This is a genomic window from Nocardia caishijiensis NBRC 108228, from assembly GCF_001612825.1.
Lineage (GTDB): Bacteria > Actinomycetota > Actinomycetes > Mycobacteriales > Mycobacteriaceae > Nocardia > Nocardia caishijiensis.
Genome location: NZ_BDBE01000029.1, coordinates 346,030 through 402,152 on the forward strand (window position 1 = coordinate 346,030; position 56,123 = coordinate 402,152).

The window sequence follows — 56,123 nt, forward strand, 5'->3', positions numbered from 1 at the left end:
GAGCTGGCTGCGGATCACCACCACGATGCCCACCAGAACCGCGGCCGCGCCGAGCAGCATGCCCGGTCCCGGGGTGCGCCGCTCGACGCCGAGCAGACCGCCCACATCGAGGGCGATCGAGGCGAACATCTGCCCGGTGACGAACAGACCGACCGAGGCGAGGGCGCCGAGCCGAGGGAACAGCACGATGGCGCTGGTGATGTAGATCGGAGAGGCGATGCCGCCCAGCAACTTCCAATCATCGATCGCCCCGATGTCGCCGATCGCGGCGAACCCACCCGCCACCGCCGCGACCACGGCGAGCAACACGGCCGACACGACCAGTTGCACGGTGGCCGCCCCGTAGGGCGTGCCGACCGCCTTACCCAATTGCAGGTTCACCGAAGCCTGCACTGCGAGCAGGCCACCCACAGCGAGTGCGGCGGCCAGATAAACGACTGTCACTGATGTCTCCTGAAAAGCACGATGAATACGGCACATTCAGCCTCACGTGGCCAACCTGCCTGATCAACGCCGGTTTTCGGAACGCATCATGACCCCGCGATCATGAGTGGAGGTTCCGGCAATGGAGATGCGGGACATCGAGATCTTCCTGACCCTGGCCGAGGAGCTGCACTTCGGCCGCACCGCGCAGCGGCTGCACATCACCCAGTCGCGGGTGAGTCATGCGATCAGGCAACAGGAACGACGGATCGGTGCGCCGCTGTTCGTGCGCACGAGCCGCACCGTAGCACTGACCGGGATCGGCGAGCGACTGCGCGACGAACTGCGCCACGGCAGTCGAGTCATCGCGTCGGCCATCGAGCGTGCCCGCGCCGACGCGCGTCGCTTCGACGACGTGCTCAGGGTCGGCATCATGGGCGCGCTGGGCCCTGCGCTCGCCCCGGTTCTGCGCGGTTTCACCGACGCGTATCCGCAGGTGGAGTTGGTGGTGCGCGAAACGCATTTCGCCGATCCGTTCGGCCCGTTGCGCGCGGGCGAGGTGGACCTCCAACTGGCGTGGTTACCGGTGTGCGAGCCCGACCTCACCGTCGGCGCGACGGTCCGCACCGAGGTGACGCGGCTCGCCGACATCACCTATGTACCGACCCGGGACGCCCCGGTGTGCCGCTGGACGTTCGTCTGGCGCAGTGACCGCGAGACCGAGACCGTCCGGGCGTTCGACTCCGTCGCCCGGAGATTCAGCTGAATCTCAGCGCTGGCGCCAGGTCAGCGGTCCCGGCAAATCGATGGCGTTCTTCCTGGTGCGGGAATTCCAGGACCAGGGCCCGATTTTGATACCCCACGACGACAGGCCCGACTGGGTGAAGTTGAACTTCAACGGGCCGAGGGATTTGCGCTGGCGGAATCGGATGGGCATCGCGGGCCTTTCGGTTCGGTGCGTCGATCCGAATCGAGCTCGGCGGCAGCCGATTCCAGGGCATCGACGCTACCCGCCATGATAGTGCGAAGATGACGGGTGAGGTGGTCGAGCGGCCAGTCCCACCAGCCGCAAGCCAGCAACCGATCCACTTCGCCTGCGGAATAACGAGTTCGGATCAGCCGCGCCGGATTGCCGCCGACGATCCCGGTGCCGATGATGGCGCTGTCACCCACTCGGACACCCCGCGTGACGGTCGCGCCGTTGCGCCGAGATCGAGGCGGGCACCCTGCCAGCGGGATCGCAGGCGACGGTCGTGGCTGACGACCAGTAGCGCACCTCGATAACTGGTCAGGGCGGTTTCCAGGTCCTCGATCAGGGCCGGGGAGAGGTGGTTGGTCGGTTCGTCGAGGAGCAGGGCGTCGACGGGTTCGGTGACGAGGCGGGCCAGGGCCAGGCGTTGACGCTGGCCGGTGGACAGGTCGGCCACGCGGGTGTCCAGTTGCGTGCGGTCGAACAGACCGAGGGACAGTAGGCGTTCGACGTGCTCGTCGGGATCGCCCGGGCGGCCATCGGCGAAGGCGGCGGCCAGGGTTTGCGACGAATCGGGGAACGAGGGTTCCTGGGCCAGGTGGCCGATGCGTCCGCGTCGGGTCACGGTGCCACTGTCCGGTGCGACTTCGCCGGTGAGAACCCCGATCAGCGTGGACTTTCCGGCCCCGTTGGGTCCGGTGACCAGCACTCGCTCCCCCGCCGCGAGCGACAGGCTCATACGGTGCAACCGACCCGCGACCGCCACCTCGACGGCCTCCAGCACCGGGCCACGCACGCGCCCCGCCCGCAGCACCGGCGTGAACCGCAGCGGCTGCGGCGGCGCGGGCACCGGGTCGGCGAGCAGCCGTCGCAACCGTTCCTCGGCATTGCGGACGCGACTGGCCAGCGATTGCTGCACTCGTCCACCCGCCCGGTCGTAGGCCATCTTGTTGTTGTCCTTCATCGCCCGCCCCGGTGCCACCGCGCGGGCGGTGGTCGCGGCGGTCTCGCGTAGCCGGGCGATGTCGGTCTGCCACTGCTGGTGCGCCTGCGCCCAGCGTTGCCTGGCCGCCGCCTTCTCGGCGAGGTACCCGGCGTATCCGTTGCCGTAGCGGAGCACCTGTTTGCGGTCGGCGTCGACCTCGAGCAGGTCGGTGGCGACCCGTTCGAGGAACCGCCGGTCGTGCGACACCGTGACGACGGTGCCGCGCCGGGCGCGCAGGTGGTCTTCGAGCCAGGTAATGGCGTCGTCGTCGAGGTGGTTGGTCGGTTCGTCGAGCAGCAGCACCTCGGTGCCGGCCGCCAGCACCGATGCCAACCGCAATCGCACCTGTTCACCGCCGGACAAGCTACCGACGGTGCGGTCACGGGCGACGAGTCCGAGGCCGAGGCCGTGCATGGCCCGTTCCATCCCGGCTTCGGCGTCGTAGCCACCGCGCGCTTCGAACAGTGTTGTCAGCTCGGCGTATTCGGCCATGCCCGCACCGTCGGCCATCTCGGCTTCCAGCGTGCGCAGGCGGTGCTCGATGGTGCGCAGGTCGACCAGGGCGCGGTCGATGATCTGCCGCACGGTGTAGTGCGGCGGCAGTTCCTCGTCCTGGGCGAGGTAGCCGACGCCGCCCCCGGCGCGGACGGTGATCTCGCCGGAATCGGGACGTTCACGACCGGCGAGCAGGCGCAGCAGGGTCGACTTGCCCGATCCGTTCTCGCCGATGATCCCGGTGCGCTCGCCAGTGGCGAACGCACAGGTCACCTCATCGAGGACGGGGCGACCGAGGAAGGACTTGCTGACCGCGCGTGCGGTGAGTTGGGTTGGCATACAGGCACTCCGAAGCATTCGAGGTCACGGTCCACGCGGACCGCAGGACGTGATGAACGCTTCGAAGGAGCATCGGCAACCTCACTAGTGCGACAACAATTGCATTAACATGGTTACACAGGATGTCCCCGCGAGCAAGAGAAGATCCATGCGCGAACCCACCCCACGCCCGGGCGGGCGCACTGCCCGCAACCGGGAGCAGGTGCTGGCCGCCGTCAGCGCCGAACTGGCCGAGAACGGGTACGACGCGCTGACCATCGACACGGTCGCCGCCCGCGCCGGTGTCCACCGCACCACCGTGTACCGGCGGTGGCGCAATGTGGGCGGCCTGCTCGCCGATGTCATCGCGGCAGCGGGTGATCTGGACTGGCAGCCCCGCGACACCGGCTCGCTCACCGACGATCTGACGGCACTGAACGAGGAGATCCAGGAATCGTTGCTGGCCCAGCCGTCGATCGCGGCGGCCCTGATCGCGGTGTCGTTCCGCTCGAGCGAAGCGGCCGACGGACTCGCCCGGATGTGGGCGGCCCGCTACGCCCAGTGCGAGATCGTGGTGGAACGGGCCGTGCGACGCGGCGAGATCCCCGCCGACACCGACCCCCGCGCCCTCCTGATCGCCGCGACCGCCCCGATCTACCACTGCCTGATGCTGCTACGCACCCCGCCCGACCCGGGCTTACCAGCTCGAGCAGCGGCCAGCACCGTGACCGCCGCCCGCGCAGGAGCATTCCGGGCCGGTGCGCCACTCCACCCCGGATCTCCGTCACCGCCCCAGTAGGTGACGGCCGGCTTCCACAGCGGGTGGACTACTCCACATCGGTACCAGGCGCACCTGCGCGCCGATCGATCCGAGTTCTGGTGCGGGCGTGCGCTTCTCGAATCAGATTCCGCAGGCTCTCCGCGCTCTCCCGGCCGGGGTCGGTGATCGAGAGCCAGTTCGGATACTGCGGGTGGGGCGCGAAGGTGTTGTCGGCGAGCGGGTTGGCGGCGTGTTCGGTGAAGGTGCTCTTGGTGACCGCGACGTTCAGGCGGAAGGCGCCGGGGCGGTCCAGGTCGGAAGCGGTGTCGTCGGGGTAGTTCTTGGTGATGATCGTGGCGAAGGGCTGGGTGCGCGGGACCACACCGTCGGGGGCGTAGTAGTAGAAGATGTCACCCCAGCTGATCTCGGGGAAGTCGCTGCCCTCGGCGGGTCGCAGGGCGAGCACGCCGTCGAGTCCCGTCACGAAGTCGTCGATCTCGGTAATCTGCATGCTTCAAGCGTGACATTGAAGTGCTTGTGTGGATTCGGACGCGATATCCCCAGGAGAAGTCGTGACAAAGCTCCATTCGGACTCGCTGCGCACCGTCGAGGTGGCGCGCGCGGCCAGGTATTCGGTGCAGCAGGTTCGCGACCTCGAGCGCGAGGGTGTGCTGCCTGCCGCGCGACGGTCGCCGGGCGGCCATCGGAACTACCGGCCGGTGCATGTCGCGGCGGCGCGGGCGTACCGCGCGCTGACGGAAGGAACCGGGCCGGTGGCGGCCAGGACGATCATGCGCGACCTGGTCGCCGGGGAGACGGGGCGAGCACTGGCCGGGCTCGACGCCGCCCACGCCGCCCTGCACACCGAACGCGGCGAGTTGGCGCTCGCGGTGCGGGCGGCGACCGAGATCGGGACCGAGCCGATCGCCGATGTCCGCGCCTCCGACGCACTCAACATCACGGAACTCGCCGACGCGCTCGGCGTCCGGACTTCCACCCTGCGGCACTGGGAGGCGATGGGATTGATCGTCGCCGATCGCGCGGCGGGCGCCCGCCGGTACTCGCCCGCACAGGTACGTGACGCCAGGATCGTGCACCAGTTGCGGCGCGCGGGTTACGGCATCACCACGTTGCGCGCGGTGCTCACCCAGTTCCGCCGCAGCGGGCCGGGAGAACTACGCGACGCGCTCGCCGCCAGGGAGGCGACACTCACCCGCCGATCCATGGCCCTGGTCGAGGCGGCGGCGGACCTCACCGAGGTGCTGCGGGATCAGGCCCCGCGAGCTCGTGCGCTCTGCTGAGTACCGGCGGCGATCAGTTCGAACAAGGCGGTGATGCTCTGGTCGCCACGCCCCTCGGCGACCGCGCAACGGAGCAGGTGGTGGATGGGTTCGTGCCAGCTCATGTCGATGCCGGTTTCGGCCGCCAACTGGGCGTCGTCGGTGACCGCCGTGTGGAACAGGTCGACGGTGGCGCCGAGGCGGGTGTAGTCCCGTGTGTCGATCTCGGTGGCCAGGATCGGCAGCAGGGACTCGATCATCCGCAACCATTTCGTCGAGTACCCGACCATCGCCTCGGCCGGAATTCCACGGGCGGCCAGGATGCCCGCGCCCTCGAGAAAGCCGAGCAGCGTCGGCAGAAGGGTCGCGCCGACGGCGGATTCGTAGAGCGCGGCCAGGTCGGTGTCGGTGCCGAGGAACTCGACGTCGCCGCCGAGCACGCGCAAGGTGTCGAGATGGGCGTCGAAGACGGCGCGGTCGCCGCCGAAGTACAGCAGGGTGTCGGGGTTTCCGACGGCCGACGGCACATTCTTGATCGCACCACCGAGGTAGCGCGCACCGGCGCAATGCGCGAAGAGCGCGAAATCCCTTGCCTGGGCGGGTGTTCCGCTGTTCAGGGTGATGAGGTCGCGGCCCGCGAGTTCGCCGGTGCCGTCCAGGCTGTCGCGGGTGGCGGGGAAGGTGGTCATCGTCGCCACGATCACCCGGCTCGCGGCGACGGCATCGGCGACGGCCGGGTGCGCCGTCGCACCCGCCGCGACCAGGGGTGCGGTGCGCTCGGGGCTGCGGTTCCAGACATGGGTGCGGTAGTCGGCGGCGAGGAAGGCCTGGGCGATCGCGGTGCCCATCGCGCCGGTGCCGAGCACGGTCACGTTGTTCATGCCTCCGAGTGTGGGCGCGATGCGGGCGGCGCAGAAGTACGCACTTTTTCGGTCCCTAGCGCACCCGCAGGTAATGGTCCAGGTCAGGGGCCCGGCAGAAGAACAATTGTGTGGGGCGCCATCGTTGTGAACCCGGCCAAGGCCGACGGTGAGACTCCACAGGCGTACGTCCGGTGGCCGTAAAGTTTCAGGTATGTCGGAGCCCGAGATGACCGAATTGGTACAGCGCATCGTCGAGGAGGCGCTGCTCGGCGGCCCGCGACGGTTCAACCGGAGCCAGGTGGCCGAGCTCTCCGGCGTGCCGGAGACCGAATCGCGACGGCTGTGGACGGCCATGGGCTTCCCCGCCAACTCCGAGGAAGCGGTCGACTACGCCCAGATCGACATCGACTCGGTCAGCACGTTCCGCGATATGAAAGTCGTCGCGGCGTCGAATCTTCGGCAGCAGGCCGCGGCCGCGCGCACCATCGGTCAGGGCATGGCGCGACTGGCCGAATGGCAGGCCGACCTGGTGCTCGCCGAGGTCAGAACCCGCGCGGAGGCGGCCGATCCGGCCCTGCCCATGGCCGAACGGATCAGGACGGCCGCCGAGGAGACCCTCGCGGGGGTGGAGCAGTTGCAGGCGTATGTGTGGCGCAGGCACCTGGTGGCCGCCGTCGCCCGGTCCATCGACGACGCCGGGGACGGCTCGACCCGCACCCTGGCCGTCGGGTTCGCCGACATGGTCGGTTTCACCCGACTCACCCGGCACCTGCATCCCGACGAATTGTCCACGCTGCTGGAGGCTTTCGAGTCGACCACCACCGCGGCGATCACCGACAACGGCGGCTGGGTGATCAAGAACGTCGGTGACGAGGTGATGTTCGCCGCCGAGAACGCGGTCGACGCGGCGCGTATCGCGCTGGCCATCCAGGAGTCGACGATGCTCGTCGGCGGCACCCCCGAACTGCGGGTCGCCTTCGCCTACGGCGAGGTCCTGCAGCGCTTCGGCGATCTGTACGGCTCGGTGGTCAATATCGCCGCCCGGCTCACCGGTGTCGCCCGGCCCGCCAACATCCTCATCGACGACGCCGCCGCCGAAGCCCTCGACGACCACCCCGAATTCACCATCCGCCACCTGCGTAGCGTCCGCGTCCGCGGCTTCAACCGCCTGCGCCCCCACCGCCTGCGCCGCGCGTGAACCCGGAACCGTTGCCGACCCTCCACCGCGGCAGCGCACGCGCACCGGACGAGATGCGCGAAGACCGTCGCGAGCACATCGCCGAGCGGGCGCGTCGCACCGACCACCGCGACGAGGACAACGACACCGTTCTCTAGGGTGTTGAGGTGGAAATGGACTGGCTGAGCGTGCGCGAGGCGTGCACGGTGTTCGCCGACGACGCGGTAGTGGCCCTGAACAAGCCGTCGGGGATCTCGGTGACCGGCGAGCGGCACGACACCGATCTGGTCGAGTTGGCGCAGGCGGCGGGGACACAGGTGTACCCCGTGCACCGGATCGACAAGGTGACCTCCGGGCTGGTGCTGCTGGCGACCGATCTGGCGGCACACGGGCAGCTGACCCGACAGTTCAACAAGCAGACCGCGCGCAAGGCGTATCTGGCGGTCGTGTCCGGGGACGACCTGCCCGATCAGGGCGAACTCGACCTGCCGTTGAGCGTCGGGCGCAAGAACCGGGTGCGGATCGCGGCGCCGCGCGAGGCGATCCGCCGCGACGGCGAGCGGTGGTTCGTCGACGACGCCGACCTGCTGCCCGCCAAGAACTACCCCTCGCTGACCCGGTTCAGCACCATCGCCCGCAAGGACGACCGCGCGCTGCTCGTCCTGCACCCGGTCACCGGCCGACGACATCAGATCCGCGTGCAACTCGCCTGGACCGGCCACCCGATCCTCGGCGACCCGCTGTTCGACCGCACCGCCGCCCTCCCCCGCACGCATCTGCACTCCTGGCAGCTGCGCCTGGACGCCGACTGGCTCACCCCACCGGTCCTCGACCTGCAAGCCGCGCCGGGCCCCGACTTCTGGGCACCGTTCACGACCGATCCCGACGAGGCGGCCCACCTGCTCGCCGAAGCCGACCGCCGGACGACCGCCTGACTACTCGGCGATCTCCCAGCTGCTGCCGCCGTCGTTGCGCGCGGTGACCACGACGGTCGCCGAATCGCCCTCGGCCTCGATCGCCGTGCAGGTGAAGGTGCTGCCGACCTCGACGATCTTCAGCCCCTGACCACAGTCGACGGTCACCGCGAAGCCGAGCTGGTCGGTGGCGTCCGTGCTGATCCCGGCCGCCGTGGCGGCGAGGTCGAACGCGACGTCTCGGGTGGCGAACTTCACCGTGCCCTCCTCGTCCTCGACCCGCACATCCACGCGGATGTCCTTGTCGTCGACCTTGGCCACACAGACGAAGGTGTCTCCCGTGGCCGGTTCGTCGGCCAGCCGTGGGCACTTCACGGAATCGACCTTCCGCGACATCGACGTGTAGGCCTTGTCGAGTTCGGTCGCGATGTCCTTCTCCAACGCCTCGTAGTCGGGGCCGCCGATCGAGAAGGAGCCACTGCATCCGGCCAGCGCGAGCGGGAAAACCAAGGCGCTCAACACAACCCGGAGGCCGGGGCGACGCGCTGCACGAGAGATCGACACACCGGTGACGCTACACAGCCGCAGGCCCCTCGCCCAGGCGAGTAAACATCCGGTCCCACTCAGCGGACACCTGTACTACAACCGGCCGATCGGCGCAGGGGAACGTAAGCTTTCGCGCGGTGAAAACGCACACAGACCAGCCGATGGGTTTCGGTCCGTGGTACGGCTCATGCAGACGGATAAGCGCAGGTCAGCTAGCCTTGAAGGGTGCCGATGAGTCATCCCGGCGCACTCTGACGCAACGGAGCGATCCCAGAGAAGAAAGCGACTGCCGATGATCCTGGCGGCTCAGCTCAGCGACACCCATTTCGATCTCAGCGCACGCAATACCGAACGGGTCGAGGCGGTGATGGGCTACCTGGCGGACCTGCCGCGCAGGCCCGACGTCATCCTCGTCACCGGCGACATCACCGATTCCGGCAAGCCCGAGCAGTACGCCGAGGCGCGCCTTGCCCTGACCGCCGACATCCCGGTCTACCTGCTGCCCGGCAACCACGACGACCGCGCGAACTTCCGCACCGGCCTGCTCGGCGAGCCCGCCTCGACAGCACCGGTCAACAGCGCCAACCGCGTCGGCCCGCTGACGGTGCTCATGCTCGATTCCAGCATCCCCGGCGAACCGAGCGGTGAACTGTCCGACGACACCTACGCCTGGTTGCGCGCCGCCCTCGCCGAAGCGCCCGCCGACGGCCCGATCCTGCTCGCCCTGCATCACCCGCCGAAGCACCTGTTCAGCCCGATCGTCGACGTGATCGCGCTGGCCGACCCGGGTCGCCTGGCCGCGATCGTCGCGGGCGACTCGCGCATCGTCGGCGTGCTCACCGGCCACGCCCACTCCCCCATCGCCACCACCTTCGCGGGCAAGCCGATGATCACCTGTCCGAGCACCGCCTCGGTCCTCGGTGGTGAATGGGAGATCACCCCGCCGCATCGCGTGATGGACTACGCGCCGGATCCGGCCATCGCCTTGCACGTCATCGACGAGAACCACACCCTCACCACCCATTTCCGTACGGTCGCGCTGGGCGGCTGGCTGGCCGAACCGCACATCTGAACCGGCGCGGCCGCCGACTCGTTCGCCGGGCGGCGGCCGCGACCCGTGACAGCGCGTGACAGCGCCGTGACAGTGCCGCCACGGACAGTGGCCGCATGACGCAGACCATCAGCGAAACCCGCACCATCCCGACCGACATGCTGGAACGGTTCCGGGCCCGCGCCGCCGGGCACGACCGCACCAACACCTACTTCGCCGACGACCTCGCCGAACTGCGCGGCATCGGCTATCTCGCCGCGGCGGTTCCGGCCGAGCGCGGCGGGTGGGGTCTGGACCTGGCCCAGCTCGCGGCGAGCCAACGACGGCTGGCCCGCTACGCCCCCGCCACCGCGCTGGCGATGACCATGCACTCCTACTGGATCGGCATCGCCAACGAAATGGCAAGGGCCGGAGACCATTCCGTCGACTGGATCTACACCGAAGCCCTCGCTGGCGAGGTGTTCGCGGCCGGACATGCCGAGGCGGGCAACGACATTCCGGTGCTGCTGTCGACATGCCAGGCCCGGCGCGTCGACGGCGGCTACCGGCTGACCGGACGCAAACAGTTCGGTTCCAACGGCCCGGCGTGGTCGTGGCTCGGCGCGCACGCCCTCGACGTCGACGCCGAGGGCGGCCCGAAAGTGGTGCACGCCTTCGTGAAACGCGGTTCCGACGGCGCCACCGTCGTCGAGAACTGGGACACGCTCGGCATGCGGGCGACGCAGAGCTACGACACCCACCTCGACGAGGTGTTCGTGCCCGATATCCGGGTCGGCTGCGTGGTGCCAGCGGGCGACGGGGAACACCCGTTCCTGGTGGGGATGACGATGTGGCCGTTGGCGCTCATGGGTGCGGTGTACCTCGGCATCGCCGACCGCGCCCTGGAACTGGCGGTGGCGAACGCGCGGAACAAGAAGTCGATGGCGATCGAGCGGGGCGCCTACGCCTACAACCCGTTCGTGCAGCACCAGATCGCCTCGATGTACCTGGAACTCGACGCCGCCGACGCGGTACTCACCGGCTTCACGGCCGACTGGGTGGCCGGAACCGACCACGGCGCCGACTGGGTGCCGAAGGTCTACGCGATGAAATGGCGGTCGGTCGAGGCGGCCAAACGGGTGGTGGACACCGCGCTCGACGTGGTGGGTGGCGCGGCCATGTTCCGGGGCAACGAACTCGAACGGCTCTACCGCGACGTGCGGTGCGGCGGTTTCCATCCCGGCAACGACGCGCTGACGCACGAGATGGTCGGTAAGGCGATACTCGGCATCATCGGCGAGCAGCCGCGCTGGTGAGCCCCGCGTGCCCTGGGGGCGCGGTCAGGCCCCGCAGGCACGGTCAGGCCCCCCAGGCACGGTCAGGCCCCCCAGGCACGGTCAGGTCAGCGGGCACGTCAGCCCCACGGGCACGTCAGCCCCACGGGCACGGTCAGGGCGGCGGGCACGGTCAGGGTGGCGGGCACGGTCAGGGCGGCGGGCCGAGCGCCGCGAGGGTGTAGCCGATCAGCGCGTCGTTGCCGAGGCTCGCGCCGAAGCGTTGGGCGTGCTCGAAGACGTTGTCGCCCAGCTCTTTTCGCAGTCGTGTCGACAGCTGGTCGAGAACCTCGCGGTCCGTGCCGAGGGGCTGTTCGGTGGTGGCCGCGCGGATGGCGCCGTCGAGCACGGCGGCGCGTTGCGGTCGGCCGAGCTGTTCGAGCAGCAGCGCGATCGACCGCAGCATCACCCACTGGGTGGACCACATGCCCGCCCGCTGCCAGGCGCGCAGCAATGCCGGGTAGGCGGCTGCGGCCTCGGCGGTGCGGCCCGAGCGCACGTCGAGCGAGGCGCGCGAGGCGCCCGCGACACCGGTCACGAATGTTGTGCCGGTCGCCTCGGCCATCCGCAGCGCGCGGTCGAACATCTCGCGCGCCCGGTCCGGGTCGACGTCGAGGACGGCCTCGCCCGCGCAGTAGAGCAGGTAGGCCGTGTACGGGGAGATCGCTGTGACGGTGGCCAGCTCGGCGCAGCGTTGCCCGACGCTCGGGTCACCTGCGTAGCCGAGCAGCATCGTCCAGGTCGCGGTGTCCATGTTCGGAGTTTCGCGGCCGGGAATCTCAGCGGCCCGGCGGTACCACTGAGCCGACTCCGCGAACCGTCCCGAGAACAGCTCGCACACGCCGTACGCACCGTAGGCGTTGTACGGCGGGTCCGCGCAGGCGGCGAGAGCCCGACCGGCCCGGTCATAGGCACCGACCAGGTCACCGGCCATCCACCGCGCGTAGGCGGCGGCCGCGAGCACCTCCGCGGCGAGACGACCGGAAAACCCGCCCGCGGGCAGATCGGCGCCGTCGTGACCGCTCGAGGTCTCGGCCGCGAGCACCAGTTCCGACCAGGCCAGCACGTCCGGGCGGAGCCGGAGCAGGCCGTAGTCCATCAGGGCGGCGACGAGTCGGGCGGCGCGCGGGGTGTCGCCGTGGTCGAGGAGCCAGTGCAGGGCGCGGTGGAGTTCGGTGACCGTGTCGTCGATGCGGGTGATGGCGGTGGCCGAGTCGGCCAGTTCCCGACAGGTCCGTTCCGCCCAGTCGACGAAGTAGGCTGCGTGCCGGGCGCCCGCGCCGTCGTCGGCGGCGGCGCGGGCGGTTCGGCCGAAGGTGCGCAGGGTTTCGAGCAGCGCGTAGCGCCGACCGGGAGCGCGCAGGACGAGCGAGCGTTCGGTGAGGGCGGTCAGCCCGTCGGCGGCGACGCCGAGCTCGATACCGCAGACGGCCGCGGCCGCCGCCACGTCGAACGGTCCGGCGAACACCGACAGGCTCGTGAAGGTCTCCCGCAGACCTCGATCGAGCAGATCCACCGACCACGCGACCGCGGCGGCGAGCGAACCGTGCCTGGTCGCGGTGCGGTATCCGGCCGAGAGGAAGTCGAATTGGCGATCAAGGCCCGCCGCGATCTCGTCCACCTCGTGGGAGTACATCCGCGCGGCGGCCAGTTCGATGGCCAGGGGTAGTCCGTCGAGCCTGGACACGATGGCACCGACCTGGGCCACCGTCGCGGGAGCGAGCGGCAGGTCGCCGGTGACCGAGGCGGCCCGCTCCAGGAAGAGCGCCACAGCGGGCGAACCGTCGCCGACCGCCAGCGGCGGCACCCGACGCACCTGTTCACCGGCCACTCGCAGCCGCTCCCGGCTCGTCGCGACGATCCGCAACTTCGGGCAACGGCGCAGCAGCAGGTCGACCAGCGCGGCGATCGGCTCGATCACGTGCTCGCAATTGTCCAGGAGCACAAGCATTTCCGTCTCGTGGATCACCCCCGCGATGCGCTCGTCGAGCGGGATACCGGGGCGCACGTCGATGGCGAGGGCGGCGGCGACGGCTGTCACCGCCCCGGCGAGATCGGCCGGGGCCAGCTCGCACCACACCACCGGCGACCCGGTGTGGCCGCGCCCGAGTTCCAGCATCAGGCGGGTCTTGCCGACGCCGCCGGGTCCGACGAGAGTCACGAGGCGATGGTCGGTCGACACGGCACGTGCTTGCGCCAAGAGCTCATCGCGACCGATCAGCGCGGTGACCGGCATCGGAAGTGGTTGGGGCGCATCCGTTTCCACCTCACCCGCCAGCAGCCTTCGATACCTTGCCCGCAACGGCTCCGACGGTTCGGTACCGAGTTCGGCGGCCAGTAGTCTGCGGAACTCGTCGTAGACGCGCAGTGCGTCGGCGTGCCTGCCTGTGGCTACCAGCGCGTCGATCAGCAAGGCGCGCAAGTGTTCTCGCAGCGGATGTTCATCGACCAGTGCGCGCAGCCGGGCGGCTACTCCGTCCGTTCGCCCCTCGGCGAGCAGGCGGGCGGCCTCGGATTCGTGTGCGCGGACCCGAAGTTCCTCCAGCCGAGCCGATTCCGCGCGGGCGTCATCGACCATCTCGAGTTCCGGGTAGGCGGGCCCCACCCAGCGACGCAGGATCTCCTCGGCCGAGCCACCACCGTCGAGGATCGCGGCGAGTTCGTCGGCATCGACGACGAGGTGGTCCGGGTCCACCCGGTACCCGTCGCCCGTCGACGCGATCGGCACAACCCGACGTAGACGGGACACCTGGTTGTGCAGGGCAGCCACCGGATTGTTCGGCCCGTCGACCGGCCACAACAGCTCGATCGCCGCGTCCGCCGAGACCACCGCGCCACGGCGGAGCACGAGCAGCGCCAGCAATTTTTTCGGCAGAACTCCGGCGGGCGTCACCTCCGCGCCGTCGGGCGCGTGAACTCGCAGCGGCCCGAGCACCGCGCAATGGAAGCGCTCCTGGCGGCCCTCTTCGTGCACGGACCAAGCCTACGACCACGCGAGCACACCGGATCCACACACAATCCACACGGCGCGCATATCCGAGCGGGGCAACCCCCTGGCAGACTGGACACGTGAATCACAAGCCCGCGGATCTGCCCCGCGGACCGCTGCGTCCCATCGAGTTGGCGACCGGGGCGGTGATGGCCGGGCTCACCGTCGGCCTCATCACCGTGGGCTCGCTGGTGCCGATGGCAGCCGCGTTGCAGCTGGTCGCGGCCGTTCCGCTCGGGCTGCTCGCCCATCGGTACCGGCTGCGGGCACTGGTCACCGCCACTGTCGCCGCCGGGCTGGTCACCTTCGTCGCCGCGGGCATCATGCCCGCGCTCGGGGTGCTCGGTGCGGCCACTGTCGCCGGGATCGTCGGGATCGTCAAACGGCGCGGTGGCGGCCTACCCGCCGTCCTGGCGCTCGGGGTGCTCGCCGGGGTCGGCTGGGGGTTGTTCTCGGTGGCGAGCCTGCTGCTGTTCGCCCGCACCAGGCAGCTGTTCTTCGATGCCATCCGCAGCACCGCCGAGGGCATCAACAATCTCGCCGAACGACAGGCACAGCTCGAACCGCTCGGCCGGATGGCCACCGAGGCCACCGACGCCGTCCTGCGCTGGTGGTGGCTCTACATCGGCGGCTCGGTGGCGCTCGGCGTGTTCGTGAGCACGCTCGTCTCCTGGTTCGTGCTCGGCTCGGTGCTCGACCGGCTGCGATGGCTGCCGGGCAGCGACCGGCTCGACGCACCGGCGGACGACCGGCAGATCGCCCCGCTGCCCGTCTCCCTGCACGGCGTGGGTTTCCGGTACCCCGGAGCCGATACCGACGCGCTCGCCGACATCGACCTCACCATCCGGCCCGGTGAGTTCGTCGCCGTGGTCGGCCACAACGGGTCGGGCAAATCGACACTCACCCGGGTGCTCGCGGGACGGCCGCCGACCTCGGGTGCCGTCGACCGGCCGGGCTCGGCGGGCCTCGGCCAGCTTGACGGTACCGCGCTGGTGCTGCAACGACCCGAAAGCCAGACGCTCGGCGTCTCCGTCGCCGACGACGTGGTGTGGGGCCTGCCGCCCGAACTCGCCGCCGAGGTCGACGTCGACGCCCTGCTCGCCGAGGTCGGACTGGCCGGGATGGGCCGTCGCGAAACCGCCACCCTGTCCGGCGGACAACAGCAGCGTCTCGCCGTCGCCGCCGCTCTGGCCCGGCGCCCGGCCCTGCTGATCGCCGACGAAGCCACCTCGATGATCGACCCGGACGGCCGCCGCGACCTGGTCGCCCTGCTGGCGCGGCTGCCACGGCGCCACGGCACCGCGGTGGTGCTGGTGACCCACCACGAAGCCGACGCGAGCGCCGCCGACCGGGTGCTCCACCTGGCGCAGGGCCGCATGGTCGACCGGCTCGCGGCCTGGCCACAACCGGTCCGCGATCAGCGCCGCGCCCCGATGGGCGAACCCATCCTCGAACTCAGCGGCGTGCGCCACACCTACAACCGCGGCACCCCGTGGGAGGCACCGGCCCTGCACGGCGTCGACCTGTCGGTGCGCCGCGGCGAGGCGCTGCTCGTGGTCGGCGGCAACGGATCGGGCAAATCGACGCTGGCCTGGATCATCGCCGGGTTGATCGCCCCGAGTGAGGGCCGCTGCGAACTGCGCGGCACCCCGGTCGACAAGCAGATCGGGCACGTCACCCTGGCGTTCCAGCATTCCCGGCTGCAACTGCAGAAGCAGACCGTCGGCGAGGAGATCGCCGACTGGGGCGGCAAGACCACCGGTTCCGGCGCCGTCGGCCGCGCGCTCGACGCGGTGGGCCTCGACCGGGCCGTCGCGGCCCGATCGGTCGACGAACTCAGCGGCGGTCAGGCCAGACGGGTGGTGCTCGCGGCGATGGTCGCCAGCCGTCCCCAGGTGGTCGTCCTCGACGAACCACTGGCCGGACTCGACCCGCAGGGCCGCGCGGAAGTGGTGGAACTGCTTGCCCGACTGCGTGATTCGGGGCTCACCCTGATCGTCATCTCGCACGATGTCGCCGACGTGTCGGCGGTCTGCGATCGCACGGTCCACCTGGACTCCGGTGTGGTCGTCGAGACCGCGAGACAGGCCGTCGGCGCCGTCGCCGGGCGCACCGAGCCGCTGTGGCGGCTGGACAACTCCCGCAACGAACCGGGGAACGGAGTGGCCCGATGAGCACCGTGTTGTTGCGGGAAGTACCGGTGGACAGCGTGGTGCACCGGCTGTGGGCTGGCACCAAGATGATCGCCGCGTTCACCATCAGCCTGCTGCTGATGTTCTGGCCGATGTGGCCGGTACTCGGCGTCATCATCGTCTTCCTGATCGCGATCGCGGTGGTGGCCAGGATCCCGCTCGGCGCGCTGCCACGCCTGCCGCTGTGGTTCTGGGGTCTGGTCGTGCTCGGCGGGCTGGTCAACATCCCCAACGGGACACGCGGGGTGCTGGTCTACGCCCAGGTGGTCGTCTTCGGTCTGGTGCTGCTCGGTGCCTCGCTGCTGATCGCGTTCACCACCCCGATGGGTGAGGTCGCGCCCGCGCTGGCCAAGCTCGGCGCGCCGCTGCGCAAGCTGAAGCTGCCGGTCGACGAGTGGGCGGTGGTCGTCGCGCTCACCCTGCGCGGCCTGCCGCTGCTGCTCGACGAGATCCGGGTGCTGCGCGCGGCCCGCAAGCTGCGCCCGAAGGAGAGCCTGCTGCACCGCGCGTCCGACGCGAACCCGCTCATCGACATTCTCACCGCGTGCATGGCGGTGTCGTCGCGGCGGGCGGGCGAACTGGCCGAGGCCATCACCGCACGCGGTGGCACCGGTATGCTCACCGCCCACCCCAGCGGCCCGACCAGGCGCGATGCCGTGGCACTCGCGATCGTGTTCGCGGTTTGCGCGGGTGCGCTCGGGCTCAACGCCGCCCTGTGAACGATCACGGCTCGCGATAGCGGTTATCTATGAGGAATTTCATGTTTAAAATCTGAATTCCCCTGTGAGACACCAGCGAGACGACTAGCGTTCAACCCACAACCGAGCTGGACCGCTTTCACGTGCCGACGCTCGCTTCTCGGGGGAAGCAACGAACGCGGCGCCTTCGTTTGGGCACGTCTCCTGATGAAAACCAGATGGGAATGTTCACATGATCATCCGTAAGATCGCCGCGGTCGCCATTCCGGTGCTCGCGGCAGCGCTGGTCGGAACCGGCGTCGCGAACGCCGAACCGGTGCCACCGAGCGTCGAGTTCCGCACCGAGTTGCACGGCAACACCGTTGTCACCACGCTCACGCACGGCACCTTCTCCGTCACCGACGGCGCCGTCCAGGTCCGCGACGAAGCGGGCGCCACCCTGTTGTCGCTGCCGCTCTCGGTGCGCGACGGCGCGCTCGAGTACCCGCTGCCGCACGCGGTGACCGACGAGGGCCGCAAGCTCGAACTGATCGCCGTGAAGGACGCGGCCCTCGCGCGGCCCAACCTCACCCCGGTGGCCTCGCCCTCGGAAAACTATGCGGCACAGGCCAATTTCGCCTCGACCTTCGGCCTGGCCACCGCCATCGGCAGCTTCGTCGGGATGGCCATCGGCGCGGTGATCGGCCTGGTCGTCGGCGCTGCCGCCGGTGGCGTCGGCGCACTGCCGGGCTTCATCACCGGTGCGTCGGTCGGCGCGATCATCGGCACCATCGTCGCCGGTGGGCCGACCCTGATCGTCGCGGGCATCGACCTGATCAACACCTTGGCCGCGCCGCCGGGCACCACCCGGTGGGCGCAGGCCGGGTAATCCCCGAAGGCAACGCGCTGGGAGCAAACTCTCAGCGCGTTGGTCCGGCGGGCCGGTGGCGGCCGGCCCGCCGTCGGCCTCAGGCCTTGTCGCGCAGCGCGTTCTTCGCCGCTTCCTGAGCCGAGTCGACCTGACCGGCGAACTTGCCGCCGGTCTTGTTGTCCACCACGTCACCGGCCTTCTCGATGACGTCGTCGACCTTGTCGGCATGCTGGGAGGCAAGGCCCATCGCCTTGTCCGCCAGGTTCTTGAAATCCACCGCGTACTCCTCGCTGATTCGAACCGGGTACAACGCGATCACCCTAGCAACGCCGCAGCTTTCGCGCGCGAGCATCATCGTGGCGAACTTGTCACACCGTCCCAGACCGGATGCCACAGGCGGCCCGTGTCGGTCCACGCCTGGAACCGCACGGTTCCCGCGATGCTCGGGGTGACCCACTCGGAGTCCTTGATCTCCTCGGCCGTCATCTCGTTGGTGAACGGAGATGTCTTGCGGCGCAGCCGACGGAACTGTTCGGCGAGGCGGCGCTGCTGCTCGTGGTCGAATCCGGTACCCACTCGGCCGACGTAGACGAAGTCGTCGTCGTGCGGGATGCCGAGCAGCAGCGATTTGAACGGCCGGGCGGTGCTCGGCCGCCACCCGCCGATCACCACCTCCCTGGACCGCCAGTTCCGCTGCTTGATCCAGGTCTGGCCGCGTTTGCCCGGTTGATACACCGAATCGACCCGCTTGGCGACCACACCCTCCTGGCCCTGCGCACGGCTGAGCTCCATCGCCTCGGCACCGGAACCGCCGAGCCGTTCCGACACGTTCATCGACGGAGCCAGCCGCCCCAAGGCCTCGAGGACCACCCGGCGGTCGCTGTATTTCTTACGCAGCAGCGAGGTGCCGTCGAGGTACAGGACGTCGAAGGCGACGAAGATCGCCCGGGCCGAATCCGCTTGCAGCGCCGAGATATCCGAGATGCCGTGCTCGTCGAGGACGACCGCCTCCCCGTCGAGCACCACCCGGTGCCCGGCGAGTTCGGCGGCCAGCGCGGCCAGGCGCGGATATCGCGCCGTGACGGTGTTGCCCCGGCGGCTGCGCACGGTGACGGCGCCGTCGTCGATCTCGACGATCACCCGGAACCCGTCCCACTTGGTCTCGAACTCCCACTCCGGCGGCCGCAACGACTCCACGTCCCCGGCCGTCGCGAGCATCGGCGACAACCCACGGGGAAACGAGCGGGACCCGCTGTCGGACAGCACTTCCCGTGCGCCCTGGTCGCGCATGTAGTGCATCAGCCACTGGTCACCCCTGGTCTGGATGAAGGCGTAGCGGCCGCGCACCTTCTTGCCGTCGAACTCGACGATCACCTCGTCGTCGCGCCACTTCTCGGTGCGGTAGGTGCCCGAATCCCAGATCGTCATCTCCCCGGCGCCGTACTCGCCCTTGGGGATGGTGCCGTGGAAGTCGAGGTATTCCAGCGGGTGGTCCTCGGTGCGCACCGCGAGGCGGTTGTGTTTGGGCTCGGTCGGCGGACCCTTGGGGACCGCCCAGGAGGCCAGCACGCCGTCGCGTTCGAGGCGCACATCCCAGTGCAGGCGGCGGGCGTGATGTTCCTGGATCACGAACCGGTCGTCGGAACCACGTTCGGGGGCGGCGGCGGGGACCGGTTCCGGTGTGCGCCCCGGGTCGCGCATGCTGCGGTACCTGGTGAGCGAGTCGGGTCGGGCGGGCAGTGGCGGGTCGAGGTCGGCCAGCAGGTCGCCGTCGGCTTTCCAGCGGGCGAGTACCTCGTCGAAGCGCAACTGCCGCAACGACTTCCCGTCCTCGATCTCGGCCCAGTCGCGCGGGGCCGCGGCATTGGGTTCGGTGCGTCCGCGCAGCGAATAGGGCGCGATGGTCGTCTTGGCGGCGTTGTTCTGGCTCCAGTCGAGGAACACCTTGCCGCCCCGCGCCGACTTCGCCATCGTCGCGGTGACGAGGTCGGGGTGCAGCTTCTCCAGATTGGTCGCCACCTGTTTGGCGACCGTCGACGCGCCGCGCGAACTCACCGGCCGATCCAGCGGCACGTAGAGGTGAATCCCCTTGCTGCCACTGGTCACCGGAAACGCGCGCATCCCGATCGCGCCGACCATGTCACGCACGGCCAGCGCCACCGTGGCGCACTCGACCAGACCCGCACCGGGCCCTGGATCGAGGTCGAACACGATACGGGTGGCCGGTCCACGCTCGCCCGCATCGAAACGCCACTGCGGCACATGGATTTCCAGCGCCGCCTGCTGCCCGAGCCAGGCCATCGCCGCCTCGGAATCGATGAGCGGATACACCACCCGGCGACTGGAATGCTCGAGCGCGGCGCGGTGCAACCACGCGGGCGCGTGCTCGGGCAGGTTCTTCTCGAAGAAATCGGGGTGGTCCACCCCGTTGGGCCACCGCTTCCTGGTGACCGCACGACCGGCGATATGCGGCGCGATGGCCTCGGTGATCGCCGAATAGTAGGCGATCACTTCACCTTTGGTGGTTCCGGTGGCGGGGTACAACACCTTGTCGAGGTTGCTGAGCTCTACCTCGACGTCCGGTTCACCCGGCGCACCACGGAACTCGCGGCGGGCCATCGACGTGGCCCGGCGGCGGAGGCCGCGTCGTCGCGGCCCCCGCGCACCGGATCAGGCCTTCGGTCCCGGATCGGTCGGGGTGGTGCCACCGGTGGCAGGTCCCGCGCCCGGCTGCTGCGGGGGCACGGCCTTCTTGGCGGCTTCCTTGCCCTTCTCGATCTTGTCGGTGTACTTGCCCTTGGTTTTGTCGTCGATGAAGGTGCCTGCCTTGTCGACCGCATCGTTGATCTTGTCCGCGTTCTGCGCGGCGGCCTCCTTGCCCTTACCGAGCAAGCCCTTCAAGGTGTCCACGAGACTCATCTGCCGATGTTCCTTTCCCGGTTTCGCGCGATCGCCCATCGCTGGTCTGAGCCGAAAGGTTCACTCCACATCTTCCCACCACGAAACCCGTGGTGGGAGGTCATTCGGAACCACCCGCTCACCCGGCTTGGGTATCGCGATCGCGGTACCCGCCGCATCGGCCGCCGACACCAGTCTGCGCACCGGTTCGGCCCAGCCGTGGAAAGCGAGGTTGAAGGTCGCCCAGTGAATCGGGACGAAGAGCCCGTGGCCGGGGTCGCCGAGGCACAGTGCGGCGTGGGCGCGCACCGCTTCCTCGGGGTTCATGTGGACATCGGTCCAGCGCTCGTCGTAGGCACCGATCGGGAGCAGGGTGAGATCGAACGGTCCGAGCACCGCCCCGGCCTGCGCGAAAGCCTTGGTGTATCCGGTGTCGCCGCCGAAATACACCCGCTTGGTCGGCCCGGCCAGCGCCCACGACGCCCACAGCGTGGTGTTGCGGGTCAGGCCGCGACCGGAGAAGTGGCGTGCCTCGGCGCAGGTGATGGTGAGCCCACGATCGCCCGCCGTGCGACCGAGGGAAACCGAACCGCCCCAGTCCAATTCGATGATGCGGTCATCCGGCACGCCCCACAGCCGCAGGTGCGCGCCGATCCCGGTCGGCACCACGAACGGTGCGAGCTGGGCGCGGACCAGTTCGTCCACGGTGGCCTTGTCGAGATGGTCGTAGTGGTCGTGGGAGATCACCACGGCATCGACCTTCGGCAGGGCGGTCAGCGCACCCGGCACCGGATGCAATCGGGCGGGACCGATCACCGGCGACGGCGAGACCCGCTCGCTCCACACCGGATCGGCGAGCACGCGGTACCCGTCGAGTTCGATCAGCGCGCTCGCGTGCCCGTACCAGGTGACGGCCAGGTCCGCGGCCTGCTCGGGCAGCGCGGGCGGCACCAGCGGAACCGGTCGTCTCGGCCGCCCGACCCGCCCCTGGGTGAGCCCCGACCACACCAGCGACACCGCCGAACCCGTCGCGATCATCGCGCTGGCCTCGGTGTTGTGGAAGCGGCCGTCGCGGTAGGACGACTTGCCGAGCGCCGTCGGCGCGATCTCCGAGGGTCCGGCACCGAGCGCCCTCGGCAGGCCCCACACGGCACGCCCCACCCAGGCCAGCCCGAGCGCACTCGCCACCGATCCCGCGAACCGGGCCGGATTCATCAGCGCCCCTGGAATTTCGCCGGACGCTTCTCCTGCCGAGCCAGTCGGCCTTCCTGCGCGTCGTCGCTGGTCCAGGCCGCCGACAGCGCTGTCTCCAGCTGCTCGCTGGCGGGAACGCGGGTGCCGTCGTCGTTGAGCATGAGCTTCATGGCCCGCAGCGACAGCGGCGCGAGCTGGGCGATCGACTTCGCCCAGGCCTTCGCATCGGCCACGGTGCCGATCTTGTTGGCGAAACCGAACGCGTAAGCGTCTGCGGCGCTGACGGTTTCGGCACCGAGCAGGATGGTGCGGGCCGGGCCGCCGCCGATCAGGGCGGCCAGCCGCGCGACGGTCCACCGGTCCACCGAGATGCCGAGCTTGGCGGCGGGCACCGCGATGTAGGCGTCGGGCTCGATCACCCGCAGATCCGAGGCGAGCGCCAGCTGCACCCCGGCGCCGATCGCGCCACCGTTGATCGCCGAGATGACCGGCACCGGCAGGCTCTCGATGGTGTGCAGCATGTCGAGCAGACCGGTCAGGAAGTTCTCGGAGTACACACCCGACAGGTCGGCGCCCGCACTGAAGATCGGGCCACGCCCGGTGAGCACGATCGCCCGCGCCCCCTGGTCGACGGCCTCGAGCACGGCCGTGCGCAGCTGGGCGACCAGCTCCTCGTTGAGCGCGTTGCGCCGCTGTTCGCGCTGCAGTTCGATGGTGATCACGTCGCCATCGCGGGTCACGCCGAGCATGAATTCCTCCACAGAAGTACCGGATCACGTGGTTGTCTTCACTCTGCCACAGTCAGCGGTCGGCGCCCGGTAAGGCATACCATCGGCGACTGTGGGAACCTTCGACATCGTGGTGATCGGCGCGGGCCAGGCCGGGCTGTCGGCGGGCTACCACCTGCGACGACTGGGTTTGGTTCCCGAACGCGACTTCGTCATCGTCGACCACGCGCCGGGTCCGGGCGGGGCCTGGCAGTTCCGCTGGCCCTCGCTCACCTTGACCACGGTGAACCGGGTGCACGACCTGCCCGGCATGTCGTTCGCCGAGACCCTGCCGCCCGGTTCGTCCTCGGCACCGGCCGCGACCGCCGTTCCGCACTACTACGAGCTCTACGAGAAGCGATTCGACCTGCGGGTTCGCCGTCAGGTCTCGGTGCGGGTGGTCTGCGACCGGACCGCCGACGGACAGAGCTGCGCCGGACGCGGCGAAGTGCTGCAGGTCGAGACCGACAGCGCCGCAACACTGCGCACGCGCGGGCTGATCAACGGCACCGGCACGTGGGAACACCCGTTCATCCCGCGCTATCCGGGCGCCGACGGCTTCGCCGGACGTCAGCTGCACACCCGCGACTACCGCAGTCCCGACGAATTCGCGGGCAAGCACGTGATCGTCGTCGGCGGCGGAATCTCGGCGGTGCAGTTGCTCGACGAGATCTCCCGGGTCACCTCGACGACCTGGGTGACCAGGACCGAGCCGCGCTGGCGCGAGACACCGTTCACCGAAGCGGACGGGCGCGCGGCGGTGGCCGCGGTGGAGGACCGCGTGCGCCGCGGTCTGCCGCCGGGCTCGGTGGTGTCGCTGACCGGGCTGCCGCTCGACGACCGGCTGCGCGGCGCCCGCGACCGAGGCGTACTCGACCGGCTGCCCATGTTCGAACGGATCGAGCCGACCGGTGTGCGCTGGTCCGACGGCACTTTCCAGCCCGCCGACGTGATCCTGTGGGCGACCGGTTTCCGCAGTTCCCTCGACCATCTGGCCCCGCTGCGACTGCGCGGACCCGGCGGCGGCATCACGATGACCGGCCGTCTGGCCACCCAGGTCGCGGTCGACCCCCGCGTACACCTGATCGGCTACGGGCCGTCGGCCAGCACGATCGGCGCCAACCGGGCAGGCCGCGCGGCCGCCCGGGAGTTGAGCGACTACCTGGGGATCAGTCCAGACCAGCGCTGAAGGTCGCCGGATCGGGGCCGACCCGGGTGCCCTGATCGAGGCGGTTGATCGCTGCCATCGCGTCGGCGTCGAGTTCGAAGGTGAACACGTCGAAGTTCTCGGCGATGCGCGAGGGCGTCACCGACTTCGGGATGACGATATTGCCCAGTTGCAGGTGCCACCGGATGATGACTTGCGCGGGCGTGCGATCGAGCTCCTTGGCCAGGCTCACGATGGTGGGGTTGTCCAGCAGCGTGCCCTGCCCGAGCGGGCTCCACGCCTCGGTGGCGATGGCGTTGTTCGCATGGAAGGTGCGCAGTTCGGGCTGGGCGAGGGTGGGATGCAGCTCGATCTGGTTCACGGTGGGGATCTCGCCGGTCTCGGCGATCACCTGCTCCAGATCGGGGATCCGGAAGTTCGAGACGCCGATGGATTTCACCCGGCCCTGCGACTTCAATGCCTGCAGCGCGCGGAACGTGTCGACGAAACGACCGGCCTTCGGCATCGGCCAGTGGATCAGGTACAGGTCGAGATAGTCCAGGCCGAGTCGCCGCATGCTGGTGTCGAAGGCCCGCAGCGTGCTGTCGTAGCCCTGATCGGCGTTCCACAGCTTGGTTGTCACATAGATCTCGTCGCGGGGAATACCCGAGGCACGGATCGCGCGACCTACGCCTTCCTCGTTTCCGTAGATCGCGGCCGTGTCGATACTGCGGTAGCCGACCTTCAGCGCCTCGGCGACCACGGTGGTGACGTCTTCCTCGGGCACCTGGAACACACCGAAACCGAGCTGTGGTATGACGTTCCCGTCGTTGAGCACGATGGTGGGAACAGGGCTGCTTTCGCTGCGGAAGGTCACCCTACCGAAGGGTAGAAGTGGTTGCCGGTGGCGTCAACGACACGCCGTCGCGTGTTTCCCCAGGTGTGCGAACCGGGGCGGAGGTCGGTTTCGTCACCGGCCGATGCGGCGGTAGCGCGCCAGGCGCAGTGCGCGCAGGTCCTCCGGTGATCGGTCGCGCAGCGCGGCCAGTTCCTCGGCGATGGCCAGGACGACGCGCCGCGCGAACCCCACCGGTTCGTCCGCCGCGTCGGGGTACTCCTCGACGATCCGGTCGACCACGCCGTCCGCGAGCAGGTCGGCGGAGCGGATGCGCTGGGCGGCAGCGAGTTCCGGCGCGTGCTCGGTGTCGCGGAAGACAATGGCGCTCGCGCCTTCCGGCGGCAGCGGGGCCAGCCAGCCGTGCCGGGCGGCGAGCACCCGGTCGGCCGGGAGCAGGGCGAGGGCGCCGCCGCCGGTGCCCTGACCGAGCAGCACGGAGACGGTCGGGGTGTCGAGGGTGACCAGGTCGGCCAGGCAGCGCGCGATCTCACCCGCGAGGCCACGCTCCTCGGCCTCCTTGGACAGGGCGGCACCGACGGTATCGATCACCAACACCAGCGGCAGCCGCAACTCCCCCGCCAGCGCCATCGCCCGGCGGGCCTCGCGCAGCGCGGCCGGGCTCATCGTCTGCTCCTCCAGCCACCCGGATCGGTCGTGACCGAACACCACGCACGGTCGGCCGCCGAACCGGGCGAGCGCGAGCAGGACGGTGCGATCGGTCTCGCCCTGCCCGGTGCCCGAGAGCGGAACCCGTTGGGTGACATGGCGAAGCAGGTCACGAATGCCCGGCCGACCGGGACGCCGCGTACTGAGCACCGAATCCCACGCTGTCGCCACAGGATTCGCCGGTATCCCCGGATTGCGAACCGGCGCTGCCCAACCCGGCTCGGCCGACAACGGAAGCAGCTGTCCGGCACACACACTCAGCGCACGATGGGCGATCCGGCGAAACACCTCGACCGGCACCACCCCGTCGATGACGCCGTTGCGGTAGAGGTTCTCGGCGGTCTGCACATCGGGCGGAAAGGGCCTGCCGTACAACGCTTCGTACACGCGCGGACCGAGGAATCCGATGAGGGCGCCCGGCTGGGCGAAGGTGATGTGCCCCAGCGAACCCCACGACGCGAACACCCCACCCATCGTCGGGTTGCGCAGGTACACCAGGTACGGAAGCCCCGCCGACTTGTGCACGGCGACCGCACCGGCGATCTTCACCATCTGCACGAAAGCGACTGTGCCCTCCTGCATCCGGGTGCCACCGGAAGTCGGCGAGGCGATCAGCGGCAGCCCGAGTTCGGTCGCGCGCTCCACCGCCTCGACGATCCGCTCGGCCGCGGCCACGCCGATCGACCCGGCGAGAAACCCGAATTCGCAGGCGATCACCGCCACTCGCCGCCCGCGGAGCAGGCCCTCGCCGGTGAGTACCGATTCGTCGGTGCCCGCGCGGCGGCCCGCGTCGACGAGCTCCTGCCGGTAGCGCGGCGACACCGCGCGCCGCAGCGGTGGCCGGTCCCAGCTCACGAACGAGTCCCTGTCGAGCAGTCGCGTGATCACCTCATCGGCCGACATCTGCACGTGCAGAGCGTAACCGGCGGATCTCGGTATCGCGGATTGTCTTGACACTTTGTTGTGTTTTCACAACACTATGTTGTGTGAGCCCAGTCAGACGAGGGGAAACCCTCCCGATCTACAACCGCATCGCGGTGCTGCGCGCCGAACAGCGGATGAGCCGGGCGGCCCTGGCCGACGCGGTGAATGTCAACGTCCAGACGATCGGCGCGCTCGAGCGCGGCGACCACTACCCGAGCCTCGACCTGGCCCTGCGCATCTGCGATGTGTTCGCGCTGCCGGTGGAGGCGGTCTTCTCCCGCACGGAATTCGGCCCGCTGTCGGCCGAGGTGTATCCATGAACGAAAGGCACGTCATGACCAGCACGACCGGTTTGATCGACCGCTATCAGGACTACCGGGTACGGCGCTGGCTCGTGCAGGAACAGCGCACCGCGGGCATGCTGAAAAGCTGGCGGCCGCAGCGACGTCGGCGACTGCTGGTGATCGGAGTGACGGTCGCCCTCGTCGGGCTGGCGGTCGCGGGCGTGCTGTGCGCGTTCGACCTGCAGGTCGTGCCGATCGCCGTCGCGATGGTATCGCTGCTGTTGTTCCTGCCGACCTGGACCATGCTCCGGATCGCCAGCGGCGGACAGGATCACGCGCCGGAACAGATGCTCGACGAGTGGGAGATCGCCGAGCGCAACAAGGCCCGCTCGGTCGGCCTCGCGCTCACCCAGTCACTGACCATGCCCGGCCTGTTCTTCCTGATCTGGACAAGCGCCATCGACCCAGGAGCCGATGCGTACCGCACCGCCTACGCGGGCGGACTGATGGTGCTGGCAGCCGTCATGGCGGGCGGTTGCGCGCCCGCGATGATCATCGGCTGGACCCGTCCCGACCCCGAACCGGAACCCTGACGGGTGACACGGGGCTGCGGCCTTCATCGACGCAGCCCCACCTCCGCCGATCAGTAGCCCTGCATCACCTTGCGCAGCGCGTACTCGGTGAGCGAGACCAGCGCCTGCTTGGCCGGTTCGCGGCGGCGGGCGTCGATCGACATGATCGGCACATCCGCGGGGACCGCGAGAGCCTGGCGGATATCCTCGAGGGGGTACTTCGGTGCGTCGTCGAACTCGTTGAGCGCCACCAGGAACGGCAGGCCACGGGCCTCGAAGTAGTCGACGGCCGCGAAGCTGTCCTCCAGCCTGCGGGTGTCGACCAGCACCACGGCACCGATGGCGCCGCGGATGAGGTCGTCCCACATGAACCAGAACCGGTACTGGCCCGGCGTACCGAACAGGTACAGGACCAGGTCGTCGGCGAGGCTGATCCGGCCGAAGTCCATGGCCACCGTGGTGGTCGACTTCTGCGGAATGCCGGTGAGGTTGTCGATTCCGGCGCTGGCATTGGTCACCAACGCCTCGGTGCGCAGCGGAACGATCTCCGACACCGCACCGACCAACGTGGTCTTACCGACACCGAAGCCACCGGCAACAACGATCTTCGCCGAAGTCGGCTTGCTCGTGCGGGTGTCGACCTGCGCCGTCGAATCAAATACGCCGGAGTCCACTGAGAACCCTTTCGATCAGCTCGCGACGTTCATCGTCGCTGGAATCGTCTTTCAAAGTCGCCGAGACCCGGACATGGCCTGCCTCGATGAGGTCGGCCACCAGTACCCTCGCAACCCCGATGGGGATACGCAACTGGGCGGCTATCTCGGCGACGGACGGCGATTGTCTGCACAACTCCACGATGGACGTTTCGAGGTTGTTCAGTTCGAACTGCCGCTCCATGGCGACCGGATGCGAGGCAACGAGAGCCTCCAACGCCAACTCGACCGCCGGCCGCGTGCGGCCGGAAGTCAACGAGTACGGGCGAACGAGGCTTGGCTCGGCGCTTCCCATGCGGTGATCGTCTATGTCCATCCCACCATCAGGAACCCATCGTGACGCGTGGCGTGGCCTGGACGGTCTGGCCCACGCGCTCGACCAACAGAGCCATCTCGTAACCGACCTGACCGATGTCACACGAGGTGTTGGTCAGGACCGCGAGATAGGAGCCGTCGCCCACTGCCATGAGCAGTAGGTAACCGTGCTCCATCTCGACGACGGACTGCAGTACCGTACCGCCTTCGAACAGATTGGACACGCCGACGGACAGGCTGGCCAGACCGGCGGTGACAGCCGAGAGCTGCTCCGCGCGGTCGACCGGTAGCTGGGCACTCGCGGCCATCAGCAGGCCGTCGGCCGAGACAAGGACGGCATGGGCTACGCCAGGAACCTCGTTGGCGAAGTTCGAAACCAGCCAATCCAGCTGACGGTTCGTACCACCTAGATCGGGGTTCATCGGTCTCCTTTATCTCCGGTTAGGTTCATTGCCTTCATTGCGCGGCCATCCCGGACGCCCTGCTGGTGACGACTCAAGCTGGACCTGATGGTTTCGGGGTCGCGCTTCGGTGTGCGGTCGGCGTTTCCGGTGACGCCACCCGGCACGAGCCTTCCGCCTGGATTGCGCTGTGGCAAGCCGGCGGCCGTGCGGGCTTCGGACTGCGCCTCGGCGGCCCGTTGCGCGGCTTGCCAACCTTCGTCACCGGGTGATTCGAAGGCGGCGGCCAGCTGGGACCGGTCGGAATTCTCGTCCGTCAGCCATGCCGACATCATCTCCGCGAAGATCGGCGTTCCGCCCATCACGGAATCGCCCTCGGGTGCCGGCTGCAACCTGGTCTGGAAGAACGACGCGGCCTTGGCCGGATTCGACCGGTAGCTGTGCCGTCCCGGATCACGCCCTGCCGACGCAGCGTTCCCCGGCTCCGCAGGATCCCGATCCCGTTGCGGCAGAGCCACTCCCGGCCCGGCGTTCGCCTGCGGTACCACAGTAGCGCCGGGAGCACGCTGGGGCAGCCCATTCGGTCCGAGCGGGCGCTCCGGCGCGGCGTCACCGCGCTGCGGGAGGCCGGGTGCGCGCTGGGGCAGACCACCGTCGGCCGGATCCCGCTGGGCGGCGGGCGTTTCCGACGGGGCGCGCTGCGGCAGGCCACCGGCGGGGTTGCGCTGCGGCAGCCCGTTGGCCGGATCCCGTTGCGGCAGACCACCGGACGGGTTGTCCAGGCGCGGCAGACCGCCGGATTGCTCCCGATGCGGCAGACGCGGGGTCGGCTCGCGCTGGGGTAGGCCACCACCGCGCTGCGGCAGACCGGTCGACGGATCACGCTGCACCGGCTCGGACTCACGCTGTGGCCCCGGACCGCCACGCTGCGGCAGCCCTGTCGCCTGGTCGCGCCGCAGTGGCTCGGAATCACGCTGCGGGGCGGGGGCACCGCGCTGCGGGAGACCGGTCGGCGGGTTGTTCTGCGCGCGCTGGGGCAGACCACCGGTCGACTCGCGCTGCGGCAGACCACCGGTCGGCTCACGTTGCGGGAGACCGCCGCTCGGCTCACGTTGCGGGAGACCGCCGCTCGGCTCACGCTGCGGCAGACCGCCGGTCGGCTCACGCTGCGGGAGACCGCCGGTCGGCTCACGCTGTGGCAGACCGTTGGACGGCTCGCGCGGCGGGAGACCACCAGAGGGGGCGCGCTGTGGCAGACCACCCGAGGGGGCACCGGCAGCCGGATCACGCTGCGGGAGACCGCCGGTCTGATCGCGCTGGGGCGCGCGGTTCGACGGGTCACGCGGCGGCTGACCGGCCGGTGGGGCACCGTTGGCGCCGGGCGAACGCTGTGGCAGACCGCCCTCGCGCGTGGGTGCCGCGTCGCGCGGCGGCTGACCCTGCTCCCGGGCGGGCGCGCCGTTGGCGCCCGGCTGACGCTGCGGCAGACCACCGGAGGTCGGCGCGGGCTTGGCCTCACCAGGCTTGGCCTGCGGGGGTTGCGGCGGCTGCGGCCGCTGCGGCGCACCGGGACCACCGGCCGCCAGGTTGCGCTTGGGCAGATTGGCCGCGGCCAGCTTGCCGCGTTGCGGCACATTGCCCTGACCGGGAGTGGCCGGTCGCAGCGAGGTGGACTGGTCGTTCCCGTCCTGCGACTGGGCCATGGCATTGCCCGGCTGACGCTGTGGCAACCCACCGGGGCCGGGCGCGGGGCCGCTCACTCCCGGGTCGACGGTGACCATCATGTTGCCACCCGGAGTACGGGTGATCGCGCGCGTCTGCATGGTGCTCGGCTGCTGCGGCGCCTGCGGCTGCGGCTTCTGCGGCTGCGGCGGTTGCTGCTGCTTCTGCAGCTGGTTCGGCGGCACGACCGCGCCACCGGCACCCGAGACGATCAGGCCGACCGGGACGTGCACGGTGACGGTGACGCCCGGGTCGCGGGCGGTGTCGAACGTCGGCCGGAGGCGAACGGTGAGACCGTGGCGTTCGGCGAGTCGGCCGACCACGAACAAACCCATGTGGCGGGCGGTGTCGGGACCGGGCTCGGCGGCCTGCTCGAGCCTGCGGTTGATGTCGGTCATCTCCGCGGGCGGCATACCGATGCCTCGGTCGGCGACCTCGATCAGCAGACCCTGGTCGTGCGCCTGGGCGAAAGTGAACTTGACGTCGGTCTCCGGCGGGGAGGCCCGCAGCGCGTTGTCGAGCAACTCGGCGAACAGGTGGGCCAGGTCGGAGGCCGCCGGTTCGACGAGCGAACCACGCGGGGTGGCACCCAGCTTGACGCGCTCGTAGTCCTCGACCTCGGAGATCGCGGCGCGCAGCACGTCGGCGATCTCGACCGGGGCCGACTTGGAGCGCCGCTGCTTGGTACCGGCGAGGATCAGCAGGTTGTCACCGTTACGGCGCATACGGGCGGCGAGGTGGTCGAGGCGGAAGAGGTTCTCGAGCAGGCGCGGGTCCTTCTCGTCGTACTCCATCGCCTCGATGAGGGTGAGCTGATGGTCGACGAGCGACTTGGACCGCCGCGCCAGCGTCTCGAACATGTCGTTGACCTGCGAACGCATCTGCGCCTGATCGCTGGCCAGGCGCAGCGCCTGACCGTGGATGTCGTCGACGGCGCGAGCCAGCTGACCGATCTCCTCGTCGGAACGCACCGGCATCGGCTCGAGCGGGACGTCCTCGGGGGCCGCGCCGTTACGGAGCTGGGCGACCTCGTGGGGCAGGTCGGACTCGGCGACGCGCAGCGCGGCCAGGCGCAGGCGGTGCAGCGGCACGATCATCGAGCGGGCGACGAACACGGCGAGCAACAGCGCGGCGAGGATGGTCGCGATGACGACCGCGGTGTAGGTCCAGGCGCCGGTGGCGGCGGAGGTGGTGAGCTCGTCCATCGAGGTCTCGATGGCCTTGGTCGACTCGTCGACGACGGTTTCGTAGGCCACGAGGCTGGTGACCAGCGAGGTACGCATCTCACCGACGGGCAACTTGCCCGCGGCCACGTCGGGCCCGTTCACCAGGTTCTGGCGGATGTCGGCCTGCGTCTTCAGGTCGGCGAGCACCTGGTCGCCGTCGGGGAAGCGGTTGGCGAGCACGTCGAGCAGGTGACGCTCGGTGGCGACACCGGTGAGGTAGTTCTGCGGACCCGCGGGTGATCCGCGCAGCATCTCCGAGATCGCGGCCAGCTGGTCGACGAGGACCGAACGGGTGTTGAGCGAGTCGACGAGGCGCAGTTTGGCCGTGTCCATGACCGGGTTGCTCACCTGGGCGATCGTCGTTTCGACGATCGCGACACTGTCCTTGCGCATCTGCTCGACCGAGGCGAGCGCGGTATCAGGCGAGGCGGTGAGCCCCTTGCCCTGTGCCCGCACGTTCTTGGCCTGGGCGATCATCCGCTCGAGCGCGGCGTGGGCCTTCGGCAGGTCGACGAGTCGACCGAGCTCGGCCTCGCCGTTGGCGATGGCACCGTCGAGGTCGACGAGGTCCTGGTCGGTCACCAGGGTGACCCCCGGACCGGCGGGCACCGTCTGGCTACCGGTCACCCGGGCCGTCACGGCACTGAGCGAGGTGACCGACGGGATCGCGTCTACCTGCTCGTTGATGCTCGAAAGCCGGTTGGCCTCGGTGAACTCGGAGGTAATCCTCGACACGCCGAGCCCGACCGCGACCGCGAGAGGCACGGCCAAGACGGCCGTAACCTTCCAACGCAGGTCCCAGTTGCCGAGCGCCCAGCGCTTGCTGCCGGACCTAGCGGCGTCACGCATCTCCCACTCACTTTCCAAACTGGCCTCGTACCGTGCGCCATCACGAACCTCCACAGGCGCAATGGTGGCTCGCCAGACGGTGCTGGCCGAGAACTGCGGCTGGCCGAGAAATTGCGTCTACGACTGCCCGAATAAGTGACAACAGATTCTAACGGATCAATAACTTCTTGGCCGACTCCCGGTAGAGGTCCGCTCGATGACCAGCCCGTTACAGGCAAAACCAAAGGTCGCGGCACCCCCTCGGGTGTCGCGTGAAGTCTGCCACAATCATCTGGATCTATCGAGCGGGCACGAAGCGAGGCTAGGAGTCACAGGCTTGGACACCGAACACGAGTACCGGCCGGTCTATCAGACCAGCCTGGTCGATCCAGCCGACTTCTGGTCAGCCGCCGCCCGTGACATCGAGTGGGACGTGGCCCCCGAACACACTCTCGACGCCGCCGACAAACGTTCGGCCCGTTGGTATCCCGACGGCAAGCTCAATACGTGTGTGAACGCGCTCGACCGACATGTGCGCGCCGGAACTCTCGCCGAAGGTGGGCGTTCGGATCAGGCGGCGTTGATCTATGTCTCGGCCATGACCGATTCCACGACGACTTATACGTATGCGGAATTGCTCACCGAGGTGGAACGCGCCGCCGGGGCGATGCGTGACCTCGGCGTGGTGGCCGGTAACCGGGTGGTGATCTATCTCCCGATGATCCCCGAGGCCGTGATCACCATGCTGGCGTGCGCCCGCATCGGCGCGGTCCACTCGGTGGTGTTCGGCGGGTTCGCCGCGCCCGAACTGGCCGCCCGCATCGACGACGCCGAGCCGGTCCTTGTCGTCACCGCGTCGGGCGGGATCGAGCCGGGCCGCCGGATCGAGTACCCGCCGATCGTGCTGCAGGCTCTCGATCTGGCCGAGTCCACCTCGGTGCGCACCGTGCTGGTCAAGCAGCGCCCGCAGTTCCCCACCATCGAGTTCGCCCAGGCCCAGCCCGCCACCGACGTGCTGCCGTCCTCGGATCAGACCGTCGCGGCGCGCTGGCTGGACTGGGACGCCACCGTCGCCGCCGCCGAGCCCGCCGAACCGGTGACCGTCAACGCGTGCGACCCGCTCTACATCCTCTACACCTCGGGAACCACCGGAAAGCCCAAGGGCGTTGTCCGCGACAACGGCGGCCACGCGGTGGCCCTGACCTGGTCGATGCGCAACATCTACGACGTTGGCCCCGGTCAGGTGTTCTTCGCGTCCTCGGATGTGGGCTGGGTGGTCGGCCACTCCTACATCGTCTACGCGCCGCTGTTCGTCGGCGCGACCACGGTGCTCTACGAGGGCAAACCGGTCGGCACCCCCGACGCGGGCGCCTTCTGGCGCATCGTCGACGAACACGACGTGCGCGTGCTGTTCACCGCCCCGACCGCGCTGCGGGCCATCCGCCGCGCCGACCCGGAGGCCGCCGCCGCCCGACGCCACGACCTGTCCCGGCTGCGCGCCCTGTTCTGCGCGGGCGAGCGACTCGACCCGGCCACCTTCGAGTGGGCCAGCGACACCCTGCTCGCCGGTCACCCCGACACCCCCGTGGTCGATCACTGGTGGCAGACCGAGACCGGCTGGCCCATCTGCGCCGACCCGCTCGGCCTGCAGGAACTGCCGGTGAAATCCGGTTCGGCCGGGGTGCCGGTGCCCGGCTACCGGCTGCGTGTGCTCGATGCCAGCGGCAATCCGGTGCCCAACGGCACCGAGGGCAACATCGTCATCGGACTGCCACTGCCGCCCGGCTGCCTGGCCGGGCTGTGGCGCGACCGGGAGCGGTTCGTGCGCTCCTACCTCTCGGCGTTCCCAGGCCACTACCTCACCGGCGACTCCGGCTACTTCGACGAGGACGGCTACCTCTACGTCCTCGGCCGCTCCGACGACGTCATCAACATCGCCGGGCACCGGCTGTCGGCGGGCAGTATCGAAGCCGCCATCTCCGGGCACGAGGCCGTCGCCGAATGCGCGGTGATCGGCGTGCCCGACGAGCTCAAGGGCAGCCTGCCGCTGGCGTACGTGGTGCTCAAACAGGGTGCCGAGATCGCGCCGGATCAGTTGCGCGACGAACTGGTCGAACGGGTGCGCGAGCAGATCGGTGCCATCGCCAGCCTGCACGACGCGATCGTCGTCACCGGCCTGCCCAAGACCCGCTCGGGCAAGATCCTGCGCAAGACCATCCGCCAGCTCACCGCCGGTGAACACGTGGAGCCGCCCGCCACCATCGAGGACCCGGCCGTGCTCACCGCCCTGGCCGACCGCATCCTCGCCAATCCCCCACTCGGCAGGCCGACCAGCCCCGACCACGACGGCGACCAGGTGGCACCCACCTCCTGAGAGACCTGTACTGCGACGTCGACCTCTCCGTTCTCGGAGTCGAGCGCCGAGAACCGCGGCGCCAGCCGCTATTCCACAGAGCCAGCCGCTAATGTCACAACCGTGACCGAACGTGCTGCCACTGTGCTGGTCGTCGACGATGACGAAGACGTGCTCGCCTCGGTGGAGCGCGGTCTGCGCCTGTCGGGTTTCCAGGTGCTCGTCGCCCGCGACGGTGGGGCCGCGTTGCGCGCGGTGTCCGAGCACGCGCCCGACGCGGTGGTGCTCGACATGAACATGCCGGTCCTCGACGGTGCCGGGGTGGTGACGGCGCTGCGGGCCATGGGCAACGACGTGCCCATCTGCGTGCTCAGCGCCCGCGCCTCGGTGGACGACCGCATCGCCGGTCTCGAATCGGGCGCCGACGACTACCTGGTGAAACCGTTCGAGCTCGCCGAACTGGTCGCCCGCATCCGCGCGCTGCTGCGCAGGCGTACCGACACCGCCGATCAGAGCGCACCGGGCGCGATCACCGTCGGTCCGCTCCAGGTGGATGTGGCGGGTTATCGCGCTCTGCTGCACGGGCGTGAAATCGAGCTAACCAAAAGGGAATTCGAATTGTTGTCCACCCTGGCACGCAATGCGGGTGTGGTACTCACACGTGAACGGCTGCTGGAATTGGTGTGGGGTTACGATTTCATAGCCGATACGAATGTGGTCGACGTGTTCGTCGGATACCTCCGCCGTAAACTCGAAATAGATGACACGCCAAGGATTCTGCACACCATTCGCGGCGTCGGATTCGTGTTGCGGGAACCCAAATGACCGTGCGGTCGCCGAAAGTCCGTCGCAGGCAATCGTTTTCGTTGCGGACCCGGGTCGCGGCGGCCGCGGCGGCAGGTGCGGTCGTCATCGTGAGCATTGCCGCGTTCGCGGGATTTCAGGCGATCGAACGCAACAATGTGACCCAGACAGATCAGCAACTCGAAATCGCTTCGCGCATTGTGCTGATCGAACCGGTGCTCGCCACCGGTTTCGTGAATCTCACCGGGCTGCAGAACACGATGGCGCTCACCGTGCGCGACAACGGCCAGGTGACCGCCTCCAGCTCCACCCAGCTGCCGGATCTCGTGCCCGGTTCGCAGACCGTCGAGGTGAACGACCAGCCCTACCGGGTGCTCACCACCACCGAGAACCAGCCGGCGGGACGGACGGTGTCGCTGGCCATCCCGACCACCGAGGCCGCCAAGGCCACGGCCGACCAGCAACGCTGGGTGCTCGCCGGTGCCGCCATCGCCGTCGCGGCGGCGGCCGCCCTCGGCTGGTTGCTGGCCGGGCGCGCGGTCGGTCCGATCGTGAAGCTCACCCGACAGGTCTCGGCCCGCAGCGCCTTCCCCGACCCGGACAATCCCGCGCAACCGGTGGACGGCTCAGGGGTGGACGAGGCGGTGAAGCTGGCCGAGGCGGTGAACACCATGCTCGCGCGCGTGGATCAGGCCCAGGCCGAGACCGCCGCCGCCCTCGAGACGGCCCGCGATTTCGCCGCCGTGTCGGCGCACGAGCTGCGCACCCCGCTCACCGCCATGCGCACCGACCTCGAGGTCCTGCGCACCCTCGACCTCACCGAGGAGCAGCGCCGGGAGATCCTCGACGACCTGGCCCGCACCGAAACCCGCGTGGAGACGACCCTTTCGGCGCTCGAACGGCTGGCTCGTGGCGACCTCACCGCCGAGGCCGACCACGTCGCCACCGACGTGGCCGACCTGTGTGACCAGGCCGCGCACGACGCCATGCGCCACAACCCCGGCCTGTCGGTACGCATCGAGACCGACGCCGAACTGGTCATCCGCGGGCTGCCTGCCGGTCTGCGTCTGGCCGTCGACAACGCGCTCACCAACTCGGTGCGCCACGGCGGCGCCACCCACGCCGTCGTCTCCGCCCACCGCACCCCTACCGGTCGGGTCGTCATCGCGGTCGACGACAACGGCACCGGAGTCCCCGAAGCCGAACGCGAACGCATCTTCGCCCGCTTCGCCCGTGGCACCAACGCGGGCAAGACCGGTTCGGGCCTCGGCCTGGCCCTGGTCGCCCAGCAGGCCCAACTGCACGGTGGCCGAGTCTTTTTCGAGAACAGCCCCCTCGGCGGCGCCCGCCTCGTCCTCGACCTCCCGGCTCGCCCCGTGCGTTAGGCCCGGCCGCTCAACTCTGACAGCCCGACCACACCGTGCGCGGCATCGAGCTCAGCGGGTACTCGTCCAGATTGTGGATGCGCGCGTCCAGCTCCGCCCACTGCAGGTCGTCGCCGAAACCGGGCGAATAGACGATGTTCGGAATGTCGGAGGCCGCCGAGGACTCTTCGGCCCGCATCAGCACCGCACAGTAGCCGCTGTTGAACACCAGTCGCACCGTGCAGTGCGGTTCGTTGAGGCTGGCCGATCCCAGGTTGATCGGGGCGGGGAAGCTCTGCTCGCAGTCAGCCAGCGCGGCAGCCTTCGCGGCTTCCTTGTCGGTGTGGTCGTGGATCTCGAAGAACCTGCCCGGCGCGAGTTCGGAATTCACGACGACCGTCCACCGATCGGGCTCCGCCTGGGCAGCCCCGGCCGAGGCGATCGAACCGGCCACCGCCACGCCCAGGAGGACACCGCTGAGCACTACTGACTGAAGTTTCACTACTTCTCATCTCACTCGATGCCGAACCGCTCTGTCGCGTCGGCAACCGATCAGCGTAACAACTGCGGAGACGCAGAAGCAACACGAATGTGGCTGTGCACCAACCCTTTTCAAGATGAAAGCCCCGCAGCCAGGTGGCCTGCGGGGCTTTCGAGGGCTCAGTGTCGCCCGAGGGTGTTCGTCAGGGCAGGACCTGCGGAACGGCCTCCGGGATGACCAGGCCGATGACCGCGCCGATGACCGCGCCGGTGATGGCGGTGGAGATCACGCCGGGGATGGCGCAGAAGACGTAGCCGATGATGAACGCGGCCAGCGCCGGGACGCACAGGATGGCGGCGGCGATCGCGCCGACCGTCGCGCCCGCGGCGGCACCGTTCTGGACCGGGTCGTGGTTGGCGGCGCCCGGGTCGGTGGCGATGTTCTTCAGCTCGGTGCTGGTGTCGGCCGACAGCGCGGGGGCCATCGACACGCTCTTACCGTCGGCCGAGACGACCGAGGCGACCGCGATGGCGTTGCCGTCGACGGTGTTCAGCTTCAGCGGCACCTCACCCACGGTGACACCCTCGGCCGACACCACGGTCAGCGCGTCGGGGGTGAGCACGAAGCGGCCGTTCTCGACGGTCGCGGAGATGGTGCGCAGGTCGGGGGCGACGGAGCTGCGGAAGTCGACACCACCTTCGGAGACGACGCTCGACAGGCCGGTCGCGATCTGCGACTGACGCTCGGTCACGTCGGCGGCGGCGGTGCCCGCGGTCACCAGCGAGGTGGCGACGGCCAGCGGCAGCGCGGCGACGAACGCGCGACGACCCGCACGGGTGATGGTGTGACGGAACATGAAAAGTGTCTCCCTCCCGATGCCTCCGGTGTCCCCCGAACCCCCGGACGAATCGAAAAATCTCGATGTCGATTGACTCGAGAGTTGTACCGAACAGAACAGCTTCGAAACCGAAACTGTGACACAGCACATACGGTTCGGGGGTTAACAGTCTCGATGAGTGGGAACGAGCGTTCCTCACCGAACTCTCAGACAACCCCCACGGCCCGCACCGAACTGGCCCGCTACCGTCACGGCGTGATCGACACACGCGCCCGCCTGCTCTACTTGCTCACCGCCGCCGTACTCACCGGCGCCACCGTCGCCGCTTGCGCCACAACGGATTCCGCGCCGACCGGCATCGCGCTGGTCAACGCCGACACCGGCCCGACCGGCGAGCGGGTGGCCAAGGCGGTCGCCGCGGCGGGCGGGTACGAGTGGACGCTCGCGAAACCCGGCGAGGTCGAACCCGGCGACTACGCGGCGGTGATCACGCTGCCCGCCGATCTCACCACGGCCATGGCCACGCTCGCCACGCCTGCCCCGCAGCGCGCCAAGGTCACCGTCACCACTCACGAGAACGCCGACCAGGGCACGGTGAACGGCGCGGTCGACGTGGTGACCCATCGCATCGGAGCGTCTGGTGTCGACGCGGCGCTGGCGGCGGTGTCGCAGGCGCGCAATCAGATGACCTCGGTGCAGTTCACGGCCCAGCTCCTGAGCGCCGGGGTGAACGCGGCCGCCGACGGCGCGGACCAGTTCAGCGGCGGCGCGGAGCAGTTGCTCGGCTTCCTCGACTTCGCCAAACAAGGTGCGGGACAGCTCACTTCGGCGATCGCGTTGTTGAACCAGACCGTCGACGGCGCGGCCATGCAGGCCACCCAGCTCGCCGACGCTCTCAGTTCGACCGGCGTGACCATCGCGGGTGTCCAGAACAGCGCGGCCGCCATCGGCTCCGGCCTCGACCAGATCCTGCCGCCACTGAAAGCCCTCCCCTTCGCCACCGACCCCCAGCTCGCGGGCATCATCACCAAACTCGAAGCACTCCAGTCGGTCTCGAACCAAGCGGGCACCCAACTCGCGGGCCTGAGCGAACTGACCGGTGCCGCAGTCGATCCCAACACCGACCTCGGCACCCTCCTGCGCACCGTGGTCGCCCGTCTCAACAGCGCCCGCGACCAGCTCACCCAGGGTGCAGCCCTCGCCAAGGACCTGCCAACCCTCGCCGAACAGGGCGGTGCCCAACTGGTTTCGGCCATCGAACAACTCACCGGCGGCGTCGGCGCTCTCCAGAACATCGTCGGCAACCTCAACACTCAGACCGCCAAGGCCCTCGAAGCCCTCCCCCCGCGCGGCCAATCTCAGCAGTCCGCCCTGGCCCTGGCCCTCACCGACCCTGTCGAGGTCGTCCACGAGTAGCCGCCGCGACGGGATCGGTCGGTAAGGTCGGCCCATGACGATCCAGGCCGTGGACTCGCTTCCCCATCAGATGATGGAAGAGCAGTACCGTCAGCTTCCCGAGAACATCTCGCGGGAGCATGTGACCGTCGGGGACATATCGTTCGCCGAACTGATGCGGTGAGACGTGCGGCCCGGTCGATATCGACCGGGCCGCGAGGGTGTGTGGGTCAGGGCAGGACCTGGGGGATGACGTCCGGGGCGGCTACGCCGACGATCGCGCCGATCAGGGCGCCGACCAGGGCGTTGGGCAGGCCGACCAGGCCGACGCAGGGCAGGTACAGGATCATCGTGGTGATGGCGGGGATGCAGACGATGGCGGCGGCGATCAGGCCGATGCCCGCGCCGATCGCCGCGGCGTTCTGGACCGGGTCGGGGAACTGGGAGGTCGGGTTGGTGGCGATGGTCCGCAGCTCGGTGGACGCGGCGGGCGTCGGCTGCGGGGTGACGGTGAGACCGCGTCCGTCACCGGCGATCTCGGTGGCGAGGGCGATGATGTTGCCGCCCGCCGTGGTGAACGAGGTGGGGATCTGCCCGATCGCCTCGCCCTCGGCCGATTCGACGACCACGCCCTGCGGACCGAGCACGAAACGTCCGTCGGCGAGCGAGGCCGAGACGGTGCGCAGGTCCGGGGCGACGGTGGTGCTGAATCCCGCACCGGTACTGGCCAGCCCCTGCGCGAAACGCACCTGATCGGTTTCGGCCGAAGCCGTCCCGGCACCGACCACGCTCACCGCGACGGCGACGGGCAGCGCGGCGGCCAGCGCGTGACGGACAACCTTGTGGTGGAACATGATCGAGAATCTCCCTCAAGTCACTGTCATGGACAACGCAGTGGAAACGAGACACACGAGGAGCTATGGCTCCGGTCACACCCGCCGCACATTACCCCGATGCCCGCCCGGGCCGCGCCACGGGGCGCCGCAGCCCGTAAGCTGACGCGCTGAAAGGGGGGCAGGATGATCGAAACCGGCTCTGGTACACACAATGTCGCACCCGCCGGACCGGTGCGCCCGCCGAGCGGCTCGCAGCGTGTCGGCTGGATCGTCGTCGGCCTCCTGGTGCTCGTCGCGGCCCTGATCGGCGGCTCGGCGGGCGCGGTGGCCGTGTTGCGCGAACCCGCCGCTCCCGTGGCGCTCCCGGGCGAGCCCGTAGTCCTGCCCCAGGAGGCGGCCCGGCTCGCGGCCTGCGCGTTCACGCGGATGATGGTGACCTATCACCACAGCGACCTGGACGGCTACTTCGAGCAGATGCGGGCCGGTTCCACCGGCGAATTCCACGACCAGTTCGTGGAGGGCTCGAGCGGGCTGCGGGCGGCGATGGAGACAGCCCAGGTGTCCTCGACGGTCGAGGGCGAGCCGGAGTGCCTGTCCAGGTCCGGCGCGGGCACCGAGTACGTCGTCGTCGCCATCGTCGGTCAGCGGCTGACCAACGGCACCGCACCCGACGGTCGATCGCAGCGAACCACCTTCGCACTGACCATGCGCAAGGTCGACGACCGCTGGCTGGCCGCCGCGATCGACAAGGTGTGAAACGCCGACGGCCCGTGTCTCCCTGGGGAGACACGGGCCGCGCGGGCTGAGCTCAGTTGGCGTCGAGCAGGTCGATCACGAAGACCAGGGTCTTGCCCGACAGGTGGTGGCCCGAGCCGACCGGACCGTAGGCCAGCTCCGGCGGGATGGTCAGCTGACGACGGCCACCGACCTTCATCCCCGGGATACCGTCCTGCCAGCCCTGGATCAGGCCGCGCAGCGGGAAGGTGATGGATTCACCACGGTCCCAGGAGGAATCGAACTGCTCGCCGGTCTCGAACTCGACGCCGACGTAGTGGACCTCCACGGTCCCGCCGGGCACCGCTTCGGCACCCTCGCCTTCGACGATGTCCTTGATGACGAGCTGGGAGGGCGGCGGGCCCTCCTGGAATTCGATTTCCGGCTTGGTCATTGCGGGCTATCCCCTTCGATAGTGTGCGTTGTCCAGAGACTAGCGGTTGTCGATCGCGCGGTAGTCACGCTCACCGTAGCCGGTGTAGATCTGGCGCGGGCGCCCGATCTTGAGCGGCTCGGAGTGCATCTCCCGCCAGTGGGCGATCCAGCCGGGCAGGCGGCCCATGGCGAACAGCACGGTGAACATACGGGTCGGGAAGCCCATGGCCCGGTAGATGACGCCGGTGTAGAAGTCGACGTTCGGGTACAGGCGACGCGAGACGAAGTAGTCGTCGGTGAGGGCGGCCTCTTCGAGCTGCTTGGCGATGTCGAGCAGCTGGTCGTCGCCGCCGATCTTCGACAGGATCTTGTCGGCGGCCTGCTTGACCAGGGTGGCGCGCGGGTCGTAGTTGCGGTAGACGCGGTGCCCGAAGCCCATGAGCTTCACGCCGTCTTCCTTGTTCTTGACCTTGCGGATGAATTCCTTGACGTCGCCGCCGTTGGCCTTGATCTCGTCGAGCATCTCGAGCACGGCCTGGTTGGCGCCGCCGTGCAGCGGGCCCCACAGCGCGTTGATGCCGCCGGACACCGAGGTGAACAGGTTGGCGTCGGACGAGCCGACGAGGCGCACGGTCGAGGTGGAGCAGTTCTGCTCGTGGTCGGCGTGCAGGATCAGCAGCATGTCGAGGGCGGCCGCGATCTCCGGGTCGACCTCGTAGGGCTCGGCCGGGAAGCCGAAGGTCATCCGCAGGAAGTTCTCGACCAGGCTCAGCGAGTTGTCCGGGTAGAGGAACGGCTGGCCGACCGACTTCTTGTACGAGTAGGCCGCGATGGTGGGCAGCTTGGCCAGCAGGCGGATGGTGGACAGCTCGACCTGCTCGGGGTCGCGCGGGTCCAGCGAGTCCTGGTAGTACGCCGACAGCGCGTTCACCGCGGACGACAGCACCGGCATCGGGTGCGCGTTGCGCGGGAAGCCGTCGAAGAACCGCTTCAGGTCCTCGTGCAGCAGGGTGTGGCGGCGGATGCGATCGGTGAAGTCGTCGAGCTGGGCCTGGGTCGGCAGCTCGCCGTAGATGAGCAGGTAGCTGACCTCGATGAAGGTCGAGCGGCCCGCCAGCTGGTCGATCGGGTAGCCGCGGTAGCGCAGGATGCCCGCTTCACCGTCGATGTAGGTGATGGCCGACTTGGTCGACGCGGTGTTCATGAAACCGGGGTCGTAGGTGACGTAACCGGTGCTGGCCAGCAGCTTGCCCAAGTCGAGCCCGTCGTTACCCTCCGCGGCCTTGGTGACCGAGATCGGGAACTCGCCACCGGGGTACTGCAGTACCGCCTTGGCGTCATCGGTGACGTTGGTGATGTTCTCAGCGGGCACGGAAGGATCCCTCTCAGGCTAGTTGAGATTCTCGCCGAGCCCTGAAACCCGGCGCCGAACCGTGCGCCGTTTGCTCCTCGGCTGACGGCGCGCTTGGTGTAACGCTAACTCTTGTCGGCCGTGGATGAGCAATCAGGGTTGGCCTTGGCTGTGCTCACACCGGGGCGAATCGGTGGTGAGGTGCTCCACCTGCGCGGATCCGGGTTCGCGCGGGGTGGCGCCGGGCCGGAACCGGTGGTCACGACCCGATCCGACCGACCACCGGTGTCGATCGCGTATTGCGTTGTCGCTCAAGTCATTCGGCGACGGCCTCGGCATGTGCGCGGGCCACCCGGTAACGGACGAACGCGGGGAAGGCCAACGCGGCGAGGAGCACCCCGATCACCACGAGCACACCACCACCCGCGGCGGCAACAGCAGTACCCAGGCTCGCGGCCGCAAAACCGTGGGCAACATCACCGACCCTCGGCCCACCGGCGACAACCACGATGAACACCCCTTGCAGCCGACCGCGCATCTCGTCGGTCGACACGTTGAGCAGCATCGCCGTGCGGAACGCCGCCGACACCATGTCGACCGCGCCGCCGAGCGCCAGGAACGCCAGCGCGATCCACAACCACACGCCGAGCCCGAACAGGTGCCCGGCCAGCGCGACCGCGAGCCCGAAACCGACCATCGCCACACCCCACACGGCGATACACACGATCACCGCCAACCCCTGCCTGCGCACGCGGGGCACCCAGCCGGAGAACACCCCACCGAGCACCGCGCCCGCCGAGATCGCCGCGAACAGCAGGCCGAGCGCGACGCCGCCCTCGGCCGGGTCGTGGAACGTCTCGTGCGCGATCTGCGGGAACAGGGCGCGCGGCATGCCGAACACCATGGCGATGATGTCGACGACGAAGGAGGCGAGCAGGATCCGCTGGCCGGTGAGGTAGCGGAAACCGTCGATCACCGTGCGCAGACCGGCCCGGCGCTGAGTGCCGGTCGGCGGGAAGGCAGGCAGCCGCCACACCGCCCACAGGGTGGCGAGCAGGGCGATCGCGTCGAGCAGGTACAGCGTCGGCAGGCCGAGCACCGGGATCAGCACACCGGCCAGCACCGGGCCCGCGATCATGCCGACGTTCTGCACCGTCATGCTCAGCGAACTGGCGGCGGCGATCTGCTCCGGCGGCAACAACCGGGCGATCAGCGCGCCGCGCGTCGGCTGGTTGACCGCGAAGAACGCCTGCTGGGTGGCGAACAGTCCGAGCACGAGCCACACATTGTTCAGGCCGAGCGCGGCCTGCACCCAGAACGCGACCGCCGTCGCTCCGGTCCCCGCCGTCGTGATGACGAGCAGCGTGCGCCGGTCCATCACGTCGGCCAGCGCGCCGCCCCAGAGCCCGAAGACCACCAGCGGAACCAGCCCGAACAGCCCGGCCAGACCGACGTACCCGGAACTGCCGGTGATCTGGAAGATCTGCTGCGGCACCGCGACCACCGACAACTGCGCACCGATGACGGTGACGATATTGGTCGTCCACAGCCTGCGATAGTCGCGATTACGCAAGGGCCGGGTATCGGCGAGCAGCTTCACTCGGCGCAGATTAGCCAGTCATCACCAAACGTCCCATGATTGTGCGCGGTGAGATATCCCACCTGGACAAGTCAGGGTTGCAGGCGCTCGACCGTCGTCTCGTCGCCGTCGAGGCGGACGACGATCCGGTTGTGCAGCCGCCCGTGGCGACCCTGCCAGAACTCCACCTCGTCGGGTCGCAGCAGGTAGCCACCCCAGTGCGGCGGGACCGGGATGTCGTCGACGTCGGCGAAGCGGGCGGTGGTCTCGGCCAGGGCGCGGTCGAGGTCGGCGCGGGTCGCGGCCGGGCGCGACTGCTGCGAGGCCCAGGCGCCGAGCCTGGACTCCCTCGGCCGGGCCTGCCAATACGCCTCGGTGACCTCCGGCGCGACCCGTTCGGTCACCCCGCGCACGTGCACCTGCCTGGCCAGCGACGGCCAGACGAAGGTGGCGGCCGCGTACGGGTCGGCGGCGAGCTGGTTGCCCTTGGCCGAGTCGTAGTTGGTGTAGAAGACGACCCCCTCGGGCGAGAGCCCCTTGCACAGCACCGTGCGCGCGACCGGCCGCGGCGCCGGGCCGGTGAGCGAGACGGTGGCCAGCACCATCGCGTTCGGTTCGGCCACCCCGAGCGTGCCCGCCTGCTCGATCCAGCGACGCAGCAGCGGCTCCCACCCTCCGGCCACCCACGACTCGTCCAGATCGGGTTCGGTGGTGCGCACCGCCCGCGGATCGCCGTAGTCCACCCGCATCGCGCTCAGGTCGACCGCACCGGAAATCGCGGCGTCGGACAGGGTTACGGAAGCCTGCGCGGCGGGCTCGGTCGCGGCCGCCGAGGACGGGTCGAGTTCACGCATAGGGGCGACGTTACTCCGCGGTACCTGCGGGTCTATCGTTGCGAAAGATCGGCCTGCCCCCGCAAGGAGAGTCACCATGACCGCGAGCTCGGTACCCCAGGATTTCGTCAGCGGACTGGAGGGCGTCGTCGCCTTCACCACCGACATCGCCGAGCCCGACAAGGACGGTGGCGCCCTGCGATATCGCGGCGTCGACATCGAGGACCTGGTCGCCAACCGGGTGACCTTCGGTGATGTGTGGGCGCTGCTCGTCGACGGCCAGTTCGGCCGCGGCCTGCCGCCCGCCGAACCGTTCCCGCTGCCCGTGCACACCGGTGACGTGCGCGTCGACGTGCAGGCCGGTCTGGCCATGCTCGCCCCGATCTGGGGTTACGAGCCGCTGCTCGACATCGACGACGAGACCGCCCGCGAGAACCTCGCGCGCGCCTCGGTGATGGCGCTGTCGTACGTGGCGCAGTCGGCGCGCGGTATCTACCAGCCCGCGGTGCCGCAGAAGAAGATCGACGAGTGCACCACCGTCACCGAGCGGTTCATGACCCGCTGGAAGGGTGACCCCGACCCCCGCCACACCGAGGCGATCGACGCCTACTGGGTCTCGGCCGCCGAGCACGGCATGAACGCCTCCACCTTCACCGCCCGCGTGATCGCCTCCACCGGCGCCGACGTGGCCGCGTCCCTGTCGGGCGCGATCGGTGCCATGTCGGGCCCGCTGCACGGTGGCGCGCCCGCCCGCGTGCTCCCGATGATCGAGGAAGTCGAAAAGTCCGGCGACGCACGGGCTCTGGTCAAGGGCATCCTCGACCGCAAAGAGAAGCTGATGGGCTTCGGCCACCGCGTGTACCGTGCCGAGGACCCCCGCGCCCGCGTGCTGCGCGCCACCGCGAAGCGCCTGGCCGCCCCCCGCTACGAAGTCGCCGCCGCCCTCGAACAGGCGGCCCTCGCCGAACTGCGCGAGCGCCGCCCCGATCGCGCCATCGAAACCAACGTCGAGTTCTGGGCCGCGGTCATCCTCGACTTCGCCGAGGTCCCCGCCCACATGATGCCCGCCATGTTCACCTGCGGCCGCACCGCTGGCTGGTGTGCCCACATCCTCGAGCAGAAGCAGCTCGGCAAGCTCGTCCGTCCCGCCGCCATCTACACCGGTCCGGGTCCGCGCACGCCGGAGGAAGTCGCTGGCTGGTCCGCCATCGCGGGCTGACCCCACTCCCCCGACCGGGCACCGACTTTCGGTGCCCGGTTTTTCTTCTTTCGGTGCCCGGTTTGTCTTGAACCAGCACACCTTCCACTCGCATCTCTCGAAGTGACCCCCGCCGGAGCGCTTATCACGCACCGGCGAAACCGAGAGGTGGTACCCATGACGACCCATATCCGCAAGGTGGTCGGCTGCCTGTTCGTTGCCTTGGCTGTGTGCTTCTCCGTCCCCGCCTGCGAGGAAAACGACATCGGCCCCGCGGCTGTCGATCAGGCGTGCGAGGTAGCGGGGCCCGTGGTGGAAGCGGTCGTGTCCAGACTCGCCGCAGGAAAAACGATCACGGCCGCGATCATCGCCGCCATCACCGGCGTCATCGTCGAAGACGCCTGCCTCGAGGCCCTCGAGGATCGCCTGCGGTGAGCAGGAGAAGTCACGAGGTCGGCGGAGGTGCGAGCGTCGAGTACGGAACCCGGCCGGTGGGGGTCTGAAGTGCCGACCGGTACAGGCGCGGATCGTCGGCCATCCGACATCCGGTCTGTGCGGAGATAGTGATCGTGCGCTGATCTTTCCGCACGGAGATCCGCGCACCGTCTTCCGAGTTGACGAAGGTCTGGGTGTAGTTCCCTGGCATCTCACTGACCACGGGAGGAGTCGCACCGAAACGAGCTGCGACGTCTCGGGCACGATCGGCGACCTGCTGCCAGCCTTCGTCCGCGATCGCGGTGCGGGATTCGATCTGGTAGTCCTCCAGAATCAGCATGGTCCCCTCCGTTCGATCGTAGGGAGTTCCGCACGCGTTCGGTCGGTACGACTCCGCGAATCCCCACTCAAAGACCGGACGAGGAGTGAAACTGCTTGCAGCCGAACCGATTTCCTCCACCGCAGACCGCATATCGGTTGCTGCGGACTCGAGGCTGCCACGGTCGAGCAGGCGCTGCTGAGCGTAAACGGTTTCCTCGGGACCGGTCGGATTCGGCCGACTGTCGAGCTGCGCGGCGGACAACCGACAGCCGACCTGCGTGTCGATCGAGATGCCGCTGTCCCTGCTCACCGAGACCTTTGTTCCATCGGCTGCGTTATAGAAGACGCCATTCTCCGGTGTCTCGGTGGCGAGCGCACCGATGCGGACAACGATGTCCCGAACACGCTGAGTGAACTGCCGCCATATGTGGTCGGGGACATCCACAGACGGAACAGAACGGTAGCTCTCGAGACCGATCATCACCGCACCGGTTCGGTCGTACGGCTTGAAACATTGCTCGGTGCTGAGGTGATCGCTCTTGGACCATTCGAAGGCGACCCCAGGAAGCAGCTCCGCCGCGACCGCAGCGATTTCCGTTGTGAGCGATCGCATCGCGGTGAACTCCTGCTCCATGGTCGGGCGCTGGCGCAGCCGCTCCAAGGCGGCGGCAGTATCTTCCTGGCCGGTCACGGTCGGATGAGTACGCGCCGCGTCACAGCCGAGAACAAGCGTCGAGGCCGCCGAACAACACATCATGACCGTCGCCAGCCCGCGAATTCTGGGGCTTCGGCTCGTAGGCCGGACCGCTCTCGACATTCGGACCATCAGCTGGTTTTCGGTTTGGTGGCATTTTCAGGCAGACCCGCGACGATTGCGGCTAGGTTGTAGCCGGAACGGTGGAGGTTTCCGGTGCTGCCATCCGTACGTCCGTACTCGGAGTGCGGGTTCTCGGCGCCACGCGAGTAGTACTCACCGTCAACGGTGATCGGGTCGGTACTGAGATGCGTGACCCAGGGCATTCCGTCCGGGCTGCGGCCGAACGAGTCCAGATTGCCCACGATCTCGCCGTGCTCGGTCATCTCGTACACATGGCCATCCTGCAGCCCGAGGTCGCCCGCGTTCTCCACCGCATCGTTCAGTCCAAGGCTGGTGATCGGTGAACCGATTCCGTTCAGGCCTGGTAGGCCAGGAACATCGGCGCCCAGTCCGGGTGATCCGTAGAACACGACATCGTCGACGACAACGGCTGCGCCGCTTCTTGCGCTCGACCTTCGTTGGTCACGTTGATCATGTCCGGTTCGACATCGGACAGGCTACCCATCCCGCCCTGCGGCGGGTCGTAGCCGAACCAAGCGACCGAGGCGATTTCCTCGCCCTCGCGGCCGGCAGCTTCCAACTGGGTCTGGGACGTTTCGATCATCTTCTCGGCCTCGCCCATCATGCCGCCGTGCGGATTCTTCGGCTCCCCACCACCGAGAAGTGTGGAGTCCAGATTCGAGCCGAGACCGGGTGTGGTCACCGAAATGTGGTCCGCGGTGTCAGGGTTGCCGACCGACACGGCAGCACGGCCCTGGCGGCCGGACTGCATATCGAGAGCCATCAGGTAGCGGGGCGGATTGGACGAGGACGGGCCGTCTCCGACTGCGGCGCTGACAGCGGCGAGGTCCTTGAGTTTCTGATTTGTCCGATCCAGCTCGGTTCGTGCGTTGCCGATTTCCGACATGTCGCCGGTCGTCGCCGCCTGTGTTGTAGCTGCGGCGACAGCCGCCTCGTATTTCGCTCGGTCGGCTTCGAGCCGTGCCCGTTCGGGCTCGAGCATCGCCCGGTTCGCAGCGTCTCTCACCTCAGCAGGCAAGCCATCGAGGTTGCCGATCGAACCCGGGGAGTTCGTTGCGATCTCCCTCTTCTGCTCGCTCGTGAGCGAATCCCACCAAGCCCGGTTTTCCTGCGCTGTACCGCCTTTCGGCGGCTGAGGGGTTCCGGTCTTGGATGTGCTCTCGTTACCGAACGAATCCGGTGTCGGGAGGTTGTCGAACGCTGCTTCGATTGCCTGCTTCGCCGCCGCGTCTGCGTTGACGGCGCCGGTCAACGCGTCTTTGACCCACTTGGTGTGGTTCTTGGCGGACACCTCCAGCGCCGCGATTCCCACGTTGTACTTGTCCGCGACCACCGCCGAATCCGTCGATTCGCTCGTGACAGCCGAGTACAGGCGTTGCTTCGCAGATTCACTGATTACGCATGTGCCGTCGTCACGGACATCGAAACCCTTGGCAATCGCATCAGCTTTCTTCGATGCAAGAACCCCCTGCGCGGAACTGATCGTCCACTGGGCCGAGGTCGCAGCGTCGCGACCACGCTCCAGCGCATCAACTATGTGAACGGCCTTCTGGTGGACTTCGTTGTACCGGGTGCGCATCGCGTCGCCCGTCGCACGCCGGAATGTTTCATGTGAGGCGTCGACCGCGATGTATTGAGCGTCGATCGCGGCTCGCAATTCACTTGCTTGGCGCGTGAACTCGGTCGCCTGCGCGGCGAACTCTATCGGCTTCCACGACTCGACCAGCGGGACCGTCAAGTGCTGACTCATCGTTCCCCTGCCCCCTGCAACGCGCCGGAGAATGCTTCATCCTGCTGTTGGAACGTGATCACGGCGGCGATTGTTTTGCCGCTCAGCTCGGCCAATGCTGTTCCCACCGCTGACATCGCCTTGTCGACGCGACGTGCCGCAACCTGGTACGCCGGTGGCGTATCGCCGTTGGGCATGCACTCGTAGACGCCATCGGCAAGGGCACCTCCCTTGGCAATGATCTGGATTGCCTGGCCGGCGGTCCCCATCTCGGCCGCGAGGACGCGCACAGCATCCGGGTCGAGATCAAAGGTCTCTGCACTCGGCGTCGGACTCATTGATGGACTATAGACTCCGCAAGCACCACACGCCGCCGCCTCAGCCCCGAGTTCAGCATTTCGCGCCCGAGCAGGCGGATTGGCCTACGGCGACAACACCGACTGCGGCCTCATCTCGACGTGGTCCCACCCAAGAAGATGACGATGCCGACGACGAGTACTTCCGTCGGCAGTCCTGGCTCGAGTAACGACTGACCACGTCAGGGCTAGCCGTACAGTATGGCAGCGGGGCCGAGAATATTGATGTGCAGATGAAGAGGTTGGGGACCCGCGACCGGTGATAGTCAGTCGTTCCCAGTTCTACACGCGCCGGGATTGGGCTGATCGCCGATCGATGACCGTCAGTGCAGGGCAGTGAAATCGAGGGCCACCGAGGCGCCCCGGTCGACAGTGTAGAAGGCCGCCTGCAGATGCGTGCCGAGCTCGATCAGGCCGACGACCGGGAGGGGGACCGGTTGGATCAGCCGGACTCGCCAGGGGGTTGGTTCGTCCCAGGCGCGGAGTTCCAGGTCGAGGCGAAGGACGGGGTCTTCGCGGGCGGTGTAGTCGGTGGCGACGGGGGCTACCGCTAGGACGGTGGCTTCGGCGCGGCGGCCGTTGGCGAGGATCTTGGCGGTGGAGCGGCGGCCGGTGGTCGGTTGTTCGGGGAGGTACAGGACGATGCGGTCGGGGTCGCCGGGGTCGACGCGGCAGCCGATGGTGTCGCCGGGGCGCATCCATTCCAGGTCCTGGCTACGGATCCGTTGCCGTACGCGCACGTCGTAGGGCAGCTCGTCGGGCAATTGCACTCGCACGCTGAACCGATAGCCACCCTCGCCTCGGCGCGACCACACCGACAGCACGGTCGCACTGGCAGGCAACCCCCTGAGCAGCAGTTCCCGACGCGCCCCCTCCGACAGCAAGCCCGGCCGCCGCCCGACGACCCACAGCCACCGGTCGAGCAGGTTGGGTCCCGAATCGACCGCGAGCAGACTCATAGCGGAAGAGTACTGCCAACTACGTTGGCGCCAGGGCAAATTCCCCGCACCCGGCACGATGACCCGCCGGACACCGAGCGTTCGAAAGCCGACGACACGAACCATCAGAGGTCGCCGCCGAGGCATTTCTGCGCGGCGCCCCGGCGGCTACGGTCTGTGAACCCTCTCGTCACGGTTGTCGCGCACGGCCGAAAGTCACCCCGAGCCCCCGTGGAGTACCGGCCTGATCCGATGGCAGACGGAGCTACGGCGTGTCACCGCACGCGGGATCACCGGTCCGACGTGGGGCGGCTCACAGACCCGCACCCACCGCGACCACCGTCATCCGCGCACCACTAAACTCCCCCGCATGACCAGTGCGTTCCCGACAATTCCCGCCGACCTCAAGCCCGCCGACGGACGGTTCGGCTGTGGCCCGTCCAAGGTCCGCCCGGAGCAGCTGCAGTCGCTGGTGACTGTCGGCGCCTCGGTCTTCGGCACCTCGCATCGCCAGAAGCCGGTCAAGGACGTGGTGGCGCGGGTGCGCAACGGCCTGCGCGAGCTGTTCTCGCTGCCCGAGGGCTACGAAGTGGTGCTCGGCAACGGCGGCACCACCGCGTTCTGGGACGCGGCCGCCTTCGGCCTGATCCGCGAGCGTTCGCTGCACCTGACCAACGGCGAGTTCTCCTCGAAGTTCGCCTCCGTCGCCAAGGGCAACCCGTTCATCGGTGACCCGATCGTCGTGTCGTCGGAGCCGGGCAGCGCGCCCGAGCCCGTGTCGGACCCGAGCGTCGACCTCATCGGTTGGGCCCACAACGAGACCTCGACCGGTGTGTCCATCCCGGTGTCGCGCCCGGCCGGTTCGGAGAACGCGCTGATCGCCATCGACGCCACCTCGGGTGCGGGCGGTCTGCCGGTGAACATCGCCGACTCCGACGTGTACTACTTCGCCCCGCAGAAGTGCTTCGCCGCCGACGGTGGTCTGTGGATCGCGATCATGAGCCCGGCCGCGCTGGCCCGCGTGGAGGAGATCAAGTCCTCGGGTCGCTGGACGCCGGAGTTCCTGTCGCTGCCCGTCGCCATCGACAACAGCACCAAGGACCAGACCTACAACACCCCGGCCATCGCCACCCTGCTGCTGTTCGCCGACCAGATCGAGTGGATGAACACCAACGGCGGCCTGGACTGGACCGTGAAGCGCACCCTCGACTCGTCCTCGCGCCTCTACACCTGGGCCGAGCAGAGCTCCTTCGCCACCCCGTACGTCACCGATCCGGCGCACCGTTCGCAGGTCGTCGGCACGATCGACTTCGACGACTCGGTCGACGCCGCCCAGGTGGCGAAGATCCTGCGGGCCAACGGCATCGTCGACACCGAGCCGTACCGCAAGCTGGGCCGCAACCAGCTGCGCGTCGGCATGTTCCCGGCGATCGACCCGGAAGATGTTTCGCAGCTGACCCGCTCCATCGACTGGGTCGTCGGTCAGCTGTAATTTTTGCGGCGCCGTGAGGTTTGCGCCCTGAATGACCGGGAGTTGCGGGCACGATTTTTGTTCCTTCGTCAAAAATCGACCCGCAACTCCCGGTCGGCGCAAACCCATTCCGGTATTCGTCAGCGCTGACACGCTTCGCAAAGTTCGCATTCTTCGCGACGTTCCGTCCGGCGCAGAGCCGTTGATCTATCACCAAAACGCCTGTACACGACCAGGATTCGCGCGGGGAGCCGATCAGATTAGCGGGCCGAGGCGTCCCCGTGCGCGATTTGGGCGTGCGTGTCTGCTGCCGCGGCCAAGTAATGTGCACTACTGTCTAGGAAAGTGGGCGGTGTCCTAACAGACGGAGCCGACGCGATAGGGAGGTAACGGTGCGTGAACTTCGAGTGATCGGGGTGACGCCCGACTCCACACACATCGTGTGCAGCGACCTCGAGTCCGGCACCAAGTTCCGGCTGCCCGCCGACGACAAGCTCCGCGCGGCGGCGCGCGGCGACCTCGCACGATTCGGCCAGATCGAGATCGAAATGGAAGCGTCTATGCGTCCTAGAGATATCCAGGCCCGTATTCGCGCCGGTGCGTCCGTCGAACAGGTCACGGCGGAGTCCGGCATGCCCGCGAGCAAAGTGGAACGTTTCGCCTATCCGGTGTTGCTCGAGCGTGCGCGCGCCGCCGAACTGGCGCAGAAAGCCCATCCGGTGCGGCCCGACGGCCCCGCGGTGGAAACGCTGCACGAGATCGTCACCGCGGCCTTCGCCGAGCGCGGGCACACCATCGAACACGCCGAATGGGATGCCTGGAAGGACGAGAAGGGGTTCTGGGTCGCGCAACTGCAGTGGCGGCACGGGCATTCCGAGATCGCCGCGCACTGGCGCTACCAGCCCGACGCGCACGGTGGTTCGGTGTCCCCGCTCGACGACCCGGCCGCCGACCTGATCGATCCCGATTTCGGTCGTGCCCTGCGTGGCCTGGCCACCATGCCCGCCCCGGCGGCGCCGGTGGTGGAGGCGCCGGTTCCGGTCGAGCCACGGCCGCGCGAGCCGATGCCGACCCCGCGCCCGCAGAGTCGTCCGCAGCCCGCCCTGGACGAGTACTACGAGCAGCGGCAGGTGGCGGCAGGTGGTGGGACGGCGGCGATTCCGCCCAAGCCCGCGCCGACGGCCGTGCCCGCGATGCCCAAGCCGACCGCGCCGATCCCGGCGGCCCCCAAGCCCGCCGCACCGGTTCCGGCGGCGACGGCTCCCGCACCGCCGAGCGAGCCCGCAGCACCGGCGCCGCCCGCCGCGCAACAGGAGACGCCCGCCCCGAAGCCCGAGCCGGACAAGCCGAAGCCCGCACGCAACAAGCGCGGCAAGGCGCCCATGCCGTCCTGGGAAGACGTGCTCCTTGGCGTGCGCAGCTCCGGCAACTGACGATGCACCGGCGGCCCCGAGTTCTCCCGAGAGCTCGGGGCCGCGCTGGTCATCCGGCTCGGGTGCCTTCCCGGCGCGACCGCAGGTTCCGCTAGCCGTCGGAGGTGACACGTGAAGTCGGCTTCCACCCTCTGGTACGTCGATACCGTCGACCCGGTCGCCGTCGTGCACAGTCGACCCGAATCCGATTCCGCTGCCGCGCAGGCCCTGGCGAGTCAGCTGTATGCCGACCACGATGTGCGCCCGATCGTGGTCGGGACGCTCGACGGCTGCGCCGGTCCGGATCGCGACGAGGTCTATATCGGTTGCTATCCCGGCGTGACGGTCGTGTGCACCGCCGAAGCCGCCGTGATCGAGCCGACCGTGCTGCCCGAACTGCTCGTCCGCCCGCAGGCCTCCGAACACACCTATCTGGTCTCGTTCGACACCACCGTGCACTGGGGCGCGTTCGCCCATTGGGAACGCGGGGAATTCCGCCGCTCGTTCAGTTCCACCAGGGTCGACATTCTGGAGAACGAGGGGCTGCCGATGGTGTGGGAGCGCGAGTTCTGGGCCGGGGATCATCCGGTGCCGTGGGATCGTGGGGATCGTCCCGGTCCGCAGTCGCTGCCGTTCGACCCACCCGAGTTCGCCGACGCCGCCAACGCCCACTGGCTCGGCTTCCGCTATCTGGAGCCACCCGGACTGATCGACCTGCCGGTGTGCGGATTCACGCTGTATCCGAAAGGCCGAGCACCGCGACCGGTACCGGCCGTACCCGCCCGTCGGGGTCTGGCGCGCTGGTTGCGCAGGGTCGCCTAGCCGACCAGGTGGATCAGCAGTGCGACCCAGCCGAGTTCCACGCCGAGGACCGCCCCGGCGAGCACCCATCGCAGAACCGGCGTGCACCGCCACCGCCACACCGTCGGCGCCACCCCGACCACCGCGATCACGTTCACCGCGATCGCGAGCAGCGGATGCACCTCGGCCAGCGCGACGCCGAACGCGTACACCGCCACCGCGCTCAGCACCGCGACCAGGGCGATCACCGTGCCACCCGCCGCCAGCGGCACCGAACCCGCCCGGTTGGGACTCATGAGGTGCGGACCCGTTCGTAGAAGGCCATCGCGGCGGCGGTCGCGACATTGAGCGAATCCGTCCCGGCCGACATCGGGATACGGGCGCGAATATCGGTGGCGCGCATGGCTTCTTCGGTCAGGCCGGGTCCCTCGGCACCGAGCAGCAACGCGACCCGCTCCCCCGTCATGGCCGTGGCCAGGTTGACCGCGGCCGGGTTCGGCGTGAGCGCGATGATCTGAAAGCCGCGCTCCCGCAACAACTCCAACCCACCCGGCCACCTCGGAACCGAGGCGAACGGCACCCGCAGCACATGCCCCATCGAGACGCGCACCGAACGCCGGTAGAGCGGGTCGGAACAGCGGTCACCGAAGAGCACCGCGTCGACGCCGAGCCCGGCGGCGTTGCGGAACATGGACCCGAGGTTCTCGTGGTCGTTGACGCCCTCGAGCACGGCCACGGTGCGGGCGCCGTCGAGCACCGCGTCGACCGTCAGCTCGGCCGGGCGCGGCGCCACCGCGAGCACCCCGCGATTGAGGTGGAAGCCGACCACCTGGGCCATCACCTCGGCCGTGGCCTGGTAGTACGGCACATCGAGCCCCGCGAGATCGGCGGCGAGGGCGTCGTGACGCTTGGCGACCCCGAGCAGCGCGCTCGGGGTGAACCGCGAGGCCAGCATCCGCTGTACCACCACGACCCCCTCCGCGATGACCAGTCCCTTGCGCCCGGGCAGGTCCGGCCTGCGGTCGGCGGAGGACAGATCACGGAAGTCGTCGACACGGGGGTCGGCGGGATCGTCGATGGGAATTACTTCGGCCACCGGATCATCCTGGCATGCTGGAAGCATGAAGCTGGTTCAGTTGATCTTGAACGTGCTGTGGGTGGTGCTCTGTGGGTTCTGGATGGCTGTCGGCTACCTGTTCGCGGCGCTGATCTGCTTCGTCCTGATCGTCACGATCCCGTTCGGCATCGCCTCGCTGCGCCTG

The 56,123-nt window shown here is 68.9% G+C and carries 58 protein-coding genes (2 of these 58 only partly in view); 26 read left to right on the forward strand and 32 right to left on the reverse strand.

Going from position 1 to position 56,123, the window contains the following annotated elements; translation table 11 throughout:
- A protein-coding gene (locus tag NC7_RS12825) for a DMT family transporter (protein WP_067982458.1) crosses the window boundary here: on the reverse strand, positions 1-444 show its start. Its footprint begins 486 nt before the window's first position; 444 of the gene's 930 nt are visible here — the first part of the coding sequence; the start codon lies at positions 442-444; its stop codon lies off the left edge, out of view.
- A gap of 121 nt (positions 445-565) precedes the next feature.
- On the opposite strand from NC7_RS12825, the gene NC7_RS12830 reads away from it, so the two are divergent.
- The gene (locus NC7_RS12830) at positions 566-1,189 is read left to right on the forward strand and encodes a LysR family transcriptional regulator (RefSeq protein WP_067982461.1); all 624 of its coding nucleotides are present in this window, start codon (positions 566-568) and stop codon (positions 1,187-1,189) included.
- A gap of 3 nt (positions 1,190-1,192) precedes the next feature.
- Here NC7_RS12830 and NC7_RS28530 read toward each other — a convergent pair whose 3' ends face one another.
- Positions 1,193-1,360 carry a DUF4236 domain-containing protein gene (locus tag NC7_RS28530; RefSeq protein ID WP_084458441.1) on the reverse strand — a complete coding sequence of 56 codons (168 nt, stop codon included), beginning with the start codon at positions 1,358-1,360 and terminating at the stop codon, positions 1,193-1,195.
- Positions 1,361-1,538: 178 nt separating this feature from the next.
- Positions 1,539-3,212 (reverse strand): ribosomal protection-like ABC-F family protein, encoded by a 1,674-nt coding sequence (abc-f, locus tag NC7_RS12835; protein WP_067982463.1) that lies wholly within the window; start codon positions 3,210-3,212, stop codon positions 1,539-1,541.
- Between the two features lie 148 nt (positions 3,213-3,360).
- Here abc-f and NC7_RS12840 point away from each other — a divergent pair, with 148 nt between their 5' ends.
- Positions 3,361-3,990 (forward strand): TetR/AcrR family transcriptional regulator, encoded by a 630-nt coding sequence (locus tag NC7_RS12840; RefSeq protein WP_067982466.1) that lies wholly within the window; start codon positions 3,361-3,363, stop codon positions 3,988-3,990.
- Between the two features lie 28 nt (positions 3,991-4,018).
- Here NC7_RS12840 and NC7_RS12845 read toward each other — a convergent pair whose 3' ends face one another.
- Positions 4,019-4,462, reverse strand: a complete 444-nt coding sequence (locus NC7_RS12845; RefSeq protein ID WP_067982469.1) for a DUF6194 family protein — start codon at positions 4,460-4,462, stop codon at positions 4,019-4,021.
- 61 nt (positions 4,463-4,523) lie between these two features.
- Here NC7_RS12845 and NC7_RS12850 point away from each other — a divergent pair, with 61 nt between their 5' ends.
- Entirely contained in the window at positions 4,524-5,252 is a 729-nt protein-coding gene (locus NC7_RS12850; RefSeq protein ID WP_067982472.1) for a MerR family transcriptional regulator, read from the forward strand.
- Here the strand turns inward: NC7_RS12850 and NC7_RS12855 are convergent.
- Positions 5,222-6,112, reverse strand: a complete 891-nt coding sequence (locus tag NC7_RS12855) for an NAD(P)-dependent oxidoreductase (RefSeq protein WP_067982474.1) — start codon at positions 6,110-6,112, stop codon at positions 5,222-5,224. The genes NC7_RS12850 and NC7_RS12855 overlap by 31 nt on opposite strands.
- A gap of 193 nt (positions 6,113-6,305) precedes the next feature.
- Between NC7_RS12855 and NC7_RS12860 the strand changes: the two genes are divergently transcribed.
- The 3 genes from NC7_RS12860 to NC7_RS12865 are packed head-to-tail and all read left to right on the forward strand — an operon-like array spanning position 6,306 to position 8,206.
- Positions 6,306-7,292: an adenylate/guanylate cyclase domain-containing protein gene (locus tag NC7_RS12860; protein WP_067982477.1), complete on the forward strand. Its 987-nt coding sequence runs from the start codon at positions 6,306-6,308 to the stop codon at positions 7,290-7,292.
- Positions 7,293-7,303: 11 nt separating this feature from the next.
- Positions 7,304-7,429: a hypothetical protein gene (locus NC7_RS30150; protein ID WP_255285052.1), complete on the forward strand. Its 126-nt coding sequence runs from the start codon at positions 7,304-7,306 to the stop codon at positions 7,427-7,429.
- Positions 7,430-7,444: 15 nt separating this feature from the next.
- Positions 7,445-8,206 (forward strand): RluA family pseudouridine synthase, encoded by a 762-nt coding sequence (locus NC7_RS12865; protein ID WP_084458443.1) that lies wholly within the window; start codon positions 7,445-7,447, stop codon positions 8,204-8,206.
- Here NC7_RS12865 and NC7_RS12870 read toward each other — a convergent pair whose 3' ends face one another.
- A complete protein-coding gene (locus NC7_RS12870) occupies positions 8,207-8,749 on the reverse strand; it encodes a DUF4333 domain-containing protein (RefSeq protein WP_084458444.1) in 543 nt (180 codons plus the stop codon). It lies immediately after the preceding gene.
- A gap of 274 nt (positions 8,750-9,023) precedes the next feature.
- Here NC7_RS12870 and NC7_RS12875 point away from each other — a divergent pair, with 274 nt between their 5' ends.
- Together NC7_RS12875 and NC7_RS12880 are read left to right on the forward strand one after the other, a co-directional pair.
- Positions 9,024-9,803: a metallophosphoesterase gene (locus tag NC7_RS12875; protein WP_067982487.1), complete on the forward strand. Its 780-nt coding sequence runs from the start codon at positions 9,024-9,026 to the stop codon at positions 9,801-9,803.
- 95 nt (positions 9,804-9,898) lie between these two features.
- Positions 9,899-11,077, forward strand: coding sequence for an acyl-CoA dehydrogenase family protein (locus NC7_RS12880; RefSeq protein ID WP_067982490.1), 1,179 nt, complete (start codon positions 9,899-9,901; stop codon positions 11,075-11,077).
- A gap of 169 nt (positions 11,078-11,246) precedes the next feature.
- On the opposite strand, the gene NC7_RS12885 is transcribed toward NC7_RS12880, so the two are convergent.
- Positions 11,247-14,069 carry an AfsR/SARP family transcriptional regulator gene (locus tag NC7_RS12885; RefSeq protein ID WP_236573242.1) on the reverse strand — a complete coding sequence of 941 codons (2,823 nt, stop codon included), beginning with the start codon at positions 14,067-14,069 and terminating at the stop codon, positions 11,247-11,249.
- 95 nt (positions 14,070-14,164) lie between these two features.
- Between NC7_RS12885 and NC7_RS12890 the strand changes: the two genes are divergently transcribed.
- The 3 genes from NC7_RS12890 to NC7_RS12900 all read left to right on the forward strand — a co-directional run bounded on the left by NC7_RS12890 (position 14,165) and on the right by NC7_RS12900 (position 17,842).
- On the forward strand, positions 14,165-16,258 hold the full coding sequence (locus tag NC7_RS12890) for an ABC transporter ATP-binding protein (protein ID WP_067982493.1): 2,094 nt from the start codon (positions 14,165-14,167) through the stop codon (positions 16,256-16,258).
- Positions 16,255-16,995, forward strand: coding sequence for an energy-coupling factor transporter transmembrane component T family protein (locus tag NC7_RS12895; protein WP_067982495.1), 741 nt, complete (start codon positions 16,255-16,257; stop codon positions 16,993-16,995). Before NC7_RS12890 ends, NC7_RS12895 begins: the two co-directional genes overlap by 4 nt.
- Positions 16,996-17,206: 211 nt before the next feature.
- A complete protein-coding gene (locus NC7_RS12900; RefSeq protein ID WP_067982498.1) occupies positions 17,207-17,842 on the forward strand; it encodes a DUF8020 domain-containing protein in 636 nt (211 codons plus the stop codon).
- Positions 17,843-17,921: 79 nt separating this feature from the next.
- Here NC7_RS12900 and NC7_RS29830 read toward each other — a convergent pair whose 3' ends face one another.
- The 5 genes from NC7_RS29830 to NC7_RS12925 form a co-directional block, all read right to left on the reverse strand.
- On the reverse strand, positions 17,922-18,101 hold the full coding sequence (locus NC7_RS29830) for an antitoxin (protein ID WP_225281792.1): 180 nt from the start codon (positions 18,099-18,101) through the stop codon (positions 17,922-17,924).
- A 74-nt stretch (positions 18,102-18,175) separates the two neighbouring features.
- Positions 18,176-20,443 (reverse strand): ATP-dependent DNA ligase, encoded by a 2,268-nt coding sequence (locus tag NC7_RS12910; RefSeq protein ID WP_067982500.1) that lies wholly within the window; start codon positions 20,441-20,443, stop codon positions 18,176-18,178.
- Positions 20,444-20,494: 51 nt separating this feature from the next.
- Complete coding sequence (locus tag NC7_RS12915; RefSeq protein WP_067982749.1) at positions 20,495-20,743, reverse strand: antitoxin; 249 nt, start codon at positions 20,741-20,743, stop codon at positions 20,495-20,497.
- Between the two features lie 60 nt (positions 20,744-20,803).
- The gene (locus NC7_RS12920; protein WP_067982503.1) at positions 20,804-21,937 is read right to left on the reverse strand and encodes an MBL fold metallo-hydrolase; all 1,134 of its coding nucleotides are present in this window, start codon (positions 21,935-21,937) and stop codon (positions 20,804-20,806) included.
- Positions 21,937-22,665: an enoyl-CoA hydratase gene (locus NC7_RS12925; RefSeq protein WP_067982752.1), complete on the reverse strand. Its 729-nt coding sequence runs from the start codon at positions 22,663-22,665 to the stop codon at positions 21,937-21,939. The genes NC7_RS12920 and NC7_RS12925 overlap by 1 nt, the downstream gene beginning before the upstream one ends.
- A gap of 91 nt (positions 22,666-22,756) precedes the next feature.
- Between NC7_RS12925 and NC7_RS12930 the strand changes: the two genes are divergently transcribed.
- On the forward strand, positions 22,757-23,872 hold the full coding sequence (locus NC7_RS12930; RefSeq protein ID WP_067982506.1) for an NAD(P)-binding domain-containing protein: 1,116 nt from the start codon (positions 22,757-22,759) through the stop codon (positions 23,870-23,872).
- Here the strand turns inward: NC7_RS12930 and NC7_RS12935 are convergent.
- Entirely contained in the window at positions 23,853-24,707 is an 855-nt protein-coding gene (locus NC7_RS12935; RefSeq protein WP_067982509.1) for an aldo/keto reductase, read from the reverse strand. The two genes, NC7_RS12930 and NC7_RS12935, sit on opposite strands and share 20 nt — an antisense overlap.
- Positions 24,708-24,800: 93 nt before the next feature.
- Positions 24,801-26,297 carry a carboxyl transferase domain-containing protein gene (locus NC7_RS12940; protein WP_174550226.1) on the reverse strand — a complete coding sequence of 499 codons (1,497 nt, stop codon included), beginning with the start codon at positions 26,295-26,297 and terminating at the stop codon, positions 24,801-24,803.
- An 83-nt stretch (positions 26,298-26,380) separates the two neighbouring features.
- On the opposite strand from NC7_RS12940, the gene NC7_RS12945 reads away from it, so the two are divergent.
- A complete protein-coding gene (locus tag NC7_RS12945; protein WP_067982515.1) occupies positions 26,381-26,638 on the forward strand; it encodes a helix-turn-helix transcriptional regulator in 258 nt (85 codons plus the stop codon).
- Positions 26,635-27,195 carry a hypothetical protein gene (locus tag NC7_RS12950; protein ID WP_236573240.1) on the forward strand — a complete coding sequence of 187 codons (561 nt, stop codon included), beginning with the start codon at positions 26,635-26,637 and terminating at the stop codon, positions 27,193-27,195. Before NC7_RS12945 ends, NC7_RS12950 begins: the two co-directional genes overlap by 4 nt.
- 50 nt (positions 27,196-27,245) lie before the next feature.
- Here the strand turns inward: NC7_RS12950 and NC7_RS12955 are convergent, their stop codons facing one another.
- From NC7_RS12955 to NC7_RS12970, 4 genes are read right to left on the reverse strand one after another with little or no spacing between them, the layout of a single operon-like run.
- Positions 27,246-27,848 carry a GTP-binding protein gene (locus NC7_RS12955; RefSeq protein WP_174550224.1) on the reverse strand — a complete coding sequence of 201 codons (603 nt, stop codon included), beginning with the start codon at positions 27,846-27,848 and terminating at the stop codon, positions 27,246-27,248.
- Positions 27,829-28,203, reverse strand: coding sequence for a DUF742 domain-containing protein (locus tag NC7_RS12960; RefSeq protein ID WP_067492470.1), 375 nt, complete (start codon positions 28,201-28,203; stop codon positions 27,829-27,831). Before NC7_RS12960 ends, NC7_RS12955 begins: the two co-directional genes overlap by 20 nt.
- A 7-nt stretch (positions 28,204-28,210) precedes the next feature.
- Positions 28,211-28,624 carry a roadblock/LC7 domain-containing protein gene (locus tag NC7_RS12965; RefSeq protein WP_011207200.1) on the reverse strand — a complete coding sequence of 138 codons (414 nt, stop codon included), beginning with the start codon at positions 28,622-28,624 and terminating at the stop codon, positions 28,211-28,213.
- Entirely contained in the window at positions 28,621-32,400 is a 3,780-nt protein-coding gene (locus NC7_RS12970) for a HAMP domain-containing sensor histidine kinase (RefSeq protein ID WP_084458445.1), read from the reverse strand. The genes NC7_RS12965 and NC7_RS12970 overlap by 4 nt, the downstream gene beginning before the upstream one ends.
- 316 nt (positions 32,401-32,716) lie before the next feature.
- Here NC7_RS12970 and NC7_RS12975 point away from each other — a divergent pair, with 316 nt between their 5' ends.
- From NC7_RS12975 to NC7_RS12985, 3 genes are all read left to right on the forward strand, one after another.
- Positions 32,717-34,753, forward strand: coding sequence for an AMP-binding protein (locus NC7_RS12975; protein WP_067982520.1), 2,037 nt, complete (start codon positions 32,717-32,719; stop codon positions 34,751-34,753).
- A gap of 102 nt (positions 34,754-34,855) precedes the next feature.
- The gene (locus NC7_RS12980; protein WP_067982524.1) at positions 34,856-35,557 is read left to right on the forward strand and encodes a response regulator transcription factor; all 702 of its coding nucleotides are present in this window, start codon (positions 34,856-34,858) and stop codon (positions 35,555-35,557) included.
- The gene (locus NC7_RS12985) at positions 35,554-36,921 is read left to right on the forward strand and encodes a sensor histidine kinase (protein ID WP_067982527.1); all 1,368 of its coding nucleotides are present in this window, start codon (positions 35,554-35,556) and stop codon (positions 36,919-36,921) included. Before NC7_RS12980 ends, NC7_RS12985 begins: the two co-directional genes overlap by 4 nt.
- Positions 36,922-36,931: 10 nt before the next feature.
- Here NC7_RS12985 and NC7_RS12990 read toward each other — a convergent pair whose 3' ends face one another.
- A complete protein-coding gene (locus NC7_RS12990; RefSeq protein WP_157101971.1) occupies positions 36,932-37,402 on the reverse strand; it encodes a hypothetical protein in 471 nt (156 codons plus the stop codon).
- A gap of 181 nt (positions 37,403-37,583) precedes the next feature.
- Positions 37,584-38,237: a DUF8020 domain-containing protein gene (locus NC7_RS12995; RefSeq protein WP_067982533.1), complete on the reverse strand. Its 654-nt coding sequence runs from the start codon at positions 38,235-38,237 to the stop codon at positions 37,584-37,586.
- A gap of 237 nt (positions 38,238-38,474) precedes the next feature.
- On the opposite strand from NC7_RS12995, the gene NC7_RS13000 reads away from it, so the two are divergent.
- Both NC7_RS13000 and NC7_RS30155 read left to right on the forward strand, forming a co-directional pair.
- Entirely contained in the window at positions 38,475-39,635 is a 1,161-nt protein-coding gene (locus NC7_RS13000) for a YhgE/Pip domain-containing protein (protein WP_067982536.1), read from the forward strand.
- A gap of 34 nt (positions 39,636-39,669) precedes the next feature.
- Entirely contained in the window at positions 39,670-39,798 is a 129-nt protein-coding gene (locus NC7_RS30155) for a hypothetical protein (RefSeq protein ID WP_255285053.1), read from the forward strand.
- 46 nt (positions 39,799-39,844) lie between these two features.
- On the opposite strand, the gene NC7_RS13005 is transcribed toward NC7_RS30155, so the two are convergent.
- The gene (locus NC7_RS13005) at positions 39,845-40,468 is read right to left on the reverse strand and encodes a DUF8020 domain-containing protein (RefSeq protein ID WP_067982539.1); all 624 of its coding nucleotides are present in this window, start codon (positions 40,466-40,468) and stop codon (positions 39,845-39,847) included.
- A gap of 165 nt (positions 40,469-40,633) precedes the next feature.
- Between NC7_RS13005 and NC7_RS13010 the strand changes: the two genes are divergently transcribed.
- Positions 40,634-41,206, forward strand: a complete 573-nt coding sequence (locus NC7_RS13010) for a hypothetical protein (RefSeq protein ID WP_067982541.1) — start codon at positions 40,634-40,636, stop codon at positions 41,204-41,206.
- Between the two features lie 52 nt (positions 41,207-41,258).
- Here NC7_RS13010 and NC7_RS13015 read toward each other — a convergent pair whose 3' ends face one another.
- The 4 genes from NC7_RS13015 to pdxH form a co-directional block, all read right to left on the reverse strand.
- Positions 41,259-41,618 carry an FKBP-type peptidyl-prolyl cis-trans isomerase gene (locus tag NC7_RS13015; protein ID WP_067982544.1) on the reverse strand — a complete coding sequence of 120 codons (360 nt, stop codon included), beginning with the start codon at positions 41,616-41,618 and terminating at the stop codon, positions 41,259-41,261.
- Between the two features lie 39 nt (positions 41,619-41,657).
- The gene (locus NC7_RS13020) at positions 41,658-42,971 is read right to left on the reverse strand and encodes a citrate synthase (protein WP_084458447.1); all 1,314 of its coding nucleotides are present in this window, start codon (positions 42,969-42,971) and stop codon (positions 41,658-41,660) included.
- Between the two features lie 295 nt (positions 42,972-43,266).
- Entirely contained in the window at positions 43,267-44,550 is a 1,284-nt protein-coding gene (locus tag NC7_RS13025) for an MFS transporter (RefSeq protein WP_373861246.1), read from the reverse strand.
- Between the two features lie 71 nt (positions 44,551-44,621).
- Positions 44,622-45,305, reverse strand: a complete 684-nt coding sequence (gene pdxH, locus NC7_RS13030; protein ID WP_373861248.1) for a pyridoxamine 5'-phosphate oxidase — start codon at positions 45,303-45,305, stop codon at positions 44,622-44,624.
- A 154-nt stretch (positions 45,306-45,459) separates the two neighbouring features.
- Here pdxH and NC7_RS13035 point away from each other — a divergent pair, with 154 nt between their 5' ends.
- Together NC7_RS13035 and NC7_RS13040 are read left to right on the forward strand one after the other, a co-directional pair.
- Positions 45,460-46,581 carry a citrate synthase 2 gene (locus tag NC7_RS13035; RefSeq protein WP_067982552.1) on the forward strand — a complete coding sequence of 374 codons (1,122 nt, stop codon included), beginning with the start codon at positions 45,460-45,462 and terminating at the stop codon, positions 46,579-46,581.
- Positions 46,582-46,737: 156 nt separating this feature from the next.
- Positions 46,738-46,995 (forward strand): hypothetical protein, encoded by a 258-nt coding sequence (locus NC7_RS13040; protein WP_067982556.1) that lies wholly within the window; start codon positions 46,738-46,740, stop codon positions 46,993-46,995.
- Between the two features lie 10 nt (positions 46,996-47,005).
- On the opposite strand, the gene NC7_RS13045 is transcribed toward NC7_RS13040, so the two are convergent.
- From NC7_RS13045 to NC7_RS13065, 5 genes are all read right to left on the reverse strand, one after another.
- Positions 47,006-48,007, reverse strand: a complete 1,002-nt coding sequence (locus tag NC7_RS13045) for an LppA family lipoprotein (RefSeq protein ID WP_067982559.1) — start codon at positions 48,005-48,007, stop codon at positions 47,006-47,008.
- Between the two features lie 134 nt (positions 48,008-48,141).
- Positions 48,142-48,543 (reverse strand): hypothetical protein, encoded by a 402-nt coding sequence (locus NC7_RS13050; protein ID WP_157101972.1) that lies wholly within the window; start codon positions 48,541-48,543, stop codon positions 48,142-48,144.
- Positions 48,489-49,904, reverse strand: coding sequence for an alpha/beta hydrolase (locus tag NC7_RS13055; RefSeq protein ID WP_084458449.1), 1,416 nt, complete (start codon positions 49,902-49,904; stop codon positions 48,489-48,491). Before NC7_RS13055 ends, NC7_RS13050 begins: the two co-directional genes overlap by 55 nt.
- Positions 49,901-50,221, reverse strand: coding sequence for a hypothetical protein (locus NC7_RS13060; protein WP_157101973.1), 321 nt, complete (start codon positions 50,219-50,221; stop codon positions 49,901-49,903). Before NC7_RS13060 ends, NC7_RS13055 begins: the two co-directional genes overlap by 4 nt.
- A 341-nt stretch (positions 50,222-50,562) precedes the next feature.
- Positions 50,563-51,198 (reverse strand): hypothetical protein, encoded by a 636-nt coding sequence (locus tag NC7_RS13065; RefSeq protein ID WP_067982572.1) that lies wholly within the window; start codon positions 51,196-51,198, stop codon positions 50,563-50,565.
- 349 nt (positions 51,199-51,547) lie between these two features.
- Here NC7_RS13065 and serC point away from each other — a divergent pair, with 349 nt between their 5' ends.
- The 3 genes from serC to NC7_RS13080 all read left to right on the forward strand — a co-directional run bounded on the left by serC (position 51,548) and on the right by NC7_RS13080 (position 54,882).
- The gene (gene serC, locus NC7_RS13070) at positions 51,548-52,669 is read left to right on the forward strand and encodes a phosphoserine transaminase (protein ID WP_067982576.1); all 1,122 of its coding nucleotides are present in this window, start codon (positions 51,548-51,550) and stop codon (positions 52,667-52,669) included.
- Between the two features lie 371 nt (positions 52,670-53,040).
- Positions 53,041-54,081: a septation protein SepH gene (gene sepH / locus NC7_RS13075; protein ID WP_084458450.1), complete on the forward strand. Its 1,041-nt coding sequence runs from the start codon at positions 53,041-53,043 to the stop codon at positions 54,079-54,081.
- A 111-nt stretch (positions 54,082-54,192) separates the two neighbouring features.
- Complete coding sequence (locus NC7_RS13080; RefSeq protein WP_067982582.1) at positions 54,193-54,882, forward strand: DUF6928 family protein; 690 nt, start codon at positions 54,193-54,195, stop codon at positions 54,880-54,882.
- Here the strand turns inward: NC7_RS13080 and NC7_RS13085 are convergent.
- Together NC7_RS13085 and NC7_RS13090 are read right to left on the reverse strand one after the other, a co-directional pair.
- Complete coding sequence (locus NC7_RS13085; RefSeq protein WP_067982583.1) at positions 54,879-55,157, reverse strand: DUF2537 domain-containing protein; 279 nt, start codon at positions 55,155-55,157, stop codon at positions 54,879-54,881. The genes NC7_RS13080 and NC7_RS13085 overlap by 4 nt on opposite strands.
- The gene (locus NC7_RS13090; RefSeq protein ID WP_157101974.1) at positions 55,154-55,957 is read right to left on the reverse strand and encodes a TrmH family RNA methyltransferase; all 804 of its coding nucleotides are present in this window, start codon (positions 55,955-55,957) and stop codon (positions 55,154-55,156) included. Before NC7_RS13090 ends, NC7_RS13085 begins: the two co-directional genes overlap by 4 nt.
- A 25-nt stretch (positions 55,958-55,982) precedes the next feature.
- On the opposite strand from NC7_RS13090, the gene NC7_RS13095 reads away from it, so the two are divergent.
- Positions 55,983-56,123, forward strand: the beginning of a protein-coding gene (locus NC7_RS13095) for a YccF domain-containing protein (protein WP_067982588.1). It continues 246 nt past the right edge of the window; only the first 141 of its 387 coding nucleotides appear in the window; its start codon is at positions 55,983-55,985; its stop codon lies off the right edge, out of view.

Excerpts from the sequence above, each read along its gene's own strand:
- NC7_RS12830 (WP_067982461.1), top strand. The coding sequence starts at position 566 with ATGGAGATGCGGGACATCGAGATCTTCCTGACCCTGGCCGAGGAGCTG.
- NC7_RS28530 (WP_084458441.1), bottom strand. The coding sequence starts at position 1,360 with ATGCCCATCCGATTCCGCCAGCGCAAATCCCTCGGCCCGTTGAAGTTC.
- abc-f (WP_067982463.1), bottom strand. The coding sequence starts at position 3,212 with ATGCCAACCCAACTCACCGCACGCGCGGTCAGCAAGTCCTTCCTCGGT.
- NC7_RS12840 (WP_067982466.1), top strand. The coding sequence starts at position 3,361 with ATGCGCGAACCCACCCCACGCCCGGGCGGGCGCACTGCCCGCAACCGG.
- NC7_RS12845 (WP_067982469.1), bottom strand. The coding sequence starts at position 4,462 with ATGCAGATTACCGAGATCGACGACTTCGTGACGGGACTCGACGGCGTG.
- NC7_RS12855 (WP_067982474.1), bottom strand. The coding sequence starts at position 6,112 with ATGAACAACGTGACCGTGCTCGGCACCGGCGCGATGGGCACCGCGATC.
- NC7_RS12860 (WP_067982477.1), top strand. The coding sequence starts at position 6,306 with ATGTCGGAGCCCGAGATGACCGAATTGGTACAGCGCATCGTCGAGGAG.
- NC7_RS12865 (WP_084458443.1), top strand. The coding sequence starts at position 7,445 with ATGGACTGGCTGAGCGTGCGCGAGGCGTGCACGGTGTTCGCCGACGAC.
- NC7_RS12875 (WP_067982487.1), top strand. The coding sequence starts at position 9,024 with ATGATCCTGGCGGCTCAGCTCAGCGACACCCATTTCGATCTCAGCGCA.
- NC7_RS12880 (WP_067982490.1), top strand. The coding sequence starts at position 9,899 with ATGACGCAGACCATCAGCGAAACCCGCACCATCCCGACCGACATGCTG.
- NC7_RS12895 (WP_067982495.1), top strand. The coding sequence starts at position 16,255 with ATGAGCACCGTGTTGTTGCGGGAAGTACCGGTGGACAGCGTGGTGCAC.
- NC7_RS12900 (WP_067982498.1), top strand. The coding sequence starts at position 17,207 with ATGATCATCCGTAAGATCGCCGCGGTCGCCATTCCGGTGCTCGCGGCA.
- NC7_RS12910 (WP_067982500.1), bottom strand. The coding sequence starts at position 20,443 with ATGGCCCGCCGCGAGTTCCGTGGTGCGCCGGGTGAACCGGACGTCGAG.
- NC7_RS12915 (WP_067982749.1), bottom strand. The coding sequence starts at position 20,743 with ATGAGTCTCGTGGACACCTTGAAGGGCTTGCTCGGTAAGGGCAAGGAG.
- NC7_RS12920 (WP_067982503.1), bottom strand. The coding sequence starts at position 21,937 with ATGAATCCGGCCCGGTTCGCGGGATCGGTGGCGAGTGCGCTCGGGCTG.
- NC7_RS12925 (WP_067982752.1), bottom strand. The coding sequence starts at position 22,665 with ATGCTCGGCGTGACCCGCGATGGCGACGTGATCACCATCGAACTGCAG.
- NC7_RS12940 (WP_174550226.1), bottom strand. The coding sequence starts at position 26,297 with ATGTCGGCCGATGAGGTGATCACGCGACTGCTCGACAGGGACTCGTTC.
- NC7_RS12950 (WP_236573240.1), top strand. The coding sequence starts at position 26,635 with ATGAACGAAAGGCACGTCATGACCAGCACGACCGGTTTGATCGACCGC.
- NC7_RS12960 (WP_067492470.1), bottom strand. The coding sequence starts at position 28,203 with ATGGACATAGACGATCACCGCATGGGAAGCGCCGAGCCAAGCCTCGTT.
- NC7_RS12965 (WP_011207200.1), bottom strand. The coding sequence starts at position 28,624 with ATGAACCCCGATCTAGGTGGTACGAACCGTCAGCTGGATTGGCTGGTT.
- NC7_RS12970 (WP_084458445.1), bottom strand. The coding sequence starts at position 32,400 with ATGCGTGACGCCGCTAGGTCCGGCAGCAAGCGCTGGGCGCTCGGCAAC.
- NC7_RS12985 (WP_067982527.1), top strand. The coding sequence starts at position 35,554 with ATGACCGTGCGGTCGCCGAAAGTCCGTCGCAGGCAATCGTTTTCGTTG.
- NC7_RS12995 (WP_067982533.1), bottom strand. The coding sequence starts at position 38,237 with ATGTTCCGTCACACCATCACCCGTGCGGGTCGTCGCGCGTTCGTCGCC.
- NC7_RS30155 (WP_255285053.1), top strand. The coding sequence starts at position 39,670 with ATGACGATCCAGGCCGTGGACTCGCTTCCCCATCAGATGATGGAAGAG.
- NC7_RS13005 (WP_067982539.1), bottom strand. The coding sequence starts at position 40,468 with ATGTTCCACCACAAGGTTGTCCGTCACGCGCTGGCCGCCGCGCTGCCC.
- NC7_RS13010 (WP_067982541.1), top strand. The coding sequence starts at position 40,634 with ATGATCGAAACCGGCTCTGGTACACACAATGTCGCACCCGCCGGACCG.
- NC7_RS13015 (WP_067982544.1), bottom strand. The coding sequence starts at position 41,618 with ATGACCAAGCCGGAAATCGAATTCCAGGAGGGCCCGCCGCCCTCCCAG.
- NC7_RS13035 (WP_067982552.1), top strand. The coding sequence starts at position 45,460 with ATGACCGCGAGCTCGGTACCCCAGGATTTCGTCAGCGGACTGGAGGGC.
- NC7_RS13040 (WP_067982556.1), top strand. The coding sequence starts at position 46,738 with ATGACGACCCATATCCGCAAGGTGGTCGGCTGCCTGTTCGTTGCCTTG.
- NC7_RS13055 (WP_084458449.1), bottom strand. The coding sequence starts at position 49,904 with ATGAGTCAGCACTTGACGGTCCCGCTGGTCGAGTCGTGGAAGCCGATA.
- NC7_RS13060 (WP_157101973.1), bottom strand. The coding sequence starts at position 50,221 with ATGAGTCCGACGCCGAGTGCAGAGACCTTTGATCTCGACCCGGATGCT.
- NC7_RS13065 (WP_067982572.1), bottom strand. The coding sequence starts at position 51,198 with ATGAGTCTGCTCGCGGTCGATTCGGGACCCAACCTGCTCGACCGGTGG.
- serC (WP_067982576.1), top strand. The coding sequence starts at position 51,548 with ATGACCAGTGCGTTCCCGACAATTCCCGCCGACCTCAAGCCCGCCGAC.
- NC7_RS13085 (WP_067982583.1), bottom strand. The coding sequence starts at position 55,157 with ATGAGTCCCAACCGGGCGGGTTCGGTGCCGCTGGCGGCGGGTGGCACG.